The following is a 41,223-nucleotide window of genomic DNA, read 5'->3' as shown; positions in this document are numbered from 1 at the left end:
GGCACCGTCGAGGCGGTCCATGTTGGCTTCGGTGGCGTGGCCGGCGTTGGCGCCTTTGGCAACTACTTCGCCGTCTTCTTCTTTGTCGAATTCGTCCCAGCTCAGCATGACGTGTCGTCTCCTGCGTGAGGGCTCAAGGGTGCCCGTGTGAAACCGGATGGTTGGGTGTTCACACGGCCCAAAGGCCGCGGTGGATCTTAAGGAATCGTTTGTTGCAGCTAGCGCACGCATTAAACGGAATCAGGGTTACGGGTGTTCTGCTTGAGGCTTGAGGGGGCGGAGCAGTGCTTGCGAGCTCCAGCGGGGGCCTCAGGTCTGGCTCTTCATCCCAGTGTAAAGGGATATTGCAGGCCCGATTTACCCGCGCATTATAGGGAAAAATTCGGCTTTGTGTTGCGGCGGATGGTCTCGGTGGACGGACAAAAAGGCTGCTTTTCGAGCCAGAGCAAGGGTTTGCAAGGGTTTGCTGCATCTGGATTTTTTTACAGGCGCGCAGGAGTGCTACCGATGGTCGCCGCGTAGGCCTATGGCTTGCATATGTCAGCGTGTGTCGCTAGATTGCATAGGTCAGACATATGTAGGAGCGACGACTATGCGCACTGTCTCAATTTTCAAGAATGGCAAGAATCAGGCAATCCGCTTTCCCACGGATATGGCTTATGACGGGGTGGGGGAGTTGGAAATCACGCGTAATGGCGACACCATCACGCTGCGCCCTGTGCGACCTAGCTGGGGGTCGTTCGCTGAGCTACCCAAGGCTGATGCGGATTTTCTGGAAGAGCGTCCCGACATTATCAGCGATGAAGGCAGGTTTAATCTGTGACCACCTACATGCTTGATACCTGTATTTGTTCTTTCATAATGCGCGAGCGTCCTGAGTGTGTTTTGGAAAGATTGGCTGCGGAGATTGCACGCAATAATCGAATCGTAATCTCTGCGATCACCTATTCCGAAATGCGTTATGGACAGATTGGTAAAAAAGCGTCCCCCAAACACAAGGTTCTGGTGGATGAGTTTGTGAAACGCTTGGACGAGGTTTTGCCTTGGGGAATAAGCGCGGTGGACGCGACCGTCGAGGTGAAACGGAGCCTTACAGACGCTGGCTTGATCATTGGTCAGAACGACACTGCGATCGCCGGGCATGCCATCGCTGCGGGTTGTACATTGGTGACGAATAATGTCCGTGAATTCAGTCGCGTCGCCGGGTTGTCTTACGAGGATTGGGTTCATTAGGTTGGATTGGGAGCCGCAAGGCGACCTAGTAAGCATCTATTCCAGCCCCAACCCTTTGCGGCCCAGCACATTCAATTGCGACTTCATAAAGCGGTCGCCCCAGTCCTTCTCGTAGTCCTCCCGCGCAAAGTCATCCGGCGAAGCCCCTTGCTCGAATGCCCTGAGCACATCCTTGGCGTACCTGCGGTTTTTCGGGCACATGGGCGCGGCGGGTACGTACATTACGTTGCCCCAACCCTGCTGGTTTTCGACGGGAGCGACGCTATGGACTACATCGCAATGCCACCACACCGAATCGCCTGCTTGCACATCCGGAATCGGGGTCATGCCCTGAACCAGCAGCGGGTGCCATTTTTCTGAAATCGGCAGCACCTTGCCCGGCGCAACGCCGCACAGCTCATCTTCGGGAACGTCGTCCAGCAAAGGCCGCAGCAGTATGTAGGCCATGGCCTTGGGGATCGGTAACGTATGCAGCACGCCTTGGTCGGCCCGCATGTCGCACAGCGCGGTCCAGCCCTGGAAGGTGCGGAAGGCGGAGCATTTCACCGTGTCCTTGTAGGCATATTCATCGACTTCGGTGCGATGCGCGGCGTCCCATGGGTCATACGACTTGAAGTCGTTGCGGTAGATCTTGTCGAACACCTTGAGGTAAGCGGGGTGCAGCCAGCGTTCCAGCGCTCCCGAATCGGTGTGCGGGCCAAGCCCTTTGGAGGTAGTGCCGGGTGGGCGGCGGCGCACACGGTCGGGGTACAGCGCATTGACGTCCGGGTCGAACCATTGCCGGTCTTGGGAGTGAAGGGTCCACAGGCGGTTCAGGAACGACTGCGCGGCGCCCATGCGTTCGTGTTGGCGCACTTGCATCTGGGCGTCGGACCAATAGATGGGGAATATTTCCGGGCGTGAGGCTTCGAGGTTGCCGAAGAAGTTGTCGGCCGGGCCGCGATACACCTCGTCGAAATGATTGTGGTCGAGGTAGTCCAGCAGGCTTTTGTCCCAGCCGAGCACTTGCTGCCGGGGGAAGTGGTTGCGGATCACCAGGCAGCCCCGGCGCTTGATGAGTGCTCGTTGCTCCTCGGTGACCTGGCCGTTGGCGATGGTCTCAAAGTCGAGCTCGGGCCAGGCGGTCACGGCCTTGATCGAGGCGATTTCACCGGAGATAAATTCGCTGACCTCGGCAAACAGCGCGGGCACATCGCCGATCTGTGCGCGCAGTGTCTTTTTCATTGCGACGATGCTGCGCTTGTAGTCGTCTGGCCGCTCGGCACTTTCGAAGGCGTGGTAGTTGCTCATGGGTGGCCTGTATTGTTGTTGTGCATACAGGTATGGAATCACCCCGGCCTACCTTGGTGGCAGCCTGGTTTGCAGCGTTTGGCAGTACGATTATGGCGTTTCTTGAAGGTCGTATAGAAGAATCGACTTATTTAAAGTGATGGCCGTGCTGAGCGCGAAACTGTGACGGCGTGATGCCCTTGTGTGCCTTGAACTGCCGATTGAACAGCGCCTGGGATACATAGCCGACCCGCTCGGAAATAGCGCTGACCGCCATGTTGCCCTGCATCAACAAGGCGCAGGCATGTCCGATACGTAGTCGGACAATGTAGTCCAGCGCCGTGCAGCGGGTGTGTTTGCGGAACATTCGATGGAAGGCTGAAACACTGACACAGGCCATCTGCGCCAACTCTGGAATGCCTACAGGTTGCGCATAGTGGCTGTGCAAGTAGTCCAAAACACGGTGGATGCGTGCGTCTTCAACGATATGAGGGCGCGCGTTTTCTACCGCAATGCGCTGTGCTGCGATGTCCCGGGACAACAGGTTGAGCACTGTCAGCAACGAGATCAGCCGCTGGGAGGCGTCTTGCTCGACCATGGCTTCAATCACCGGGCGCAGCGCCCGGGACGTGGCATCACTGAAACTCAGTGCCTGCCGCGCTGCAGCCAGCAGCGCACGAGTCGGTGCCATCTCGGGAAACAACTGCACCAGCGACTCCGCCCAGGCCTCCGAAAACCAGATGACCAAGGCAATGTGCGGTATGGCGGGGTCGATCAACTCGGCGGAAGACCAGCTATGGGGCACGTTCGGCCCCACCAGCACCAGGTCGCCATCATCGTACAGCGCCACATCGTTACTGATATAGCGGTGCCCGCGGCTGTTGAGGGTCAGGGTCAGTTCGTATTCGGGGTGGTGGTGCCATTCAAACGGAATCGCCTCCGGTAGACGCCTGTTCAGCAGGGTCCAGGAGGTGTTCGCCTCGGTTGGGATTTTTTCGAAACTGGCTCGCATGAATGCATCCTGCCTTGCAGGTGAGGTGGCGGCGCCATAATCGTAGCATTCGATTCGGAGGGGAGGGCTCTTGGCCGCAAGAACGATTTCTTGCGGCGGACAAGATCAGGTTTAGTTTCAACTAACGAAGTTATGAACCGTTAGAGCAACCATTGCCCATGATCTTGTAATTAAGAATGTGCCGCTGGCCTTGGTGATCTTCATATTCCATACGTGCCGGTACAACTTCACACACATCCGGGATATTGCTCATGGACACTACTCGGGCAATGTCCAAGTCGGTGTCGTAAGTGTAATCCTCAACAGTGGCGGTGTTCTGGCTGGCTACCTCCGTCGGGATCTCGTCGGCCAGGGCGGCGGTAGCGCACAAGCTGCTGAGGGCCAACACTAATAAAGCTTTCATTTGACTATTTACCTTTTTTCGGTCGAAAGGGGTCACGAGGCCCTTGTGAGGCCACGTGTGCAACTGGATTGGAAAGTTCGGATTAACGTGCCTTCGTGGGGGCTGCAACTTGGTTAATCACGGTGCCTTGGTTGGCGGAATTGATTTTAGGCCTGCCGGTTTAATTCATATACCCGTGCTTTTGATAAACACTATTGGCTGATCCTGTAACAATCCCGACACTCGGTTTTTTTTGAAACGCCGCAAACCAGCGTAGGCCGCGGGCCAGAGCTGTGTCGGGGTATAGCTGGGCAATTTGTAGGGGCTTGTTACTACCATCGTCGAATGGTTCTATAGGCCCGGCCCGGCTACAACAGGGCCATACAACAACAACTATGTCACCGAGGTAAGAAAGATGAGTGCGGCTTCTCTGTACCCCGTTCGCCCCGAAGTAGCAGCCAACACGCTGACCGACGAGGCGACCTACAAGGCCATGTACCAGCAGTCGGTGGTCAACCCCGACGGTTTCTGGCGCGAGCAGGCTCGCCGTCTTGACTGGATCAAGCCTTTCACCACGGTGAAGCAGACTTCCTTCGACGATCACCATGTCGACATCAAGTGGTTTGCCGACGGCACTCTCAACGTTTCCTACAACTGCCTGGACCGTCACCTCGCCGAGCGTGGCGATCAGGCCGCAATCATCTGGGAAGGCGACGACCCTGCCGAAAGCCGCACCATCACCTACCGTGAACTGCACGAACAAGTCTGCAAGTTCGCCAACGCCTTGCGCGGTCAGGATGTACACCGCGGCGACGTGGTGACTATCTATATGCCGATGATTCCCGAAGCCGTGGTCGCCATGCTGGCCTGCACCCGGATCGGCGCGATTCACTCGGTGGTGTTTGGCGGTTTCTCGCCGGAGGCCCTGGCCGGTCGGATTATCGACTGCAAATCCAAGGTGGTGATCACCGCTGACGAAGGCTTGCGTGCCGGTAAGAAAATTCCACTGAAGGCCAACGTCGACGACGCCCTGACCAACCCGGAAACCAGCAGCATCCAGAAAGTCATCGTGTGCAAGCGCACCGGTGGCGACATCAAGTGGAACCAGCATCGCGACATCTGGTACGAAGACCTGATGAAAGTGGCGGGCACCGTGTGTGCGCCGAAAGAGATGGGCGCGGAAGAAGCCCTGTTTATCCTTTATACCTCCGGCTCCACCGGCAAGCCCAAGGGCGTGCAGCACACCACCGGCGGCTATCTGTTGTATGCGGCGCTGACCCACGAGCGTGTGTTTGACTACCGTCCGGGCGAAATCTACTGGTGCACCGCCGACGTCGGTTGGGTCACCGGCCACACGTATATTGTCTACGGCCCGCTGGCCAATGGCGCGACCACGTTGCTGTTCGAAGGTGTGCCGAACTACCCGGACATCACCCGGGTGGCGAAGATCGTCGACAAGCACAAGGTCAATATCCTCTACACCGCGCCCACCGCGATTCGCGCGATGATGGCTTCAGGCACCGCTGCCTGCGAGGGTGCCGACGGTAGCAGCCTGCGCCTGCTGGGTTCGGTGGGTGAGCCGATTAACCCGGAAGCGTGGGACTGGTACTACAAGAACGTCGGCCAATCCCGCTGCCCGATCGTCGACACCTGGTGGCAAACCGAGACCGGCGCCACCCTGATGAGCCCGCTGCCGGGGGCGCATGCGCTCAAGCCGGGCTCGGCTGCACGGCCGTTCTTCGGTGTAGTGCCGGCGCTGGTGGACAACCTGGGCAACATCATCGAAGGCGCTGCCGAAGGCAACCTGGTGATTCTCGATTCGTGGCCAGGCCAGGCCCGTACCCTGTACGGCGACCATGACCGCTTCGTCGACACCTACTTCAAGACCTTCCGTGGCATGTACTTCACCGGTGACGGCGCGCGTCGCGATGAAGACGGTTACTGGTGGATCACCGGTCGTGTGGATGACGTGCTCAACGTGTCCGGTCACCGCATGGGCACTGCCGAGATTGAAAGCGCCATGGTTGCCCACCCGAAAGTCGCGGAAGCGGCGGTGGTGGGTGTGCCGCATGACATCAAGGGGCAAGGCATTTATGTGTATGTGACCCTGAAAAATGGCGAAGAGCCGACAGAGGCGCTGCGCCTGGAGTTGAAGAACTGGGTGCGTAAGGAGATTGGGCCGATTGCTTCGCCGGATGTGATCCAGTGGGCACCGGGCTTGCCGAAGACCCGTTCGGGGAAAATCATGCGCAGGATTCTGCGCAAGATTGCCACCGCTGAATACGACGGGTTGGGGGATATCTCCACCCTGGCGGATCCGGGTGTGGTGCAGCACTTGATTGAGACCCACAAGACGATGAACGTCGCGTAAGGCGGGTTGGTGGGATCAAGCCCCATTCGGTGTGAGCCGGGTGGGGCTTTTTTGTGGGGCGCAGAAAATATCACTGCCAGGACCGGATTAATGTGGGAGCTGGCTTGCCTGCGATAGCAGCGTATCAGCTTGCATCACTGGTACTGACCCACCGCCATCGCAGGCAAGCCAGCTCCCACATTTGATTGCATTTCAAGGTGGGATTGGGTTGGCCTGCGTTCGGGGGCTGACAGACCATCCGCACCACCAGTCAAATAAATATCGATTTCTATCGTAGGAAGTTTCTGAATGTTACCGAGTCATCCAAATGTGTAACCCATCGCCCAAACATGAGGCAAAGTGCTACGCCTACGCCCCCAAAACCCGCGTTTTAGACGCCCTCTGAAATAAGATTAAACGCCAGACTTGCCGTGCTAGAAGGGTTTGCGAATAATAGGCCCGCAACTTGCAGCGTTAACAGGTTTAATGTCTTTTGCCTCTGCATAAAATCACGAGGCTGTCAATGAGCTGGAACCGCTTTCTCGGTGCTTCTGTAAATTGTTGTCGCATTGAGGAAATATCGGCTTCCGGCCTGTCGTTAGAATGCCGATCACTCGCTCGCCGTCGTTTACGTTTAATTGCGTAGGGCGCCGCAAAGCTATTCGGTTTCACTCATTCGCATCATGGGCCATGGCTCATACTGCTGTTTTTGCCCTATACCGATGGAGTCCCAAGATGAAGAAACTCGTGCTGTTGGGCGCCCTGGCGCTGTCTGTGTTGTCCATGCAGGCCTTCGCTGATGAAAAGCCCCTGAAGATTGGTATCGAAGCGGCTTACCCTCCGTTTGCCTCGAAGGCGCCGGACGGCAGCATCGTGGGTTTTGACTACGACATCGGCAACGCCCTGTGCGAAGAGATGAAGGTCAAGTGCGTGTGGGTCGAGCAAGAATTCGATGGCCTGATCCCTGCGCTGAAAGTACGCAAGATCGACGCAATCCTGTCGTCCATGTCCATCACGGATGACCGCAAGAAGTCCGTGGACTTCACCACGCGCTACTACCTGACCCCAGCGCGCCTGGTGATGAAGGAAGGCACCGTGGTCAGCGACAGCCTGGATGAACTCAAGGGCAAGAAAATCGGCGTACAGCGTGGTTCGATCCACGACCGTTTCGCCAAGGAAGTCCTGGCCCCTAAAGGCGCCACAGTCGTTCCTTACAGCTCGCAGAACGAAATCTACCTGGACGTGGAAGCCGGCCGCCTTGACGGTACCGTGGCAGACGCCACCCTGTTGCAGGACGGTTTCCTGAAGACGCCGGCTGGCAAAGGCTACGCGTTTGTTGGCCCACAGTTCACCGACGTCAAGTACTTCGGCGACGGCGTAGGCATCGCGGTACGTAAAGGCGACAAGGCCGAACTGGACAAGATCAACGCTGCCATCGCCGCGATCCGTGCCAACGGCAAGTACAAGCAAATCCAGGACAAGTACTTCGACTTCGATATTTACGGCGCTGATCCAAAAGCCGCCAACTAAGTCATCGCAACTGTCTGTCCGAAATGGCGCAAGCACCAGGATCTCTGAAGTTTGCGCCATTTTTTCATCCCCCCTTTTCGAGGACCTGAATCATGTTGAAAGGCTACGGGGCTGTCATCCTCGATGGCGCATGGTTGACGCTTCAGCTCGCCTTGTCGTCCATGGCCCTGGCCATTGTTCTGGGTCTGATCGGGGTCGCGTTACGCCTGTCACCGGTGCGCTGGTTGGCATGGCTGGGCGACCTGTATTCCACGGTGATCCGCGGGATCCCCGACCTGGTGCTGATCCTGCTGATTTTCTACGGCGGTCAGGACCTGCTGAACCGCGTCGCGCCGATGCTCGGCTATGACGACTATATTGACTTGAACCCCTTGGCCGCCGGTATCGGCACCCTGGGTTTCATCTTTGGCGCCTACCTCTCGGAAACGTTTCGTGGCGCCTTCATGGCCATTCCCAAGGGCCAGGCTGAAGCCGGCCTTGCTTATGGCATGAGCAGCTTCCAGGTGTTTTTCCGGGTGATGGTGCCGCAGATGATTCGGCTGGCGATCCCCGGTTTCACCAACAACTGGCTGGTACTGACCAAGGCCACCGCTTTGATTTCCGTGGTGGGCCTGCAAGACATGATGTTCAAGGCTAAGCAGGCGGCCGATGCCACCCGCGAACCTTTTACCTTCTTCCTCGCAGTGGCGGCGATGTACCTGGTGATCACCAGCGTGTCGTTGCTGGCCTTGCGTCACCTTGAGAAGCGCTACTCGGTAGGCGTAAAGGCGGCTGATCTATGATCTTCGACTACAACGTCATCTGGGAGGCGATGCCGCTGTACCTTGGCGGCTTGCTGACCACCCTGAAATTGTTGGCCATCTCGCTGTTCTTCGGTTTGCTCGCCGCCTTGCCCCTGGGCCTGATGCGCGTGTCCAAGCAGCCGGTCGTCAACGGCGCCGCCTGGCTCTACACCTATGTGATCCGCGGCACGCCAATGCTGGTGCAGTTGTTCTTGATCTACTACGGTTTGGCTCAGTTTGAAGCGGTGCGTGAAAGCTTCCTCTGGCCGCTACTGTCCAGCGCGACCTTCTGCGCCTGTCTGGCCTTTGCCATCAACACCAGCGCCTACACCGCGGAGATCATTGCCGGTAGCCTCAAGGCCACGCCTCATGGCGAGATCGAAGCGGCCAAGGCCATGGGCATGTCGCGCTACAAGCTGTACCGCCGGATCCTGCTGCCGTCGGCCCTGCGCCGGGCACTGCCGCAGTACAGCAACGAAGTGATCATGATGCTGCAGACCACCAGCCTGGCCTCCATCGTCACGTTGATCGACATCACCGGTGCCGCGCGCACGGTGAACGCCCAGTACTACTTGCCGTTCGAAGCCTACATCACCGCCGGCGTGTTCTACCTGTGCCTGACCTTCATCCTGGTGCGCCTGTTCAAGTTGGCCGAGCGCCGCTGGCTGAGCTACCTGGCTCCACGGAAGCACTGATATGGAACGTATCGATCACGTGTTGCCCTGGGGGCACCTGGGCTGTGAGCGCCAGCTGACGGTGTTCCGTTTCGGCAGCGGCGAGCGCAAGGCCTATATCCAGGCCAGTTTGCACGCTGACGAATTGCCGGGCATGCGTGCCGCCTGGGAGTTGAAAAAACGCCTGGCCGAGCTGGAGCAGCAAGGCGCCCTCAACGGCGTGATCGAGCTGGTACCAGTGGCCAACCCGATGGGCTTGGGGCAACTGCTGCAAGGCGCTCACCAGGGACGTTTTGAAGTTGGCAGCGGCAAGAATTTCAACCGTGATTTCGTCGAGTTGAGCGAGCCGGTTGCCGAGTTGCTCAAAGGCCGCCTGGGGGATGATCCCCATGCCAATGTCCGTCTGATCCGTCAGGCGATGAGCGATGCGCTTAACGCCATGCCGGCACCGGGCAGTCAATTGCAAGGCATGCAGCGGGTGTTGCTGAGCCATGCCTGCACCGCCGACGTGGTGCTCGACCTGCATTGCGACGCCGAAGCTGCGTTGCACATGTACGCGCTGCCCCAGCATTGGCCACAGTGGCGTTCGCTGTCGGCGCATTTGAATGTGAAGGTCGGGCTGCTGGCGGAAGACTCCGGCGGCAGTTCTTTTGACGAGGCCTGCTCGCTGCCGTGGTTGCGTCTGTCCCGTGCATTCCCCGAGGCGCAGATTCCCCTGGCGTGCCTGGCGACGACCCTGGAGTTGGGTGGTCAGGCTGACACCGGTCGCGATGAAGCGATTTTCCATGCCGAAGGCATCCTGGCCTTTCTCGCCGAGCAGGGCTTGATAGGCGGGCAGTGGCCACAAGCGGCCCACGAACCTTGTGAAGGCCTGCCCTTCGAAGGCACCGAGTTGCTGTTCGCGCCCCATGCCGGCGTGATCAGCTACCTGCGCAAAGCCGGTGACTGGGTAGAGGCGGGCGAGCCGATTTTTGAAGTGATTGATCCCTTGACCGACCGCGTCAGCATTGTCTGCGCCGGCACGTCAGGGGTGTTGTTTGCCGTTGAACGGCTACGTTATGCCCAAGCGGGTTTCTGGCTGGCCAAGGTGGCGGGGCGCGAAGCGCTGCGTCACGGGCGCTTGCTCAACGACTGACCAACTGTTTTTGTGAGAACCGACCGCATGTACAAACTTGAAGTCCAAGACCTGCATAAACGCTATGGCAGTCATGAAGTGCTCAAAGGCGTGTCCCTGGCCGCCGCGGCCGGTGATGTGATCAGCATCATCGGTTCCAGTGGTTCGGGCAAAAGTACCTTTTTGCGCTGCATCAACCTGCTGGAGCAACCCCACGCCGGCAAGATTCTGCTCAACAACGAAGAACTGAAACTGGTGGCCAACAAGGACGGCGCCATGAAGGCGGCGGACCCTAAGCAACTGCAACGCATGCGTTCGCGCCTGTCCATGGTGTTCCAGCATTTCAACCTGTGGTCGCACATGACCGCGTTGGAAAACGTCATGGAAGCGCCGGTCCATGTGTTGGGTATGTCGAAAAAAGATGCGCGGGAAAAGGCCGAGCACTACCTGGCCAAGGTCGGCGTCGCTCATCGTAAGGATGCGTTCCCTGGCCATATGTCCGGCGGCGAGCAGCAGCGCGTGGCGATTGCCCGTGCCTTGGCGATGGAGCCCGAAGTGATGCTGTTCGACGAGCCGACCTCGGCCCTCGACCCGGAGCTGGTCGGCGAAGTGCTCAAGGTGATGCAGGACCTGGCCCAGGAAGGTCGGACCATGGTGGTGGTGACCCACGAAATGGGCTTTGCCCGTGAAGTCTCCAACCAGTTGGTGTTCTTGCACAAAGGCATCGTTGAAGAACGTGGCAACCCGCGGGAAGTACTGGTTAACCCACAATCCGAGCGTTTGCAGCAGTTCCTTTCCGGTAGCTTGAAGTAATCAAGGCTGCCGTTGTGCACCGATATAGGGCATGCTTCGCGCGGCTTACAGGCTAACGCCGGTCCAGTGTGGGAGCTGGCTTGCCTGCGATAGCGTAGTCTCAGGCGAAAGGAATGTTGAATGTGCCAGCGCCATCGCAGGCAAGCCAGCTCCCACATTTGATCTGCATCGGTTTTAAGATTTGTGTTCACTTACGGGCTAGCATTAGCGATGCCTTTAACACTGTTTTTCGTTTCGGATAGCACTCCATGACCGCCCATCGTATTGGTTTCCTGATTTGGCCCAGCACTAAAGCCCTGACGCTTGCGCTGGCTGAGGAGGCCTTGCGCGTTGCTCAGCGGGTGCATCCGGACGTGGTGTACGAACTGTCGTTTCTCCAGGCCGAGCCGCCGATCGAAGGCGCTTGGCAATTGCCGGGTGAGCCTTGGACCGGCAAGCTGGAAGGCTTTCAGAAGCTGTTCTTGCTGGCCGATGAGCCGCCAACGGTGATTGCTTCGCAGCTAAGTACCGCCCTCAAGCAACTGGTGCGGGCCGGGTGTGTGATCGGCGGTATATCGGCAGGTGTTTATCCGCTGGCGCAGCTGGGTTTGCTCGACGGCTATCGCGCCGCTGTGCATTGGCGCTGGCAGGATGATTTTGCCGAGCGCTTCCCCAAGGTCATCGCCACCAGTCATCTGTTCGACTGGGACCGTGATCGCCTGACCGCCTGCGGTGGCCTGTCGGTACTCGACCTGTTGCTGGCAGTGTTGGCCCGTGACCACGGCGCTGAGCTGGCCGGTGCGGTATCGGAAGAGTTGGTGGTGGAGCGTATCCGTGAGGGCGGCGAGCGCCAGCGCATTCCATTGCAAAACCGCCTGGGCTCCAGCCATCCGAAGCTGACCCAGGCCGTGTTGCTGATGGAGGCCAACATTGAAGAGCCGCTGACCACTGACGAAATCGCCCAGCATGTGTGCGTCTCGCGACGACAACTGGAGCGGATCTTCAAGCAGTACCTCAATCGCGTTCCCAGCCAGTACTACCTGGAGCTGCGCCTGAACAAGGCCCGGCAGATGTTGATGCAAACCAGCAAGTCGATCATCCAGATCGGCCTGTCGTGTGGCTTCTCCTCGGGCCCGCACTTCTCCAGCGCCTATCGCAACTTCTTCGGCGCCACCCCTCGCGAAGACCGTAACCAGCGCCGCAGCAGCAGCCCGTTCGAGTTGTCGTCGGTGCCGTCCGAGCGCGGCTGATCAAAAAACTGCGCGCAGCAGAATTCCGGTTGTGTGGCCGCAAACGCTCGCCATCAGTTTAAACTGCGCCATTGCGACGCTATTTGTCGCATTGGCGTAAACCCGTGTAAAACCGGGGTTGGCGCTATAAGAAGTTGTCGCTTGGCGGCAAGGCCGGGCTGAAAACTGTCCTTACAATCCCTCCATCGCCCGCCAGTTTCAGGCAGGCGTTCCTCTTCAGGAGACTCCGATGTCCGTTGAGCAAGCCCCGGTGCAACGTGCCGATTTCGACCAGGTCATGGTTCCCAACTATGCACCTGCCGCGTTCATTCCTGTGCGTGGTGCAGGTTCGCGCGTGTGGGACCAGTCGGGTCGAGAGCTGATCGACTTTGCCGGCGGCATCGCGGTCAACGTATTGGGCCACGCCCACCCGGCGCTGGTCGGTGCACTGACCGAACAGGCCAACAAGCTGTGGCACGTATCCAACGTCTTCACCAATGAGCCGGCCCTGCGCCTGGCCCACAAGCTGATCGACGCCACCTTTGCCGAGCGTGTGTTCTTCTGCAACTCCGGCGCCGAAGCCAACGAGGCCGCCTTCAAGCTGGCCCGTCGTGTTGCGTTCGACCGGTTTGGCAGCGAGAAGTACGAAATCATCGCCGCGTTGAACAGCTTCCACGGCCGCACCTTGTTCACCGTGAACGTCGGTGGCCAGTCGAAGTATTCCGACGGCTTCGGTCCGAAAATCACCGGTATCACCCACGTGCCGTTCAATGATCTGGACGCGCTGAAAGCCGCTGTTTCGGACAAGACCTGCGCCGTGGTGCTGGAGCCGATCCAGGGCGAAGGCGGCGTACTGCCGGCTGAGCTGGCCTACCTGCAAGGCGCTCGCGACCTGTGCGATGCCAACAACGCGCTGCTGGTATTCGACGAAGTACAAACCGGCATGGGCCGCAGCGGCGAGCTGTTCGCCTACCAGCATTACGGCGTAGTGCCAGACATCCTCACCAGCGCCAAGAGCCTGGGCGGCGGTTTCCCGATTGCAGCGATGCTGACGCGTGAAGACCTGGCCAAGCACCTAGTGGTCGGCACCCACGGCACCACCTACGGCGGCAACCCGCTGGCGTGTGCGGTGGCGGAGGCGGTGATTGACGTGATCAACACCCCGCAAGTGCTGGCGGGTGTTAAAGCCAAGCACGACTTGTTCGTTGCTCGCCTGGAGCAGATCGGCCAGCAATACGGCATTTTCACCGAAGTGCGCGGCCTGGGCCTGCTGCTCGGTTGCGTGCTGAGCGATGCCTGGAAAGGCAAGGCCAAGGACATCTTCAACGCCGCCGAGCGTGAAGGCCTGATGATCCTGCAAGCCGGTCCTGATGTGGTGCGTTTCGCCCCGAGCCTGGTGGTGGAAGATGCCGACATTCAAGAAGGCCTGGATCGTTTCGAACGTGCCGTGAAGAAGCTGACGCAAGCCTGATAGGCCATTCGATGCCTGAACGATTGGGCATCGAATCAAATTTTTGTGCCGGGCCCGGTCAATGTGGGAGCTGGCTTGCCTGCGATCGCATCAACTCGGTGTAACAGGTAAACCGAGTTGTCTGCATCGCAGGCAAGCCAGCTCCCACACAAGCCTCCCCACATTGGATCTGTGTGAGTTCAGGTCCTGTGCCCGGTATTTTCCCTCTATGAGTTTTCGAGTTAAGGAGTGACACCATGCTGGTGATGCGCCCCGCGCAAATGGCTGATCTGGGCGAGGTACAGCGTCTGGCTGCGGACAGCCCGATTGGTGTCACCTCCTTGCCGGATGATGTTGAACGCCTGAGCGACAAGATTGCCGCAAGCGAAGCGTCTTTCGCTGCAGAAGTCAGTTTCAACGGCGAAGAAAGTTATTTCTTTGTCCTTGAAGACACCGAGGCCAACAAGCTGGTGGGCTGTTCGGCCATCGTCGCCTCGGCCGGTTATTCGGAGCCGTTCTACAGCTTCCGTAACGAAACCTTCGTGCATGCTTCCCGCGAGCTGAAGATTCACAACAAGATCCACGTCCTGTCCCAGTGCCATGACCTGACCGGCAACAGTTTGCTGACCAGCTTCTACGTGGTGCCGGAACTGGTCGGGTCGCCGTGGTCGGAACTCAACTCCCGTGGCCGGCTGTTGTTCGTCGCCAGCCACCCCGAGCGCTTCGCCGATTCGGTGGTGACCGAGATTGTCGGCTACAGCGACGAGAACGGTGACTCGCCGTTCTGGGACGCCATTGGTCGTAACTTCTTCGACCTCAACTACGCCGAGGCCGAGCGCCTGTGCGGGTTGAAGAGCCGGACCTTCCTCGCCGAGCTGATGCCGCATTACCCGATCTACGTGCCGCTGTTGCCGGACGAAGCTCAGGAGGCCATGGGCCAGGTGCATCCTCGGGCGCAGATCACCTTCGACATCCTGATGCGCGAAGGCTTTGAGACCGATCACTACATCGACATCTTCGACGGTGGCCCGACGCTGCATGCGCGGATCTCGGGCATTCGCTCGATCGCCCAGAGCCGCGTGGTGCCGGTGAAGATCGGCGAGATGGTCAAGGGCGTGGGTCGTCAGTACCTGGTCAGCAATGCGCAGTTGCAGGATTACCGTGCGGTGATGCTGGAGCTGGACTACGCGCCAGGCAAACCAGTGACCCTGGACCTGGAAGCCGCCGAAGCTTTGGGTGTCGGCGAAGGTGCCAGCGTACGTCTGGTGGCGGTTTAAAGCATTCGAGAGTTTCGCGGGTGGCTGGAGCCAGCGGCCCGTTTGAGGAGATAGCATGATCGTTCGTCCCGTACGCAGCAGCGATTTACCGGCCCTGATTGATCTGGCGCGCAGCACCGGCACCGGCCTCACCACCTTGCCGGCCAACGAAGAGCGCCTGACTCACCGGGTCGGCTGGGCTGAAAAGACCTTTCGCGGCGAAGCCGGGCGCGGGGATGCCGACTACCTGTTCGTGCTGGAAAACGACGAAGGCCAGGTGGTGGGGATTTCCGCCATTGCCGGCGCTGTCGGCCTGCGTGAGCCCTGGTACAACTTCCGGGTCGGCCTGACGGTCAGCGCCTCTCAGGAGCTGAACATCTACCGCGAGATCCCGACGCTGTTCCTGGCCAACGACCTGACCGGCAATTCCGAACTGTGCTCGTTGTTCCTCCATGCCGATTACCGCACCGGCCTCAACGGCCGCATGCTGGCCAAGGCGCGGATGCTGTTTATCGCGGAGTTTCCGCAGCTGTTCGGCAACAAGATCATCGCCGAGATGCGCGGCATGTCCGACGAAGCCGGGCGTTCGCCGTTCTGGGAGAGTCTGGGCCGGCACTTCTTCAAGATGGAATTCAGCCAGGCCGACTACCTCACCGGTGTTGGCAACAAGGCGTTTATCGCCGAGCTGATGCCGAAGTTTCCGCTGTACACCTGCTTCCTCTCCGAGGACGCGCGCAACGTGATCGGCAAGGTTCACACCGACACGGAGCCCGCCTTGAGCATGCTCAAGAGCGAAGGCTTCAGCTACCAGGGGTACGTCGATATCTTCGACGCGGGCCCGGCGGTGGAATGTGAAACCAGCAAGATCCGCGCCGTGCGTGACAGCGAGGCGCTGGTGCTGGCCATCGGTACGCCGGGGGACGATGCCACACCGTTCCTGATCCATAACCGTAAACGCGAAGATTGCCGCATCACCGCCGCGCCGGCGCGTCAGGCTGCTGGCACGTTGGTGGTCGATCCACAGACTGCCAAGCGCCTGAAACTGATCGCCGGTGATCAAGTGCGTGCCGTACCGTTGTCTGCTGCCCGGGAGTCGAAATAATGAATTCGCTATACATCGCAGGTGAGTGGCTGGCCGGCCAGGGTGAGCGCTTTGAGTCGCTGGACCCGGTGACCCAGCAGGTGCTGTGGGCTGGCAATGGCGCCACGGCCGAACAGGTCGAGTCCGCCGTGCAAGCGGCGCGTCAGGCGTTTCCGGCCTGGGCCAAGCGTTCGCTGGAAGAGCGTTTGAGCGTGCTGGAAGCCTTCGCCGCCAACCTGAAAAGCCGTGCCGATGAACTGGCGCGTTGCATTGGTGAAGAGACCGGCAAGCCGCTGTGGGAATCGGCGACGGAAGTCACCAGCATGGTCAACAAGATCGCAATCTCGGTACAGAGCTACCGCGAGCGTACAGGCGAGAAGAGCGGCCCGTTGGGCGACGCCATCGCCGTCTTGCGCCACAAACCTCACGGTGTGGTGGCGGTGTTTGGTCCCTACAACTTCCCTGGCCACTTGCCTAATGGTCATATCGTTCCGGCGTTGCTGGCGGGTAACACCGTGTTGTTCAAGCCGAGCGAACTGACCCCAAAAGTGGCCGAGTTGACCGTGCAATGCTGGATCGATGCCGGCCTGCCGGCGGGCGTGCTGAACCTGCTGCAAGGCGCGCGGGAAACCGGGATCGCCCTGGCGGCCAATCCGGGTATCGACGGCCTGTTCTTCACCGGTTCCAGCCGTACCGGCAACCATCTGCACCAGCAGTTCTCCGGCCGCCCGGACAAGATCCTCGCCTTGGAAATGGGCGGTAACAACCCGCTGGTGGTGGACGAAGTCGCCGACGTGGATGCGGCGGTCTACACCATCATCCAGTCGGCATTCATCTCTGCTGGCCAACGTTGTACCTGTGCCCGGCGTTTGCTGGTGCCGGAAGGGGCTTGGGGCGATGCGTTGCTGGCGCGGCTGGTGGCGGTGAGCGCGACGATTGAAGTCGGCGCGTTCGATCAACAGCCAGCGCCGTTCATGGGCTCGGTGATTTCCCTGGGCGCGGCGAAAGCCTTGATGGATGCTCAGGAACTGATGCTCGCCAATGGTGCTGTAGCGTTGTTGGAAATGACCCAGCCACAGGCCCGGGCCGCGTTGCTGACACCAGGCATTATCGATGTGACGGCGGTCACCGAGCGCGAGGACGAAGAGCTGTTCGGCCCGCTGCTGCAGGTGATCCGCTACGCTGATTTTGCAGCGGCGATTGCCGAGGCCAACAACACTCAGTACGGGTTGGCGGCGGGTTTGCTGTCGGACTCCGAGGCGCGTTACCAGCAGTTCTGGCTCGAAAGCCGTGCCGGGATCGTCAACTGGAACAAGCAACTGACCGGCGCGGCCAGCAGTGCGCCGTTCGGTGGCGTCGGGGCGTCGGGCAACCATCGCGCCAGTGCCTATTACGCCGCGGATTACTGCGCGTACCCGGTGGCCTCGCTTGAGACCCCGAGCCTGGTGTTGCCCGCCGCGCTGACCCCGGGTGTAACACTGATCTAAATGTGGGAGCTGGCTTGCCTGCGATAGCGGTCTGACATTCAGCCTGTGTGTCGACTGGTACAACCCAATCGCAGGCAAGCCAGCTCCCACACTGGATTCGGTTCACAGATATAGAGCTGCTGTGTTTTGAAGATTGCAGTTGATGCCTATAAAAAAACAGATGTTCGTGGAGCCTCGCCGATGAAATCCTGTGAAGTCAATTTTGACGGTCTAGTGGGGCCGACCCATAACTACGGCGGTTTGTCCTACGGCAACGTCGCGTCCCAGAGCAACAGCCAGCAGTCTTCCAACCCTAAGGAAGCGGCGTTGCAAGGCCTGGCGAAAATGAAGGCCCTGATGGAAATGGGCTTTGTGCAAGGGGTGCTGGCGCCACAGGAACGTCCCGACGTGGCGGCGCTACGCAACCTCGGCTTTGCCGGAACCGACGCGCAAGTGATCCAGCAAGCGGCCAAGCACGCCATGCCGTTGTTGGTAGCAAGCTGCTCGGCGTCGAGCATGTGGGTGGCCAACGCCGCCACGGTCAGCCCGAGTGCCGACACCGCCGATGGCCGCGTGCATTTCACCGCCGCCAACCTCAACTGCAAATACCACCGCAGCATCGAACACCCGACCACCAGCCGCGTGCTGGGCGCCATGTTCGCTGACCAGAAACACTTCGCCCATCACGCTGCACTGCCGGCGGTGGCGCAGTTTGGTGACGAAGGCGCGGCCAACCACACGCGTTTCTGCCGTGACTATGGCGAGGCTGGCGTAGAGTTTTTCGTGTTCGGCCGCAGTGCATTCGACACCCGCTACCCGGCGCCGCAAAAGTACCCGGCGCGCCAGACCCTCGAAGCGTCCCAGGCCGTCGCTCGCCTGCACGGCCTGCAGGATGACGGTGTGGTTTTCGCCCAGCAGAACCCGGCGGTGATCGATGCCGGTGTGTTCCACAACGACGTGATCGCAGTGGGCAACGGTGAAGTGCTGTTCTATCACGAGGATGCCTTCCTCCATACCGAGCAGATGCTCGGCGAGTTGCAGGGCAAGCTCGGCAAGCGTGGCGGCAACTTCCAGTCGATCTGCGTGCCCCGTGCCCTGGTCAGCGTTGAAGATGCGGTGCGTTCCTACCTGTTCAACAGCCAGTTGCTGAGCCGTGCTGACGGCTCGATGCTGCTGATCGTGCCGGAAGAGTGCCGCAGCAATGAGCGTGTCTGGCAGTACCTGCAAAGCCTGACGTCCTCCGGTGGCCTGATCCGCGAAGTGAAGGTCTTTGACCTCAAGCAAAGCATGCAGAACGGCGGTGGCCCGGCGTGTCTGCGCTTGAGGGTGGCTTTGAATGAAACCGAACTGGCGGCGGTCAACCCAGGGGTTATCATGACGGCACCGTTGTATGACACCCTGACCCACTGGGTCGAAAAGCACTACCGCGACAGCCTGCGGGAAACCGACCTGGCTGACCCGCAATTGCTGCTTGAGTGCCGGACGGCACTGGATGAACTGACGCAAATCCTTAAACTGGGCTCGGTTTATCCTTTCCAGATCAATTAATGCCCCAGATGAGAGCTATTTTATGACCGACACCCTGCAACTGATCCTTGAAGACACCGATGGCACTCAACTGGAAACCTCCTGCACCCGCGTCGCGGTGATCTGGCAGGGCAAGGAAATCTGGATCCAGCACGACGGCCGTGGCCAACTGCTGATCGGTGTCGATGTGGAAGAAGGCGACTCCGAGTACGCCAACCTGCTGATGCGCCCATTGGCCACCAACCTGATGAGCCTGCAACTGGAAATGGAACCGGCTGACGTCGGTGATGATGAAGATCACGTTCACGGTCCAGGCTGCAACCACTAAGGAAGCTGATCTATGCTCGCCCTCGGCAAACTGCTTGAACTGACCCTGGCCGGACGCGAACCGGCCGAGAAGACTCAAACGACCGTCGAAGGCGTGCGATTGCGCTGGCTCAGTGAGGGCGCGCTGGAAGTGCGCCCACCTGAGGCGCGGGACAACGGCAGCGACGTGCTGCTGTCGTCCGGCATCCACGGCAATGAAACTGCACCGATCGAATTGCTCGACCGGTTGCTGCACGACATCGCGCGCGGCGATCTCAAGCCGCGTGCACGCATTCTGTTCCTGTTTGGCAACCCTGAGGCCATGCGCCGTGGGGAGCGTTACCTCGAAACGGACGTCAACCGGCTGTTCAACGGCCGTCATGAACAAAGCAGCGGGCCGGAAGCCCTGCGTGCGGCCGAGCTTGAACAGTTGGCCCGCAGCTTCTTCAGCCTGCCTGATCGTTCGCGCCTGCATTACGACCTGCACACCGCCATTCGCGGTTCGAAGATCGAGCAGTTTGCCCTGTATCCGTGGAAGGAAGGGCGCCAGCATTCACGCCGTGAACTGGCGCGCCTGCGCGCTGCGGGCATGGAAGCCGTGCTGCTGCAGAACAAGAACTCGATTACTTTTTCTGCCTTCACCTACGAGCAGTTGGGCGCTGAGGCGTTCACCCTGGAGTTGGGTAAGGCCCGGCCGTTCGGGCAGAACCAGGGGGTGAATGTGTCCCGTCTGGAAACCCGCCTCAAGCAGATCATCGAAGGCGACGAGCCTGAAACCGAAAGCCTGGACGGCTTGCAACTGTTCAGCGTCTCCCGGGAAGTGATCAAGCACAGCGATGCGTTCATCCTGCACCTGCCGGCGGATGTGGAAAACTTCTCGGAGCTGAAAAAGGGCTACCTGCTGGCCGAAGACATCGCCAAGAGCCGCTGGGTGATCGAGGAGGAGGGCGCACGCATCATCTTCCCCAACCCGAAGGTGAAGAATGGTTTACGAGCGGGGATCTTGATTGTGCCGACGACGGATGCTGGCTTGGCATAAATCCCGAGACTGCCTCGATCAACTGTGGGAGCTGGCTTGCCTGCGATAGCGATCGGACATTCGGCATTGATGTCGACAGAGACACCGTCATCGCAGGCAAGCCAGCTCCCACAAAAAACCGGTTTTACACCGGTTTTTTTGTACTTCTTAAACCGCAACAGCCCGCGGCTCATTACGACGCAGCGCACGGATCTTGTGCAGCGTATCGGCACAGGTCTTCGCCGCTTCCTGGCCCTTGTGCACGAAGTGCTCAAAGAAGAAGGTCTGGTGTTCCATGCCCGCGTGGAAGTGATGCGGGGTCAGGGACACCGAGAACACCGGCACTTCGGTTTCCAGCTGAACCTGCATCAGGCCGCTGACCACTGACTGGGCGACGAACTCGTGACGGTAGATCCCGCCGTCCACTACCAGAGCAGCTGCGACGATACCGGCATAACGGCCGGTCTTGGCCAGCAACTTGGCGTGCAGGGGCATTTCAAAGGCGCCGCCGACTTCGAAGAAATCGATATCCGACTCCTGGTAGCCCTGTGCGATCATTTCGGCGAGGAAACCTTTACGGCTCTGGTCGACAATATCCTTGTGCCAGCAGGCCTGGATAAACGCGACGCGCTCGCCGTGATGGTTTTTGGCTTTGCTGTCAATTGCGGTGGGTTGCATGTTCTGACTCCTGTTTATGAAAAAAACAGGGCGTTATGAATCGAATGGGATTTAAGGGTACGGCATCACCCACCATGCCAGGCATGATCGGTTGCGCACGGCCCTTAGGCGCCAATCCCGTTCTCTCTTCATCCGGACTATGACCGTCGGCCCCGGAATCACACCGGGTCTGCTGACCTTGTCGCCGTCCTGCCTGAGCAGTTCAAGGCGCCAAGCGCTCGCGGGCTATGCGCATCGCGCGCAATTACCGCCGGTGGGGAATTACACCCCGCCCTGAGAACGTTGCCGCCAGAACCCTGGCGGCGGTCAGTTTTTACCATATATTTCTGAAAGCTGCATAGGCTGCTTTTCGATAATTGCTATTGATTATATTGGTTGGTCTGTTTGTGGGGCGCGTGCCTACAAAGCACTTGATATTCAACCGCCATGCCCGCAGTAATCGTTATCCAAAGGAAATTACTCATCCGCCAGAGGTTTGCTTCATGACCGTGATTGACCTTCGCAGTGACACCGTGACCCAGCCGACCCCAGGGATGCTCGACGCCATGGCCAGCGCCGCCAGCGGTGATGACGTCTACGGTGAAGACCCCAGCGTCAATCGCCTGGAAGCTGAACTGGCCAGCCGCCTGGGATTCCCCGCGGCGTTGTTTGTACCCACCGGCACCATGAGTAACCTGCTGGCGTTGATGGCCCACTGTGAGCGCGGCGAGGAATACATCGTCGGGCAGCAGGCCCACACCTACAAATATGAAGGCGGCGGCGCGGCCGTTCTAGGGTCGATCCAGCCCCAACCTCTGGAAGTCCAGGCTGACGGTTCCCTGGACCTGGATCAGGTGCTGGCGGCCATCAAGCCGGATGACTTCCATTTTGCCCGCACCCGGCTGCTGGCGCTGGAAAACACCATGCAAGGCAAAGTCTTGCCGCTGGCCTACCTGGCGGCGGCACGGGCTTTCTGCCGTGAGCAAGGTCTGGCCCTGCACCTGGACGGCGCGCGGATCTACAACGCAGCGGTCAAGCTGGGGGTGGATGCCCGCGAGATTGCCCAGCATTTCGATTCGGTCTCGGTGTGCCTGTCCAAGGGGCTCGGGGCGCCGATCGGTTCGGTGTTGTGTGGCTCCACCGCGCTGATTACCAAGGCGCGTCGTTTGCGCAAAATGGTCGGTGGCGGCATGCGTCAGGCGGGCTCGTTGGCAGCTGCGGGACTGTATGCGCTGGACCATCAAGTCGAGCGCCTGGCCGAGGACCATGCCAACGCGCATTGGCTGGGTGAAGAGTTGCGTAATGCGGGCTACACCGTTGAGCCGGTGCAGACCAATATGGTCTACGTTCAGGTGGGCGATCAGGCCGGGGCGTTGAAGGCTTTTGCGGCTGAGCGTGGGATCAAGTTAAGTGCTGCACCGCGCCTGCGCATGGTCACGCATCTGGACGTCAGCCGGGCGCAGTTGGCGCAAGTGGTCGAGACATTTGTCGCGTTTTCCCGAAAATGACAGTGCTGGCCGTCTAATTGACTGTTTCTATCACATAAACACGCTGTACCACGGGCAAAGGGCCGATATAATGCGGCCCTTTGCCGTCGCTCCGTCTGATGACGTTTAGCACTGGCCTTTGGCCGCAGCCTCCGTGGAAGAACCTAATGAAAAGCGCAGAAATCCGTGAAGCCTTCCTTCGCTTCTTCGAAGAGCAAGGTCACACCCGTGTCGCCTCCAGCTCCTTGATCCCAGGCAATGACCCTACCCTGCTGTTCACTAACGCGGGGATGAACCAGTTCAAGGACTGCTTCCTGGGCCAGGAAAAGCGCGCCTACACCCGCGCCACCAGCAGCCAGAAGTGCGTACGCGCCGGCGGCAAGAACAGCGACCTGGAAAACGTTGGCTACACCGCGCGCCACCACACTTTTTTCGAGATGCTGGGCAACTTCAGCTTCGGCGACTATTTCAAGCGTGACGCGATTACCTTTGCCTGGACCTTCCTGACTGGCGTGCTGAAGCTGCCGAAGGAAAAGCTCTGGGTCACCGTCTACGCCACCGATGACGAAGCCTACGACATCTGGACCCAGCAGATCGGTGTGCCGGTCGAGCGTATGATCCGCATCGGCGACAACAAGGGCGCGCCTTACGCCTCCGACAACTTCTGGACCATGGGTGATACCGGCCCGTGCGGTCCTTGCACCGAGATTTTCTACGATCACGGCGCTGACATCTGGGGTGGCCCGCCGGGCTCGCCGGAAGAAGACGGTGACCGTTACATCGAGATCTGGAACAACGTGTTCATGCAGTTCAACCGCACCGCCGATGGCGTGTTGCATCCGTTGCCTGCGCCGTCGGTAGACACCGGCATGGGCCTGGAGCGGATCAGTGCGGTGATGCAGCACGTTCACTCCAACTACGAAATCGACCTGTTCAAGAACCTGCTGAGCGCGTCGGCGGCTGCGATTGGCTGCGCCAACGACAATCAGTCTTCGCTCAAGGTTGTGTCGGACCACATCCGTTCTTGCGGCTTCTTGATTGCCGACGGTGTGCTGCCGTCCAACGAGGGCCGTGGCTATGTGCTGCGCCGTATCATCCGTCGCGCTTGCCGTCACGGTAACAAGTTGGGCGCCACAGGCAGTTTCTTCTACAAGATCGTTGCCGCGCTGGTGGCCGAGATGGGCGAGGCCTTCCCGGAGCTCAAGCAGCAGCAGGCCAACATCGAGCGCGTGCTCAAGGCTGAAGAAGAGCAGTTCTCCAAGACCCTGGAACATGGTCTGAAGATTCTGGAGCAGGACCTGGCTGAGCTCAAAGGCACTGTGGTGCCGGGCGACGTGGTGTTCAAGCTGTACGACACCTATGGCTTCCCGATGGACCTGACGGCCGATATCGCCCGCGAGCGTGAACTGACGGTAGATGAAGTCGGTTTCGAACGTGAGATGGAAGCCCAGCGTGTGCGCGCGCGTTCCGCCAGCTCCTTTGGCCTGGACTACAACACCCTGGTCAAGGTTGACGTGGCCACCGAGTTCACGGGGTATCAGGCCACCGTCGGCTCGGCCAAGATCGTGGCTATCTATAAAGATGGCAAATCGGTCGACGTCTTGAGCGAAGGCGACGAGGGCGTTGTGGTCCTCGACCAGACGCCGTTCTACGCCGAGTCTGGCGGCCAGGTCGGTGACTGTGGCTTCTTGAGCTCGACATCCGGTCGTTTCGACGTGCGCGACACCACCAAGACCGGCGGTGCTTTCCTGCATCACGGTGTGCTGGTGCTGGGTAACCTGACGGTCGGTGCGCCGGTCGACACCCAGGTTGATGCTGATGTGCGCCATGCCACCGCCTTGAACCATTCGGCCACCCACTTGCTGCATGCCGCGTTGCGTCAGGTGCTGGGTGAACATGTGCAGCAGAAGGGCTCGTTGGTCGATAGCCAGCGCCTGCGTTTTGACTTCAGTCACTTCGAAGCGATCAAGCCTGAACAGTTGAAGGCTTTGGAAGACATCGTCAACGCCGAGATTCGCAAGAACACCCCGGTAGAAACCGAAGAAACCGATATTGAAACCGCCAAGAAAAAAGGTGCCATGGCGCTGTTTGGCGAGAAGTACGGCGACGAAGTGCGCGTGCTGAGCATGGGCGGCAGCTTCTCCGTGGAGCTGTGCGGCGGTATCCACGCCAGCCGCACCGGCGACATCGGTCTGCTGAAAATCATCAGCGAAGGCGGTGTGGCTTCCGGTGTGCGTCGTATTGAGGCGGTCACCGGTGCTGCGGCCCTGGCCTACCTCAACGCTGGCGAAGAACAACTCAAGGAAGCGGCCAGCCTGGTCAAAGGCGGCCGTGACAACCTGATCGACAAGCTTTCTGCCGTATTGGAGCGCAACCGTCAGCTGGAGAAACAGCTGGAGCAGTTGCAGGCCAAGGCAGCCAGCGCGGCGGGCGATGATCTGTCGGCTTCTGCTCTGGACGTCAAGGGCGTGAAAGTCCTGGCTGTGCGCCTGGACGGTCAGGATGGCAAGGCGCTGCTGGCCTTGGTCGATCAGTTGAAGAACAAGCTCGGCCGCGCAGTGATCCTGCTCGGCAGTGTCCATGAGGAAAAGGTCGTTCTGGTTGCCGGTGTAACCAAGGACCTGACTGGCCAACTCAAGGCCGGTGATTTGATGAAGCAAGCCGCTGCGGCAGTGGGCGGGAAGGGCGGTGGTCGTCCGGACATGGCACAAGGCGGTGGTACTGACGCTGGCGCCCTGGACGCAGCCCTGGCCCTGACCGTACCGTTTGTCGAGGCAGGTATTTAAGGCGTCGTTAATGAGCCCGCGGTCTAGTCGCGGGCTCAGGCAGCGCTGATTGATTGAATAATGGGCGCCCCTTTACGGGCTGAGGCGGCTTAGAAATGGCTTTGATCGTACAGAAATTTGGAGGCACCTCGGTCGGTTCTGTCGAAAGAATCGAGCAGGTCGCCGACAAGGTTAAGAAATTCCGCGATGCCGGCGATGACCTGGTGGTGGTGCTGTCGGCCATGAGCGGCGAGACCAATCGCCTGATCGATCTGGCCAAGGCCATCAGTGGCGATCAACAACCGCTTCCTCGTGAGTTGGACGTGATTGTTTCCACGGGCGAGCAGGTGACCATCGCTTTGTTGGCCATGGCGCTGAACAAGCGTGGTGTGCCGGCGGTGTCCTACACTGGCAGTCAGGTACGTATTCTGACGGACAGTGCGCACACTAAAGCGCGCATCCTGCAGATTGATGATCAGAAGATTCGCGCTGATCTGAAAGAAGGCCGTGTGGTGGTTGTCGCCGGTTTCCAGGGCGTTGACGAGCACGGCAACATCACCACCCTCGGGCGTGGCGGTTCGGACACCACGGGCGTGGCCCTGGCGGCAGCTCTCAAGGCTGATGAGTGCCAGATCTACACCGATGTGGATGGTGTCTACACCACCGATCCGCGCGTTGTATCCGTGGCTCAGCGCCTGGACAAGATCACCTTTGAAGAGATGCTGGAAATGGCCAGCCTCGGTTCCAAGGTGTTGCAGATCCGCGCGGTGGAGTTCGCCGGCAAGTACAACGTTCCGCTGCGCGTATTGCACAGCTTCAAAGAGGGTCCGGGCACCCTCATTACTATTGATGAAGAGGAATCCATGGAACAGCCGATCATTTCCGGCATCGCTTTTAATCGCGATGAAGCCAAGCTGACCATCCGTGGCGTGCCAGACACCCCGGGCGTGGCCTTCAAGATCCTTGGCCCGATCAGCGGTGCGAACATTGAAGTCGACATGATCGTGCAGAACGTTTCGCACGATAACACCACCGATTTCACCTTCACCGTGCACCGCAACGAGTACGATGCCGCTCACCGGATCCTGGAGAACACGGCGAGCGAGATTGGCGCCCGTGAAGTGGTCGGCGATACCAAGATTGCCAAGGTGTCGATCGTCGGTGTGGGCATGCGTTCTCACGCAGGCGTTGCCAGTCGTATGTTCGAAGCCCTGGCCAAGGAGAGCATCAACATCCAGATGATCTCTACCTCGGAAATCAAGGTGTCGGTGGTTATCGAAGAGAAGTACCTGGAGCTGGCTGTGCGCGCACTGCACACCGCTTTTGAGCTCGACGCTCCGGCCCGACAGGGCGAGTGATGTGTTGCCAGGAAGGCGCGGTTTAACCGCGCCTTTCATTTTTCTGTCTGGTGCCTGTAGAGACCTGTTCTTTTACGTGCGCTCGACAATACTTAGGCGTGCAGGGCTATGGCCATCTGGTTGTAGGCTGAATGCCTTTTTTTTGCAGACTGTTGTCCCTGAACTGAAATGCGTGAGGAGAAAGGTATGCTGATTCTGACTCGTCGATGCGCGGAGAGCTTGATTATTGGTGATGGCGAAATCACCGTGACCGTGCTTGGCGTCAAAGGCAATCAAGTACGAATCGGGGTTAACGCTCCGAAAGAGGTGGCTGTCCACCGTGAGGAAATCTACCTGCGGATCAAGAAAGAGAAGGACGAAGAACCAAGCCATTAATTTTTATCGTTTTTTATGTTTGCAAACGGGGATGAAGCTGGTTAATATACGCCCCGTGTTGCGGAGAGCTGGCCGAGTGGCCGAAGGCGCTCCCCTGCTAAGGGAGTACACCTCAAAAGGGTGTCGGGGGTTCGAATCCCCCGTTCTCCGCCATTATTTGCTTAGTACGTTGCAATCTGGTTTTTTCGGTAAGTTGTTGAAATTACTCGAAAAAATAGCTTTACATAGAGATTGAACGGCCTATAATGCGCGGCAACAAATGCACTCGTAGCTCAGCTGGATAGAGTACTCGGCTACGAACCGAGCGGTCACAGGTTCGAATCCTGTCGAGTGCACCATTTAAGAGTTAGTTGCAGTGATGCAGGTAGCTTGTTTCAACCAGTTGTGATCTGGTCTAAAAACACAACTTGCACTCGTAGCTCAGCTGGATAGAGTACTCGGCTACGAACCGAGCGGTCACAGGTTCGAATCCTGTCGAGTGCACCAAACAACAAAAAGCCCGCCTAGTGCGGGCTTTTTGCCGTCTGGGGTTTTATTTTCTTTGCCGCGTCATTCGCACGCAGCCAAAGGCCCTCGGTTCTTTTTCTGTCCGCCCCATGTGTTTTCTTTTCTCCTTGTGTCGTCGCACCACCATACGTGCGGCCAATGCTCAGGTTTGCATCGCAAGCGCTTGTTCTTTCCAGTTTTTTGACGTTTAAAACGGTCGGGCGGTGTATCATTGCGCCCGTCAGCCTCGCCGGGGCTTGTGGAATACCTCCATGGACTTACCCAGTAGTTACTTAACACCCTGCTTTACCAATCATGAATTGACTGATTGATCCTTCCGGCGTGCCCCGCTGCTGGGAGTGGAGTTCGCCTATGACCGAAGTTGAAGTAAAGAAAACACAAGAAAGCCTGCAGGATCGCCTGGCTCAAGTAGTTGAGTTGCTGCATCGCCAGCGCGTGGTCGAAGACCTGACTCACCGCCAGGAAGGTCCGCATCACGATCGGGTCGAAAACCTGGTCCACCGGCAAAACCTCGTCGAGTTGCAACGCAAGCTCGATGATCTGCACTCCGCCGACGTTGCCTACATCCTTGAGGCCTTGCCTCTGGATGATCGTCTGACCCTCTGGCAGTTGGTCAAGGCTGATCGTGACGGCGACATTCTCCTCGAAGTATCCGACTCGGTCCGTGAAACCCTGATCGCCGACATGGACGATCACGAGCTCCTGGCTGCGGCCAAGGAGATGGATGCTGACGAACTGGCTGACCTGGCCCCTGAGCTGCCTCGCGATGTTGTCCATGAATTGATGGAAGCCCTCGATGGCCAGCAGCGTGAGCGTGTGCGCTCCGCGTTGTCCTATGACGAGGAGCAGGTCGGTGCACTGATGGACTTCGAGATGGTGACCATCCGCGAAGACGTCAGCCTGGAAGTGGTCCTGCGTTACTTGCGCCGTCTCAAGGAATTGCCAGGCCATACCGACAAGCTGTTTGTGGTCGACTACGAAGGCATCCTCAAGGGCGTGCTGCCGATCAAGCGCCTGCTGGTCAATGACCCGGACAAGAAAGTCGCGGATGTGATGGCCAGTGATCCGGTGAGTTTTCACCCGGATGAAGATGCTTACGACGCTGCCCAGGCGTTCGAGCGTTACGACTTGATCTCGGCTCCGGTGGTCGACAAGAACGGCAAGCTGATCGGTCGTTTGACCATCGATGAGATGGTCGACCTGATCCGTGAGGAGAGCGAAAGCGAAGTCCTCAACATGGCGGGTCTGCGTGAAGAGGAAGATATTTTTGCGTCAGTCTGGAAGTCCCTGCGTAACCGCTGGGCCTGGCTGGCAATCAACCTGATTACCGCGTTTATCGCTTCTCGTGTGATCGGGCTGTTTGAAGGGTCCATTGAGAAGTTGGTGGCATTGGCGGCGCTGATGCCGATTGTGGCCGGGATTGGTGGTAATTCGGGCAACCAGACCATCACCATGATTGTGCGGGCTATGGCGCTGGATCAGGTGAGCACGGGACATGGCTCACGGCTGCTGCGCAAGGAGCTGGCGGTCGCGTTGATCAATGGCCTGGTGTGGGGTGGGGTGATCGGCATAGTGGCTTATCTGCTTTATGGCAGTTGGTCCCTGGGTGTGGTCATGACGGCCGCCATGACGCTTAACCTGCTACTGGCTGCCCTGATGGGGGTGTTGATCCCGATGACGCTGGTGCGTCTGGGGCGCGATCCCGCCATGGGTGCCAGCGTAATGATTACCGCCATGACCGACAGTGGTGGTTTCTTCATCTTCCTTGGTTTGGCGACCATCTTCCTGCTCTGATACTTCCCTCGTGGGGCTGCCGGCAGCCCCAAACTCCAAATCCCAGGCAAAAAAAAGCCAGCACATGGCTGGCTTCAGCTTTCAATTGAACATCAGTTGGCTTCTGCAGCGGCCTCGACGTCGTGGGCGATAAGCGACACGAGGGCGTTTTGCTGGCGGTGGGAGAGCTGACGAAAACGCTGCAGCAGTTCGCGTTCGTGCAGTGACAGCTCCGGGCTGTCCAGGCGCATGCTCAACTCGTCGCCCAGTGCACCTTCCTGAATAAGGCTCTGTTCCAGGCGTGCAATGATTTCGGAGTTCATGCTGCGGTGATGATTGCGAGCCACCTCGGCAATGCGTTCCCGCATTCCGTCTGGCAGACGTACGACGAACTTGTCAGCCGTACGGCTGGAATAAATTGCCTGTTTCAATGGGCGCATATATTTAACCGGTTAGTTCAGGGGAGCGGTTTTTGGAATTGGCCGCAAGATGTCTGTTAGGACAAGGGTTGCTGCCAAATGTTCAACCTGAATTGCAAAGAGGCCGCATCATGCCTCAGATTTGCCAGTTCATTGGCGTCAATTCTGTGACAAATATTGAACCGGCTAAAGGCTTTATGCCAGCACTCATTTTCAAATTTGCGGACTGGTTTGAAAACTTTATCTGCACGGCGCCCAAGCAAGTGGCAGGGCTGCTGGCCCCGCAGGCAAAAGGGTTTTCGGGGCACATGCTATAGCAATATGGCCTTTTGCCCTTAATTTTAAGACTAGTGGCAATTTGCCAATTTGCGAGGCCTTGGCGACATAAGGTCGGGAATTTGGATGGGTGTGAATCGAGTGGGGGGGCAGGTGTTTTTAGCTGCGGCGTTCTTGCAGAAGGGCTCAGCGCAACACCGGATCAAACTTGAAGCGCCGCCCGACAATGATCGCCAGTAACCACAGGCTGCCGAATACGCCGCTGGCGATAAAGGCGGTGGTTTGTGTGTCCTGTGATGTGATGTTCAGGCCCACAACACCGGTAAACAGGGTCAGGGTCAGAAACAGCCAGGCGGATTTCGTCATGGGGGGCTCCGTGGGGTGCGGTGTCAAAAAATCCAGTGCTCAGATGAAGTGGTGGCCTGGATACCTTGGGTCAGTTGGACGGAGGGTTGGACCTTGGCCGTCATGACTGCCAGCTGCGGACGTTGTTGAATGTGGTGTGAACCAGCCTGGCTGGCGTATAGCGTTTCATCACCGGTGGCGGGTTGAAAATGGAGCATCACCAGTGCAGTCAATGCCACGGCATTGAGGGCTAGCAGAAGTGCACTGTTCATGGGTGTGTTCTCCGCAGGGTGATAAGGTCGCTGGATTTATAGGGATAAGGATTGCAGAGGGCGTGCCAGCCTTTTATTTATAAAAAATCATTTTAAAACAATATGTTATGTTGATGTTGAAATGATGTCTTGTTGCATTTTGCAATGATGGCATTTTGGGGTAGTGCATTTTGCACGATCGTCATTATCGCCAGCCATCAGTGGGTGGCGCCCAGCGCTCTGTTGAGAGGAACGGCTTACACTCAAAAAGCCCACGGACGACATGACAAAACTCAACTCGGCCGTTAACATGCACGCCGTCCGTCGCAACGCCTTTGGTGGGGTGGCTGTCATTTGTCCCAGTAGCTCAATTGGATAGAGCATCCCCCTCCTAAGGGGAAGGTTGGCCGTTCGAACCGGCCCTGGGACACCATCATTAACGTTCCGCTCTTTTTAGAAAGGGCAGGAATTTCAGGAAAGCCCCGTTCAGAGCATTCTGGCGGGGCTTTTTTTGTGGGTTGGGGGTGGGCGGCGGCTACCGCCTGGTCCAGCGACGCGCCTGGTTCCCCCGCTCTTTTTGATCGCACCGCGAACCTTGCCGATGTTTGAGGCTCAATGGCATTGCGGCGCGAGTTTTTGTTACCGGATTGTACCTTGCGGGTCGCCACGGGGCGTCTGAGACGTAGTCTCTTGGCGATGCACCTGTTTTAAACAAATTATTCCCTGGAAACGGTGTGTTTTGGCTTTCCGGGCCTGACGACGCTGCGCCGTCGGACTATCATGCCGATAGCCTGACACTCACTGCAAGGAGCCGCTCGGAACGCCGATGCGCCAAATCTGGAAATCTTTTCGAGCGCTGTATTTTGCCTCCTTGATGATGCTGATCGGCTCCGGCCTGTTGAGTACGTACCTGGCCCTGCGCCTGGCAGCGGATCATGTCGACAGTCTGTGGGTGGGTGCGTTGATGGCCGCCAACTACTTCGGCCTGGTGTTGGGGGGCAAGATCGGTCACCGGCTGATCGCCCGGGTCGGGCATATCCGGGCCTACGCCACCTGTGCCGGGATTGTCGGTGCGGCTGTGCTGGGCCACGGCCTGATCGATTGGCTGCCTGCCTGGATCGTGCTGCGGATGGTGGTGGGTCTGGGCATGATGTGCCAGTACATGGTCATCGAGAGCTGGCTCAATGAGCAGGCAGACGCCAAACAGCGAGGTGTGGTCTTCAGCGGCTATATGATCGCTTCCTACCTGGGCCTGGTGCTAGGGCAGTTGATTTTGGTCATGCACCCGCAATTGGGTCTTGAGCTGCTGATGCTGGTGGCGCTGTGCTTTGCTCTGTGCCTGGTGCCGGTGGCGATGACCCGGCGCATTCACCCCGCGCCCCTGCATCCTGCGCCGATGGAGCCGCGTTTCTTTATCAAGCGGGTGCCGCAGTCCCTCAGTACGGTCTTGGGGGCGGGTCTGATTGTCGGCTCTTTCTATGGTCTGGCGCCGCTCTATGCGTCCCAGCAAGGGCTGAGCACCGAACAGGTCGGTCTGTTCATGGGTAGCTGTATTTTTGCCGGGCTGCTGGTGCAGTGGCCGCTGGGCTGGTTGTCGGACCGTTATGATCGGGCGTTGTTGATTCGCTGTTTTGCCTTGTGCCTGGCGGTGGCGGCGTTGCCGTTGGCGATCATGACCCAGGTGCCGTTAGAGGTGTTGTTCGTGGCGGGCTTCCTCTGTTCGCTGGTGCAGTTCTGTCTGTATCCGCTGGCGGTAGCGTTCTCCAATGATCACGTCGAGGGCGATCGCCGGGTTTCCCTGACGGCGATGCTACTGGTGACCTACGGCATTGGTGCCAGCGTCGGGCCGCTGTTGGCGGGTGTGGTGATGAAGCTATTCGGCAGCCATATGCTCTACGCGTTTTTCAGCCTGTGTGCCTTGATCCTGGTCTGGCGTATCCGGCCGAAGGCGGTGACCAATTTGCATCAGGTGGACGATGCTCCACTGCATCACGTGGCGATGCCCGACAGCATGTCCAGCTCGCCACTGGTGGCTGCCCTCGACCCTCGGGTGGATGAGCAGGTGGTGCAAGACCAGATGCAGACGACTGTCCCGGATCCGGAGCCCGAGACCAATCCAGAGCCAGCGGTAGATGAGCAGGCTCCATCGGCAGAGTCGCCAGAGCACCCGGACCCGGATGATCACCCCCATGACCTGAGCAGGGCACGTCCCTGAAACAAAAAACGGGCAGTTCCCTGAAGGAGCTGCCCGTTTTTTGTCGCCACCTTTAAAAGTTAAAGGTCGTCATCCTTGTCAAACCGCCGCGCCTCGCGCTGCAGTTGGTAGACAAAACGTTCAACCTGACGCTGCACCAGCCCGCTCATGTTGTGAAAGCGCACGCCGGCAAAGGTGGTGTCGATCTTTTCTTCGAAGTGCAAATAACGCAGCTCTACGGCGGTGGTCATGCTGCCGAAGGGCAGGGCGGCGATGAAGCGGTCATAGACCTGGCCCAGTTGCAGGCGCCCGGAAATGTCGCCATCAAAGCGCAGCTTGCAGCCGGTAGCGGAGATATCCAGCAGCTTGCCGCTGAGGGGGGCCTTGAGCTTCTCGCCGCCCAGCTCGACATTCACCAGTTGCGCCAGCTTCAGGGCGGCACGGAAGGCATTGCGGCGCTGATGGTAAACCACCTCGTCAGGCATGCTGCCGTTGTAGCTGCGGTGGCCGTCTGTTTCGCTGATGGTCAGGGTACCGTTGCTTTCCCAGGCCACGCGCACGCCGTCGTGAAAACCTTCGATGCGGAAGGCTTCGCCATTCTCCAGGTAGCGTTCGCCGTCGCGGGGAATCATCTCGTCCAGGGCCAGGCTTTTGCTTTCCCGATCCACGTCCACCAGGTAGCTCTGGAAGCGCTGGTTGCGTTCGTGGAAGGTGATGATCAGGGGATCATGGCTTTCTTGCAGCAGCCGCAAGGTGGCGGCAATTTCCAGAGGCGTGGTGAGGACCTTGGGTGGCTGCGGAGCATCTTCCGCGTTAAGGGTGTTGAACACGGTTCTTCCATCTCCAGGCAAAATACGACTACACGCAAGAACCGGCATTTTGCCAGCATGTGGCGCGCCTTGATAGGGCGCGCGATAAACCGGCGTCAGGCTTGGCTGAGGGTACTTGGCTTGGCCAGGCGTGAGGTGGAACCCTGGGCGTTGTACAGCGCTGGAGGTTCGCCGCCATGAAGGATGCGCAACTGGTTGGCGGTCGTGGCTTGCTGAAGCTGGATCGATTGGCCATTGAGTACATTGGCTTGCTGGCACTGGAGCAACAGCTCATTGAGCGCTTGGCTCTGGCTCAGCAACTGGTCGCCAACCGAGGAGTGGCTGGCCAGTTGGGTAAGGCCGTCATGGTCGGCCGGCAGTCCCAGGCTGGCCAGAATCTGGCTGCGCTTCTTGCCATGCTGTTCCAGCAGGACGATCAGCGCCTGCTTGCGTGCCAGGATATCTTCCAGCAGCGGCATATCCCGGCCGTACAGGGCCAGTGATTCTTCTTGAAGCAGCTCGAGCAAATGTTGCGCTGGAGCAAGGTCTTCAGTGATCAGTTGGAGTAAATTTTCGTCGTGCATGGCTGGCCTTGGGTTTTAAGCGTCCAAAAGCCTGGCGCAGGCCTTTGCCTAGCGCTCGGCTTCGAAGTTAAGCAGTTTGCTGGCTACACGGTTGCTGTCGACTTTATAGCTGCCATCGGCAATCGCCTGCTTCAATTCGGCCACACGGGCTTTATTGACAACCGGTTGATCGCGCAGCGAGTCAGTGACCTTCTGCAACTGTTGAGCCTCTTTGCTCAGGTGTACCGATTCCCCACTCTGGCTGACACCGGCCTGTTCTGCCTTGGCGGGCAGAGGCTGGGGCTGGGCTTCAACGCTGTCCTTGGCACCGCTGGTACGCGTATTGCCGGGAAGCGTCGGGGTGTTATTCAAACGACTGAAATCAATGACCATGTTAGAAAACCTCTGGGTATTTGGACGCTTGCCATGTTTTCGGCCATACCCGGACAAACTTTAGGCTCGATTGACAATAAACCTATACGTGACGACGTCTGCGCACAGTGTAGGAAAAGCCGGCGTCCCGCGCCAGCTATCTATAGGGCGACTTCCACTTGGCCCGGGGCTGTCACCCGCGCCTTGATCACTCGGTTGGAGTTGAGGTTCTTGACCCGTATCTGTTCGCTCATACCACCATTGGACAAGGCTTCTCCGGGCATCTTTACGGTCAAGGTGCCGCTGTTGGCGGAGATCACCACTTGATCGCCCTTGCGCACGACTTCCGCCTGTTCGAGATGGACCAGGGTGATGACTTGGTCGGTGACCATTGGTCGGGTGAGTTTCTGCCCGATCGCCTGATCGACCGACGTCAGGTACCCCTGATTGATTTGGCTGATGTCGCGTTCACGCAGGGCGACGTCCTCGAAACCGATGATCCCTGTGCGTTTCAGTGGCCGGGTAACGACGACGACATCACGAAACAGCTTGACCTGGGCGGGCACAAACACCGTCCAGGGCGAGGCGCCGTCGCAGCGTACTCGCACGGTGACACGACCGATGGGTTGAGCCGGGCTTTCCAGGGTGGCTGTCAATTCCTTGTCGCACATGGGCATGCGCAGGCGCGGGTCCAGCGGGCTGACCTGGATTTCGTAGCGTCCCGGGGTCTGCGTGGTGGCCAGATAATCTTCTACAGTGAACTCAAGAAAGCCCTGGGTGACGCCGATAAGCAGATCAGGCAGGGTGACATTGTCGGCACGGGCCGGCTGACCAGTGACGAACGCCAGCAAGGCCAGCGAGACACAGAGCAATCGGCGGTACTGTTTAGAGTACGGCAGTGGCTGGGGGCGTCGGGAAACTGTCGGTTTGATGTTCATGGCCAATAAAAAGCAAAGCTCGTGCCGTTTAGTATCGGGTACACGTCGTACCCATAAGTTTTAGCGTAGGAGTCAGGGCATGGCGGGTGTAATGGATGCAGTGAACCAGCGTACACAGCTGGTAGGGCAGAACCGCCTGGAGTTGCTGTTGTTTCGTCTGGATGGCAAGCAGCTTTACGGCATCAACGTCTTCAAGGTGCGGGAGGTGCTGCAGTGTCCCAAGTTGACGATATTGCCCAAATCCAGTCCTGTGGTCTGTGGCGTGGCCAACATCCGTGGTGCGACGATTCCGATTCTTGACCTGGCGATGGCCACCGGTTCACCGGGCTTACAGGACCGTGCGAACCCGTTTGTCATCATCACCGAGTACAACACCAAGACCCAGGGTTTCCTGGTGCGCTCGGTGGAACGCATCGTCAACATGAACTGGGAAGAGATTCATCCGCCGCCCAAGGGCACCGGACGTGATCACTACCTCACGGCAGTGACGCGGGTCGACAACCAGTTGGTGGAAATCATCGACGTGGAGAAGGTGCTCGCGGAAGTGGCCCCGACCTCGGAGGCTATTTCAGTGGGGGTGGTGGATGCCGACACCCAGCACAAGGCAATCTCCCTGCGGGTGTTGACGGTGGATGACTCCTCGGTGGCGCGCAAGCAGGTGTCCCGTTGCCTGCAGACCGTCGGTGTCGAAGTGGTGGCGCTCAATGATGGCCGCCAGGCCCTGGATTACCTGCGCAAGCTGGTGGACGAGGGCAAGAAGCCGGAAGAAGAATTCCTGATGATGATTTCCGACATCGAGATGCCAGAAATGGACGGCTACACCCTCACGGCCGAGATACGCAACGATCCACGCATGCAAAAATTACACATCATCCTGCATACTTCGTTGTCAGGTGTATTCAATCAGGCGATGGTCAAGAAGGTCGGTGCCGATGACTTTCTGGCCAAATTCCGCCCTGATGACCTGGCATCCCGGGTAGTCGACCGGATCAAGGCAGCAGATCACGGCTAGGTTTTTTCCCCTGGCGGTCACACGATTTAAGAGGCGGTATCATTGTCTACGGGTAATTTGGATTTCGAACAGTTCCGGGTCTTCCTGGAAAAAGCCTGTGGCATATTGCTCGGTGAAAACAAACAGTACCTGGTATCCAGCCGTCTCAACAAACTGATGGAGCAGCAGGGGATCAAATCCCTGGGCGAACTGGTACAACGGATCCAGGGCCAGCCGCGCAGTGGGCTCAAGGAAATGGTGGTCGATGCCATGACCACCAACGAGACCTTGTGGTTTCGCGATACCTATCCGTTTGAAGTGCTCAAGAACAAAGTCCTGCCGGAGTCGATCAAGGCCAGCCCGGGCCAGCGCCTGAGGATCTGGTCGGCGGCGTGCTCATCGGGGCAGGAACCCTATTCGATTTCGATGTCCATTGATGAGTTCGAGCGGACCAACATGGGCCAGTTGAAGGCGGGCGCGCAGATTGTGGCCACAGACTTGTCCGGCACCATGCTCACCAACTGCAAGACCGGCGAGTACGACAGCCTGGCCTTGGGGCGTGGGTTGTCCCAGGAGCGTTTGCAGCGTTACTTCGACCCCAAGGGCGCGGGGCGCTGGGCGATCAAGACGCCGATCAAGAGTCGGGTGGAGTTTCGTTCGTTCAACCTGTTGGACAGTTATGCCGGCTTGGGCAAGTTCGATATCGTGTTTTGCCGCAATGTGCTGATCTACTTTTCGGCTGAGGTGAAGAAGGACATCTTGTTGCGCATTCATGGCACCCTCAAGCGTGGCGGTTACCTGTTCCTTGGCGCTTCTGAAGCGTTGAATGGTTTGCCGGATCATTACCAGATGGTGCAGTGCAGTCCCGGGATCATTTACCAGGCCAAATAATCCAGGTTCGCCCGATCAATGTGGGAGCGGGCTTGCCCGCGATGGCGGTGTGTCAGTCGATGAATATGTCGGCAGGTACTCCGCTATCGCAGGCAAGCCCGCTCCCACATTTGTTTTTGCGGCAAGTAGAAGGAAGGCGGCAACTCTCCATTGCCGCTTTACTGGCGCCACGCGGAAACCCCTTGCCGCTTTTCTGGCATCGCCTGCGGCAATCTCCCCCGTAAACCCTTGATATAAGGGCTCCCGCCAGATTGGCATGCCCCTTGCTATAACCCTGTTACGAAAAGCAGGTCAGCCCCTAAAGGTTTCCACCATGAGCATCAGCTTCGATAAAGCGCTCGGTATCCACGAACAAGCCCTGGGCTTCCGCGCCCAGCGTGCCGAAGTCCTGGCTAACAACATCGCCAACGCCGATACCCCGAACTATAAAGCTCGGGACCTGGACTTCTCCGCCGTGCTCGCCGCACAGCAAGACAAGACCAGGAACGGCACCTTCGCTTTGAACATGACCAACACCCGTCATATCGAAGCGCAAGGCCTGGGCAATGGCGACGAGTCGCTGCTGTATCGCACGCCGATGCAGCCTTCGATCGACCAGAACACCGTGGACGCCCAGCTGGAGCAATCGGCCTATGCCGAAAACTCGGTGAACTTTCAGGCCAGCTTCACCCTGCTCAACAGCAAATTCAAAGGGCTGATGTCGGCCCTCCGTGGGGAGTAAGTCATGTCTCTAGCCAGTGTTTTCAATATTGCCGGCAGTGGCATGAGCGCCCAGACCACGCGCCTGAACACCGTCGCCAGTAACATTGCCAACGCCGAGACCGTGTCGTCGAGCATCGACCAGACCTACCGTGCCCGTCACCCGGTGTTCGCCACCATGTTCCAGGGTGGCCAGAGTGGCGGCAGCGATTCGTTGTTCCAGAACCAGGATGCTGCCGGCCAGGGCGTTCAGGTACTGGGTGTGGTGGAAGATCAGAGCAATCTCGAAGCGCGCTATGAACCCAACCATCCCGCCGCAAACGCCAAGGGGTACGTGTACTACCCCAACGTCAATGTGGTCGAGGAAATGGCCGACATGATTTCCGCCAGTCGCTCGTTCCAGACCAACGCGGAAATGATGAACACCGCCAAAACCATGATGCAGAAGGTCCTGACCCTGGGTCAGTGATAAGGGGCGCCAAATAATGGCCATTGTTGATACGTCATCAAACAACACGGCGATCCAGGACCTGTTCAACTCCAAGGTCAAGGACGCTACGGCAAACAACAACGGGTTAGCGGGCGCGGCCAAGGCGGCTACCGGCAATCAGTCGTTGGGCAAGGATGCGTTCTTGCAGTTGCTGGTTACCCAATTGAAAAACCAGAACCCGCTGTCGCCCCAGGATAACGGTGCGTTCGTGGCGCAGCTGGCACAGTTCAGCAGCCTTGAAGGCATCAACACCCTGAACGATTCGGTCAACAATATCTCCACCAACTTCAGCTCATCGCAAGCACTGCAGGCTTCGTCGCTGGTGGGGCGTTCGGTGATCACCCAGACCGACAAGGCCATGGTGGACACGAGCAAGAGCCTCAACGGTTCCGTGGCGGTCACCTCGGCAGTGGGCAACGTCACTGTCAAGGTCACTGACAAGGACGGCAAGCTGGTCAAGACGATCGACCTGGGTGCCCAGAGTGCCGGCAAGGCTGACTTTATCTGGGACGGCAAAAACGATGCCGGTGAGACGGTCGCTGCTGGCACCTACACCTTCAATGCTTCCACCAAGACGGACAAGGGCGACTCGGTAGCCCTGAGGACCTCGCTACCGGCGACGGTCACCAGCGTGACCCTCGGCCAGAATGGCGGCGAGATGATGCTTAATCTTGCGGGCGGCATGGGCAGTATCAAGCTGTCGCAAATTCAGATTATCGGTACATAGAGCCGGCTAAATACGGCAAGAGGAGAGAAACATGTCTTTTAATATCGGCCTTAGCGGCCTCTATGCGGCCAACAAACAGCTGGACGTGACCGGCAACAATATCGCCAACGTCGCGACCACCGGCTTCAAGTCGTCCCGCGCGGAATTTTCCGATATCTATGCGCAGTCCAAGCTGGGTACTGGCCAGAATAACGTCGGCAGCGGCGTGAACCTGGCGGCGGTATCCCAACAGTTTACCCAGGGTGAGGTCAACAGCAGCGGTGGCCTGTTGGACATGGCGATCCAGGGTGGCGGTTTCTTCGTGCAGAAGGGCAGCGACGGTTCGCTGGAGTACACCCGTAACGGCTCCTTCAAGCCGGACAAGGATGGCTATATCACCAACAATACCGGGACTTCGCGACTGCAAGGTTATGCGGCGGACGCAGATGGCAAAATCATCAAGGGCGCGCTGACCGACCTGCAGATCAACCTGTCCAATCTGCCGCCCAAGGCTTCCACCAAAGTGGACTCCACCAGTAACCTGAACTCGTCGGAGCCGGTCATCGATCAAACGGCTCATCCGTTCGACCCGACCAAGTCAGAAACCTTCACCACCCAGTACAGCACCACCCTGTATGACACTCAGGGTAATGCGCACCCGATGGTTCAATACATGGTGAAGACGGATTCCAACACCTGGAAGTCCTACACCCTGATCGACGGGCGTAACCCCAACGGTACGCCAATCAGTGGTACAGGGGCCGTCGCGCCAGTGGCCTCGACGGTGACGTTTGACACGGCCGGTACCCTCAAGGGGATTGTTACGCCGCCAAGCACGGTGTCTAACACCACGCTGACCATTGCCGACTGGAAGCCGGGCGTGATGAAGGGGGGGAATTGGGTTGATAATGGTGCTGCGGCCAACCCGACCGGTATTGCCGTCAATATGGCCAGTATCACTCAGTACAACTCCGCCAGTTACCGCAACCCGCCGATCACTGATGGCTATGCCACGGGTGAAATCACCAACCTGAAGGTTGACGGTAACGGTGTCTTGTTCGCCACCTTCAGCAACCAGCAAAGCAAGGCCATCGGCCAATTGTCCCTGGCCAGCTTCAATAACGAGCAGGGCCTGGCGCCTGCCGGTGGTACCACCTGGAAAGAAACCTTTGCATCGGGCCAGCCGGGTTATGACGCTCCGCAGGCCGGTACTTTGGGCTCTATCGTTGCGGGCTCGCTGGAGAACTCCAACGTCAACCTGACCAATGAACTGGTGAACCTGATCAAGGCCCAGAGCAACTATCAGGCGAACGCCAAGACCATCTCCACTCAAAGCACCATCATGCAGACCATCATTCAGATGACGTGATGCGGTAGCGCTCCACAAGAAACCCCTCGCAAGAGGGGTTTTTTGTGAGTGCAAGAAAACACTCCACGGCGAATCTGGTTACGCGCTGAAATGCATGGCGAGGAACACTCCATTCTTACCCCGCCACTGATTGGTTCAGGGGCCGGCAGGCTCATCAATCAATGGGAGGGCGGGTATGTGGAGTTCGTCAGGGGGCAGCCAAAGGTCCGCAGGTATACGTAATGACAATGGTTGGGCAGGGCGGTATCCGGGGGGCGTAAGCCGTTCAGATGACAAAAAGGACGACGCGGGTGTCAACAATAAGGATAAGGAAGCGGTCAGCAAGCTTCTTAAAGAACTTGAAGATGCCGAGAAAACGTCCAAGAGTCAGACTGTTCAGGATCTACGCGACAAGCTGAATGAAAAGCGAAAGGAGCTCGGAGAAGAAAAGTTCAAGGAGATCCTCGAACAGCTCAAGAAAGACGCGTCTGAAGATTGGCTCGCGTGGTTGAAGAGGCTGTTTCCGGATTTGTTTCCC

The 41,223-nt window shown here is 58.5% G+C and carries 40 protein-coding genes, 4 tRNA genes, 1 pseudogene and 1 riboswitch; of the genes and pseudogenes, 34 read left to right on the top strand and 11 right to left on the bottom strand.

The annotated features are described in order from the left end of the window. Nucleotides 1–592 precede the first annotated feature (592 nt). Together vapB and GNF76_RS27545 are read left to right on the top strand one after the other, a co-directional pair. Nucleotides 593–823 (top strand): type II toxin-antitoxin system VapB family antitoxin, encoded by a 231-nt coding sequence (gene vapB / locus GNF76_RS27550; protein ID WP_155586210.1) that lies wholly within the window; start codon nt 593–595, stop codon nt 821–823. Further along, on the top strand, nt 820–1,233 hold the full coding sequence (locus GNF76_RS27545; RefSeq protein WP_178123622.1) for a PIN domain-containing protein: 414 nt from the start codon (nt 820–822) through the stop codon (nt 1,231–1,233). The genes vapB and GNF76_RS27545 overlap by 4 nt, the downstream gene beginning before the upstream one ends. A 36-nt stretch (nt 1,234–1,269) precedes the next feature. Here GNF76_RS27545 and GNF76_RS27540 read toward each other — a convergent pair whose 3' ends face one another. The 3 genes from GNF76_RS27540 to GNF76_RS27530 all read right to left on the bottom strand — a co-directional run bounded on the left by GNF76_RS27540 (nt 1,270) and on the right by GNF76_RS27530 (nt 3,917). After that, complete coding sequence (locus GNF76_RS27540) at nt 1,270–2,523, bottom strand: DUF1479 domain-containing protein (RefSeq protein ID WP_155586209.1); 1,254 nt, start codon at nt 2,521–2,523, stop codon at nt 1,270–1,272. Nucleotides 2,524–2,650: 127 nt separating this feature from the next. Then, a complete protein-coding gene (locus tag GNF76_RS27535; protein ID WP_155586208.1) occupies nt 2,651–3,514 on the bottom strand; it encodes a helix-turn-helix domain-containing protein in 864 nt (287 codons plus the stop codon). Nucleotides 3,515–3,644: 130 nt separating this feature from the next. After that, nucleotides 3,645–3,917: a DUF2790 domain-containing protein gene (locus tag GNF76_RS27530; RefSeq protein WP_155586207.1), complete on the bottom strand. Its 273-nt coding sequence runs from the start codon at nt 3,915–3,917 to the stop codon at nt 3,645–3,647. Nucleotides 3,918–4,311: 394 nt separating this feature from the next. Here GNF76_RS27530 and acs point away from each other — a divergent pair, with 394 nt between their 5' ends. The 14 genes from acs to astE all read left to right on the top strand — a co-directional run bounded on the left by acs (nt 4,312) and on the right by astE (nt 20,492). Next, the gene (gene acs / locus GNF76_RS27525) at nt 4,312–6,267 is read left to right on the top strand and encodes an acetate--CoA ligase (protein WP_155586206.1); all 1,956 of its coding nucleotides are present in this window, start codon (nt 4,312–4,314) and stop codon (nt 6,265–6,267) included. Between the two features lie 714 nt (nt 6,268–6,981). Continuing rightward, nucleotides 6,982–7,776, top strand: a complete 795-nt coding sequence (locus GNF76_RS27520; RefSeq protein ID WP_155586205.1) for an ABC transporter substrate-binding protein — start codon at nt 6,982–6,984, stop codon at nt 7,774–7,776. Nucleotides 7,777–7,868: 92 nt separating this feature from the next. Beyond that, nucleotides 7,869–8,558: an ABC transporter permease gene (locus tag GNF76_RS27515; protein ID WP_155586204.1), complete on the top strand. Its 690-nt coding sequence runs from the start codon at nt 7,869–7,871 to the stop codon at nt 8,556–8,558. Further along, entirely contained in the window at nt 8,555–9,253 is a 699-nt protein-coding gene (locus tag GNF76_RS27510) for an ABC transporter permease (protein WP_155586203.1), read from the top strand. Before GNF76_RS27515 ends, GNF76_RS27510 begins: the two co-directional genes overlap by 4 nt. A 1-nt stretch (nt 9,254) precedes the next feature. Then, entirely contained in the window at nt 9,255–10,367 is a 1,113-nt protein-coding gene (locus tag GNF76_RS27505; RefSeq protein ID WP_155586202.1) for a succinylglutamate desuccinylase/aspartoacylase family protein, read from the top strand. Between the two features lie 27 nt (nt 10,368–10,394). Then, nucleotides 10,395–11,159, top strand: coding sequence for an ABC transporter ATP-binding protein (locus GNF76_RS27500; RefSeq protein WP_088426873.1), 765 nt, complete (start codon nt 10,395–10,397; stop codon nt 11,157–11,159). A 248-nt stretch (nt 11,160–11,407) separates the two neighbouring features. Further along, entirely contained in the window at nt 11,408–12,388 is a 981-nt protein-coding gene (locus GNF76_RS27495; RefSeq protein ID WP_155586201.1) for a GlxA family transcriptional regulator, read from the top strand. Between the two features lie 229 nt (nt 12,389–12,617). Beyond that, nucleotides 12,618–13,838, top strand: coding sequence for an aspartate aminotransferase family protein (locus tag GNF76_RS27490; RefSeq protein WP_155586200.1), 1,221 nt, complete (start codon nt 12,618–12,620; stop codon nt 13,836–13,838). A gap of 236 nt (nt 13,839–14,074) precedes the next feature. Then, complete coding sequence (gene aruF / locus GNF76_RS27485; RefSeq protein ID WP_155586199.1) at nt 14,075–15,094, top strand: arginine/ornithine succinyltransferase subunit alpha; 1,020 nt, start codon at nt 14,075–14,077, stop codon at nt 15,092–15,094. A 55-nt stretch (nt 15,095–15,149) separates the two neighbouring features. Beyond that, nucleotides 15,150–16,175: an arginine N-succinyltransferase gene (astA, locus tag GNF76_RS27480; RefSeq protein WP_155586198.1), complete on the top strand. Its 1,026-nt coding sequence runs from the start codon at nt 15,150–15,152 to the stop codon at nt 16,173–16,175. Then, nucleotides 16,172–17,641: a succinylglutamate-semialdehyde dehydrogenase gene (gene astD / locus GNF76_RS27475; RefSeq protein WP_178123623.1), complete on the top strand. Its 1,470-nt coding sequence runs from the start codon at nt 16,172–16,174 to the stop codon at nt 17,639–17,641. The genes astA and astD overlap by 4 nt, the downstream gene beginning before the upstream one ends. A gap of 180 nt (nt 17,642–17,821) precedes the next feature. Continuing rightward, nucleotides 17,822–19,168 (top strand): N-succinylarginine dihydrolase, encoded by a 1,347-nt coding sequence (gene astB, locus GNF76_RS27470; RefSeq protein ID WP_155586196.1) that lies wholly within the window; start codon nt 17,822–17,824, stop codon nt 19,166–19,168. 22 nt (nt 19,169–19,190) lie between these two features. Beyond that, nucleotides 19,191–19,475: a topoisomerase II gene (locus tag GNF76_RS27465; RefSeq protein ID WP_155586195.1), complete on the top strand. Its 285-nt coding sequence runs from the start codon at nt 19,191–19,193 to the stop codon at nt 19,473–19,475. Nucleotides 19,476–19,487: 12 nt separating this feature from the next. After that, the gene (astE, locus tag GNF76_RS27460) at nt 19,488–20,492 is read left to right on the top strand and encodes a succinylglutamate desuccinylase (RefSeq protein ID WP_155586194.1); all 1,005 of its coding nucleotides are present in this window, start codon (nt 19,488–19,490) and stop codon (nt 20,490–20,492) included. Nucleotides 20,493–20,639: 147 nt separating this feature from the next. Here the strand turns inward: astE and GNF76_RS27455 are convergent, their stop codons facing one another. Continuing rightward, complete coding sequence (locus GNF76_RS27455) at nt 20,640–21,149, bottom strand: 6,7-dimethyl-8-ribityllumazine synthase (protein WP_155586193.1); 510 nt, start codon at nt 21,147–21,149, stop codon at nt 20,640–20,642. A gap of 115 nt (nt 21,150–21,264) precedes the next feature. Continuing rightward, nucleotides 21,265–21,434: riboswitch (FMN riboswitch) on the bottom strand. A gap of 197 nt (nt 21,435–21,631) precedes the next feature. Between GNF76_RS27455 and ltaE the strand changes: the two genes are divergently transcribed. The 8 genes from ltaE to mgtE all read left to right on the top strand — a co-directional run bounded on the left by ltaE (nt 21,632) and on the right by mgtE (nt 29,414). Further along, the gene (ltaE, locus tag GNF76_RS27450) at nt 21,632–22,636 is read left to right on the top strand and encodes a low-specificity L-threonine aldolase (protein WP_155586192.1); all 1,005 of its coding nucleotides are present in this window, start codon (nt 21,632–21,634) and stop codon (nt 22,634–22,636) included. A 146-nt stretch (nt 22,637–22,782) separates the two neighbouring features. Further along, nucleotides 22,783–25,401 carry an alanine--tRNA ligase gene (alaS, locus tag GNF76_RS27445; protein ID WP_155586191.1) on the top strand — a complete coding sequence of 873 codons (2,619 nt, stop codon included), beginning with the start codon at nt 22,783–22,785 and terminating at the stop codon, nt 25,399–25,401. Nucleotides 25,402–25,496: 95 nt separating this feature from the next. Further along, entirely contained in the window at nt 25,497–26,738 is a 1,242-nt protein-coding gene (locus GNF76_RS27440; protein ID WP_155586190.1) for an aspartate kinase, read from the top strand. Between the two features lie 186 nt (nt 26,739–26,924). Next, the gene (gene csrA / locus GNF76_RS27435) at nt 26,925–27,113 is read left to right on the top strand and encodes a carbon storage regulator CsrA (protein WP_002554426.1); all 189 of its coding nucleotides are present in this window, start codon (nt 26,925–26,927) and stop codon (nt 27,111–27,113) included. Nucleotides 27,114–27,175: 62 nt separating this feature from the next. Continuing rightward, nucleotides 27,176–27,266, top strand: a tRNA-Ser gene (locus tag GNF76_RS27430). A gap of 108 nt (nt 27,267–27,374) precedes the next feature. Further along, nucleotides 27,375–27,451 (top strand) — tRNA-Arg (locus GNF76_RS27425). 71 nt (nt 27,452–27,522) lie between these two features. After that, nucleotides 27,523–27,599 (top strand) — tRNA-Arg (locus GNF76_RS27420). Nucleotides 27,600–27,971: 372 nt separating this feature from the next. Next, nucleotides 27,972–29,414, top strand: coding sequence for a magnesium transporter (gene mgtE / locus GNF76_RS27415; protein WP_155586189.1), 1,443 nt, complete (start codon nt 27,972–27,974; stop codon nt 29,412–29,414). Nucleotides 29,415–29,506: 92 nt separating this feature from the next. On the opposite strand, the gene GNF76_RS27410 is transcribed toward mgtE, so the two are convergent. Continuing rightward, nucleotides 29,507–29,833, bottom strand: a complete 327-nt coding sequence (locus tag GNF76_RS27410) for an Arc family DNA-binding protein (protein ID WP_003175643.1) — start codon at nt 29,831–29,833, stop codon at nt 29,507–29,509. Nucleotides 29,834–29,943: 110 nt separating this feature from the next. Here GNF76_RS27410 and GNF76_RS27405 point away from each other — a divergent pair, with 110 nt between their 5' ends. Next, nucleotides 29,944–30,129 (top strand): hypothetical protein, encoded by a 186-nt coding sequence (locus GNF76_RS27405; protein ID WP_155586212.1) that lies wholly within the window; start codon nt 29,944–29,946, stop codon nt 30,127–30,129. Between the two features lie 145 nt (nt 30,130–30,274). On the opposite strand, the gene GNF76_RS27400 is transcribed toward GNF76_RS27405, so the two are convergent. Together GNF76_RS27400 and GNF76_RS27395 are read right to left on the bottom strand one after the other, a co-directional pair. Further along, nucleotides 30,275–30,454: a PA3371 family protein gene (locus GNF76_RS27400; protein WP_155586188.1), complete on the bottom strand. Its 180-nt coding sequence runs from the start codon at nt 30,452–30,454 to the stop codon at nt 30,275–30,277. Between the two features lie 23 nt (nt 30,455–30,477). Continuing rightward, on the bottom strand, nt 30,478–30,705 hold the full coding sequence (locus tag GNF76_RS27395) for a hypothetical protein (RefSeq protein ID WP_155586187.1): 228 nt from the start codon (nt 30,703–30,705) through the stop codon (nt 30,478–30,480). A 335-nt stretch (nt 30,706–31,040) separates the two neighbouring features. Here GNF76_RS27395 and GNF76_RS27390 point away from each other — a divergent pair. Further along, nucleotides 31,041–31,117: transfer RNA gene (locus GNF76_RS27390), tRNA-Arg, on the top strand. A gap of 393 nt (nt 31,118–31,510) precedes the next feature. Next, the gene (locus GNF76_RS27385) at nt 31,511–32,899 is read left to right on the top strand and encodes an MFS transporter (RefSeq protein ID WP_155586186.1); all 1,389 of its coding nucleotides are present in this window, start codon (nt 31,511–31,513) and stop codon (nt 32,897–32,899) included. 59 nt (nt 32,900–32,958) lie between these two features. Here GNF76_RS27385 and GNF76_RS27380 read toward each other — a convergent pair whose 3' ends face one another. The 4 genes from GNF76_RS27380 to flgA all read right to left on the bottom strand — a co-directional run bounded on the left by GNF76_RS27380 (nt 32,959) and on the right by flgA (nt 35,560). Further along, nucleotides 32,959–33,708, bottom strand: a complete 750-nt coding sequence (locus tag GNF76_RS27380; protein WP_178123621.1) for a flagellar regulator YcgR PilZN domain-containing protein — start codon at nt 33,706–33,708, stop codon at nt 32,959–32,961. Between the two features lie 95 nt (nt 33,709–33,803). Beyond that, nucleotides 33,804–34,271, bottom strand: coding sequence for a flagella synthesis protein FlgN (locus tag GNF76_RS27375; RefSeq protein ID WP_155586184.1), 468 nt, complete (start codon nt 34,269–34,271; stop codon nt 33,804–33,806). Between the two features lie 48 nt (nt 34,272–34,319). Beyond that, nucleotides 34,320–34,643: a flagellar biosynthesis anti-sigma factor FlgM gene (gene flgM / locus GNF76_RS27370; protein WP_155586183.1), complete on the bottom strand. Its 324-nt coding sequence runs from the start codon at nt 34,641–34,643 to the stop codon at nt 34,320–34,322. A gap of 140 nt (nt 34,644–34,783) precedes the next feature. Then, nucleotides 34,784–35,560, bottom strand: a complete 777-nt coding sequence (flgA, locus tag GNF76_RS27365; protein ID WP_178123620.1) for a flagellar basal body P-ring formation chaperone FlgA — start codon at nt 35,558–35,560, stop codon at nt 34,784–34,786. A 79-nt stretch (nt 35,561–35,639) separates the two neighbouring features. On the opposite strand from flgA, the gene GNF76_RS27360 reads away from it, so the two are divergent. From GNF76_RS27360 to GNF76_RS29715, 7 genes and pseudogenes are all read left to right on the top strand, one after another. Further along, a complete protein-coding gene (locus GNF76_RS27360) occupies nt 35,640–36,572 on the top strand; it encodes a chemotaxis protein CheV (RefSeq protein ID WP_155586182.1) in 933 nt (310 codons plus the stop codon). 42 nt (nt 36,573–36,614) lie between these two features. Then, nucleotides 36,615–37,442 carry a protein-glutamate O-methyltransferase CheR gene (gene cheR / locus GNF76_RS27355; protein WP_155586181.1) on the top strand — a complete coding sequence of 276 codons (828 nt, stop codon included), beginning with the start codon at nt 36,615–36,617 and terminating at the stop codon, nt 37,440–37,442. Nucleotides 37,443–37,755: 313 nt separating this feature from the next. After that, nucleotides 37,756–38,163, top strand: a complete 408-nt coding sequence (flgB, locus tag GNF76_RS27350) for a flagellar basal body rod protein FlgB (RefSeq protein WP_155586180.1) — start codon at nt 37,756–37,758, stop codon at nt 38,161–38,163. A gap of 3 nt (nt 38,164–38,166) precedes the next feature. Next, nucleotides 38,167–38,610 carry a flagellar basal body rod protein FlgC gene (gene flgC / locus GNF76_RS27345; protein ID WP_155586179.1) on the top strand — a complete coding sequence of 148 codons (444 nt, stop codon included), beginning with the start codon at nt 38,167–38,169 and terminating at the stop codon, nt 38,608–38,610. Nucleotides 38,611–38,626: 16 nt separating this feature from the next. Next, nucleotides 38,627–39,358, top strand: coding sequence for a flagellar hook assembly protein FlgD (gene flgD, locus GNF76_RS27340; protein WP_155586178.1), 732 nt, complete (start codon nt 38,627–38,629; stop codon nt 39,356–39,358). Between the two features lie 31 nt (nt 39,359–39,389). Next, the gene (gene flgE, locus GNF76_RS27335; RefSeq protein ID WP_155586177.1) at nt 39,390–40,706 is read left to right on the top strand and encodes a flagellar hook protein FlgE; all 1,317 of its coding nucleotides are present in this window, start codon (nt 39,390–39,392) and stop codon (nt 40,704–40,706) included. A gap of 175 nt (nt 40,707–40,881) precedes the next feature. Further along, a pseudogene (locus tag GNF76_RS29715) lies at nt 40,882–41,223 on the top strand (hypothetical protein); the annotation flags it as partial.

The organism is Pseudomonas spelaei (assembly GCF_009724245.1).
GTDB lineage: Bacteria > Pseudomonadota > Gammaproteobacteria > Pseudomonadales > Pseudomonadaceae > Aquipseudomonas > Aquipseudomonas spelaei.
The sequence above is the reverse complement of the archived record's forward strand: the minus strand, read 5'-3'. Positions and strand labels throughout refer to the sequence as shown.

Bases quoted from the DNA above. Each gene is read 5' to 3' on its own strand.
- vapB (WP_155586210.1), top strand. From the start codon at position 593: ATGCGCACTGTCTCAATTTTCAAGAATGGCAAGAATCAGGCAATCCGC.
- GNF76_RS27540 (WP_155586209.1), bottom strand. From the start codon at position 2,523: ATGAGCAACTACCACGCCTTCGAAAGTGCCGAGCGGCCAGACGACTAC.
- GNF76_RS27535 (WP_155586208.1), bottom strand. From the start codon at position 3,514: ATGCGAGCCAGTTTCGAAAAAATCCCAACCGAGGCGAACACCTCCTGG.
- GNF76_RS27530 (WP_155586207.1), bottom strand. From the start codon at position 3,917: ATGAAAGCTTTATTAGTGTTGGCCCTCAGCAGCTTGTGCGCTACCGCC.
- acs (WP_155586206.1), top strand. From the start codon at position 4,312: ATGAGTGCGGCTTCTCTGTACCCCGTTCGCCCCGAAGTAGCAGCCAAC.
- GNF76_RS27520 (WP_155586205.1), top strand. From the start codon at position 6,982: ATGAAGAAACTCGTGCTGTTGGGCGCCCTGGCGCTGTCTGTGTTGTCC.
- GNF76_RS27515 (WP_155586204.1), top strand. From the start codon at position 7,869: ATGTTGAAAGGCTACGGGGCTGTCATCCTCGATGGCGCATGGTTGACG.
- GNF76_RS27510 (WP_155586203.1), top strand. From the start codon at position 8,555: ATGATCTTCGACTACAACGTCATCTGGGAGGCGATGCCGCTGTACCTT.
- GNF76_RS27505 (WP_155586202.1), top strand. From the start codon at position 9,255: ATGGAACGTATCGATCACGTGTTGCCCTGGGGGCACCTGGGCTGTGAG.
- GNF76_RS27500 (WP_088426873.1), top strand. From the start codon at position 10,395: ATGTACAAACTTGAAGTCCAAGACCTGCATAAACGCTATGGCAGTCAT.
- GNF76_RS27495 (WP_155586201.1), top strand. From the start codon at position 11,408: ATGACCGCCCATCGTATTGGTTTCCTGATTTGGCCCAGCACTAAAGCC.
- GNF76_RS27490 (WP_155586200.1), top strand. From the start codon at position 12,618: ATGTCCGTTGAGCAAGCCCCGGTGCAACGTGCCGATTTCGACCAGGTC.
- aruF (WP_155586199.1), top strand. From the start codon at position 14,075: ATGCTGGTGATGCGCCCCGCGCAAATGGCTGATCTGGGCGAGGTACAG.
- astA (WP_155586198.1), top strand. From the start codon at position 15,150: ATGATCGTTCGTCCCGTACGCAGCAGCGATTTACCGGCCCTGATTGAT.
- astB (WP_155586196.1), top strand. From the start codon at position 17,822: ATGAAATCCTGTGAAGTCAATTTTGACGGTCTAGTGGGGCCGACCCAT.
- GNF76_RS27465 (WP_155586195.1), top strand. From the start codon at position 19,191: ATGACCGACACCCTGCAACTGATCCTTGAAGACACCGATGGCACTCAA.
- astE (WP_155586194.1), top strand. From the start codon at position 19,488: ATGCTCGCCCTCGGCAAACTGCTTGAACTGACCCTGGCCGGACGCGAA.
- GNF76_RS27455 (WP_155586193.1), bottom strand. From the start codon at position 21,149: ATGCAACCCACCGCAATTGACAGCAAAGCCAAAAACCATCACGGCGAG.
- ltaE (WP_155586192.1), top strand. From the start codon at position 21,632: ATGACCGTGATTGACCTTCGCAGTGACACCGTGACCCAGCCGACCCCA.
- alaS (WP_155586191.1), top strand. From the start codon at position 22,783: ATGAAAAGCGCAGAAATCCGTGAAGCCTTCCTTCGCTTCTTCGAAGAG.
- GNF76_RS27440 (WP_155586190.1), top strand. From the start codon at position 25,497: ATGGCTTTGATCGTACAGAAATTTGGAGGCACCTCGGTCGGTTCTGTC.
- csrA (WP_002554426.1), top strand. From the start codon at position 26,925: ATGCTGATTCTGACTCGTCGATGCGCGGAGAGCTTGATTATTGGTGAT.
- mgtE (WP_155586189.1), top strand. From the start codon at position 27,972: ATGACCGAAGTTGAAGTAAAGAAAACACAAGAAAGCCTGCAGGATCGC.
- GNF76_RS27410 (WP_003175643.1), bottom strand. From the start codon at position 29,833: ATGCGCCCATTGAAACAGGCAATTTATTCCAGCCGTACGGCTGACAAG.
- GNF76_RS27405 (WP_155586212.1), top strand. From the start codon at position 29,944: ATGCCTCAGATTTGCCAGTTCATTGGCGTCAATTCTGTGACAAATATT.
- GNF76_RS27400 (WP_155586188.1), bottom strand. From the start codon at position 30,454: ATGACGAAATCCGCCTGGCTGTTTCTGACCCTGACCCTGTTTACCGGT.
- GNF76_RS27395 (WP_155586187.1), bottom strand. From the start codon at position 30,705: ATGAACAGTGCACTTCTGCTAGCCCTCAATGCCGTGGCATTGACTGCA.
- GNF76_RS27385 (WP_155586186.1), top strand. From the start codon at position 31,511: ATGCGCCAAATCTGGAAATCTTTTCGAGCGCTGTATTTTGCCTCCTTG.
- GNF76_RS27375 (WP_155586184.1), bottom strand. From the start codon at position 34,271: ATGCACGACGAAAATTTACTCCAACTGATCACTGAAGACCTTGCTCCA.
- flgM (WP_155586183.1), bottom strand. From the start codon at position 34,643: ATGGTCATTGATTTCAGTCGTTTGAATAACACCCCGACGCTTCCCGGC.
- flgA (WP_178123620.1), bottom strand. From the start codon at position 35,560: ATGAACATCAAACCGACAGTTTCCCGACGCCCCCAGCCACTGCCGTAC.
- GNF76_RS27360 (WP_155586182.1), top strand. From the start codon at position 35,640: ATGGCGGGTGTAATGGATGCAGTGAACCAGCGTACACAGCTGGTAGGG.
- flgB (WP_155586180.1), top strand. From the start codon at position 37,756: ATGAGCATCAGCTTCGATAAAGCGCTCGGTATCCACGAACAAGCCCTG.
- flgC (WP_155586179.1), top strand. From the start codon at position 38,167: ATGTCTCTAGCCAGTGTTTTCAATATTGCCGGCAGTGGCATGAGCGCC.
- flgD (WP_155586178.1), top strand. From the start codon at position 38,627: ATGGCCATTGTTGATACGTCATCAAACAACACGGCGATCCAGGACCTG.
- flgE (WP_155586177.1), top strand. From the start codon at position 39,390: ATGTCTTTTAATATCGGCCTTAGCGGCCTCTATGCGGCCAACAAACAG.